The organism is Romboutsia sp. MSSM.1001216sp_RTP31141st1_G3_RTP31141_220114, assembly GCF_039031195.1.
GTDB lineage: Bacteria > Bacillota > Clostridia > Peptostreptococcales > Peptostreptococcaceae > Romboutsia_C > Romboutsia_C hominis.
The window spans coordinates 888038-930788 of the sequence record NZ_JBCIUO010000001.1 but is presented as its reverse complement, the minus strand read 5'-3'; the positions used below and the strand labels follow the sequence as shown (position 1 = coordinate 930788).

Below are 42751 nucleotides of genomic sequence, written 5' to 3'. Positions count from 1 at the left end.
ACAAGGGCTTCAAGGTAAGATAGGGCCACAGGGACCAAGAGGAGAGAAAGGAGAGCAAGGACCTGAAGGTAAGATAGGACCACAGGGACCAAGAGGCGAAAAAGGGGAGCAAGGAGCTGAAGGTAAGATAGGGCCACAAGGGCCAAGAGGAGAAAAGGGAGAACCAGGACTTGAAGGTAAAACAGGGCCACAAGGGCCAAGAGGAGAAAAAGGAGAACAAGGGCTTCAAGGTAAGATAGGACCACAGGGACCAAGAGGAGAAAAAGGAAATTCAACAGTTCAAAATAATGCTTATCTAGTTCAGTCAGAATCAGTAAGTATTAGCCCAACATCAAGATTTGTATTTAATTCTAGTTTTATAAATGGTACAGATATAAGTGTTAAAAATGATGGCATGACTGTAGTTTTATCTCCAAATGCCACATATTATATTAAGTATACAGTAACAGGAAATTCGTATAATACTTATATAGTTGGACTTAGAGTAAATGAAGCTTTAATCAAAGGGTCACTAGCATACTGTGAAGAAGGTATTAAAAATTCAATTAGTAATGGAGCTATATATACTACTGGAAATTGTGAAGAGGAGCTTGACTTATATAATTTTTCTAACAGAAATATAAAAACAATACCAAATTCAGTTAATATGCAAATAATAAGAATTAATTAACTTTATAAATAAGATTAATTAAAAATAACAAAAAGCTATCTTACAAAGTAAGATAGCTTTTTGTTTATGTATTTATAATGGTTTATTTGTATATTTAAGCTCAATATTTATAATAATTATGTATTTTAATGGGAAATATACTATATCATGGACAAATTAAATTAAGGAGAAATGAAATGAATGAATCTTATTGGATTTTAAGCTCTAAGCATAGTGAGTTAGGTAACTTAGAAAAAAATATAAAAACAAATATTTTAATAGTTGGTGGAGGAATAGTAGGAGTTACAACAGCTTATTTATTAGCTAAAAATGGTTTAAAATCTACTATTGTTGATGCTAATAAAATAGGTTATGGAGGTTCTGGGAGAAATACTGGAAAGATAACTTCACAACATGGAATAATATATTCAAAGCTAAACCAAAAGTACGGAATAGAAGATGCTAAATTATACTATGAAGGTAATAATCAGGCACTTAATTTAATTGAAAAAATAACAAAAGAACACAATATAGACTGTAATTTAAAAAGAGAAGACTCATATATACTTGCACAAAATGAAAATTACTTAGAAGAATTAAAAGAGGAATATGAGATTTGTAAAAAAATAGGGATTGATTGCGAGTACCATAAAAGTTTAGATTTACCAGTAGATGTGAAGGGAGCTATTAGTTTTAAAAATCAATGTCAATTTAATCCTAAAAAGTATATAGATGGATTACTAAAAGAATGTATAAACTTAGGGGTTAAAGTTTATGAAAATACACCTATAGTTGACTTTAATAAAGGAGAAGTTTGTGAATTAAGAACCAACAAAAATAATAAAATTTTTGCAGATATAGTTGTAATAGCATCACATATGCCTTGGTATGATGGTAAAAACCTTTACTTTGCAAAAGAAAAGGGAGGAAGGTCTTATTTAATAGCTGGCAAACTAGAAAAAGACATAATCCCAGGAATGTTTTTAGGAGTTGAGGAACAAGGGATAACATTTAGAACTTATAATGAAGGTAACAGAAAACTATTAATATTTGGTGGTGGAGATCATAAAGTTGGTCAGTGTAAAAATGAAGAAGAAATGTATGAAAAACTAAAAAATTATGCAAAAGATAAATTTAAAATTAAAGAATTTAAATATCAATGGTCAGCTCAAGATTATATGAGTTATGACTACCTACCTTATATAGGTTATATAAACAAAAAACAAGACAATGTATATGTAGCTACAGGATTTTCTAAGTGGGGAATGAGTAATGGAACTTTATCAGCAATAATAATAAGTGATCTTATAGCTAAAAAAGAATCTATATATGAAAATCTATTTAATCCATCTAGAAAAAGTAGCTATTTAACAACAGATTTTTATAAAGAAAATTTAAATATGACAATAGAGTATATAAAAGGGAAATTTAATATAGGAAAAGAAGAATTATATATAGAAAAAGGAGAAGGGCAGATTGTAACTATTGATGGAAAAAGATATGGGGCTTATAGACATCTTAATGATGAACTTTATATAGTTGATATAACTTGTACTCATCTAGGTTGCGAACTTAGATTTAATTCAGCAGAAAAAACTTGGGACTGCCCATGCCATGCTTCTAGATATGATTATAAAGGAAATGTATTAGAAGGACCTACTGTAAAACCTTTAAAAAGATACGGAGAAGGAAAAAATCATATTCATATAAACTTGAATTAAGGTATATATAATATATTTAAAGACAGAATATAGCTTAAAATTTACGAATTTTAAATTTATATAAAACGAGGAGCTATCAAAATGATTGCTCCTCATTTTATATCTTACAGTTGTATATTATTAATTAAATAAAACGTATATGCTTTGAATGTTAAATAATAATATTAAGATTACTTGAATACACTAAAGTGGACAGAAACTTTACAAAAACAATCTGCTCATACTTAGGAGGTAGATATGAGTATAAAAAACAATGTTTTCTTTCAAAAGCTAGAACTTAGACAATTTTGCACTTATAGATTTATATTTGGAATAAGTTATAGCTTTATGATTCCTATAATACCACTTTTCCTTGATTCAATTGGAATAACTACAGTTATGATTGGTACTATAATGTCTTTATATGGAGTAAGCAAAACACTAGCACAGATTCTATTTGGGAGAGTATCTGATTATATAGGAGATAAAAAAACTTTAATATTTACTTTGATACTAATGACCTTTGTTCCATTTTGTTATACCATAACAAATAAGCATATAATAGCAGGAAGCTTATACATAATACAAGGAGCAGTACTTGGTATGTTAGCACCTGCTACTTATTCTATATTATCAAGATCCGTAGAAGTAACTAGAAGATGAGAAAGTACAGGATTAGCAGCAGTTTTTACATTCGGTGGAGGAATAGGTGCTGCTATTGCTGGATACATTTTATCAAATACTGGTAGTTATGATATTGTATTTTATTTATCTTCAGGAGGGATATTGCTTACACTTATATATGTAATATTTAAGGTAGAAAAAGGCAAATTGGATCATTCTAAGTGTAGTAGCAAAAAGAAAGCTATAAAAGAAGAAATTAAAAGATATAGTTTAAAATATAAAATAATTATGTTATGCGCTATTGCATTTTTAGGAGACTATATATATGGATGTGTAGTTGCTTTATTCCATTTTTATGGACAGGAAGTGCTGGGAGCTACTACATCGTACACTTCATCAATTATATCAATATACTTATTTGAATTTGGGTTAGGAGCACCTATTGCAGGGTGGGTAAGTGATAAGATAGGAAATAAAAGACAATTATTTTTATCTTTTTGTGTTATTAATATAACCTTACTTGGATTATCTTTTACAAGAAGCATATCTATATTTACTACTATAATAATAGTATATTTTCTTGGAGCAACTTTTTTAAATGCTTCACTTCAAAGTCTTTTATCAGAGTTTGGGGAAAATCCTAAAATAAAGGGTAGCGTATTTGGTATAGTTGGAGCATCTGAATCTTTTGGATATGCACTTGGGCCAATGTTATCTGCACATGTATATAATTTTAATAAGTCTTGGTTATTTTTAAGTCTATTATTAGTTTCAATGATAGTTTCAATTATTTATTTACTATTATATAAAAAAGCTAAAATATAAAATTTAATAAAATAACCCATACGTCAAAACTTAAGACATAGGGGTATTTTTACATGTATGAAACACTTAATGCTATACAACATTGTGCAATGTAATAAACTAAAAGATTAAGACCTGCCATAAATTTTGGACAATCTCTATAAAAATATACAAAAGACAATATTAAATCAGAAACTATAAATAATAATGCTCCAATTATAACTAAAAATACTCCAAAATTATTAAATCCTACTAAATATAAAGATATTGATTTTATAAACATAAAGCTAATAAGTACAGCATAAAAGGCTATATATCTAAATACTCCTTTAAAATCAAAGTTTTTAATAGACTTTAGTATAGATAAAGAACCTATGGAAAGTATAGCAGTAAATAAAATATCATAAACAGTTAAAGAAGTAATAGATACAAAACATAAGGAAAAGAATATATGAGTTATACTAAAGCTTAAAAGACCATGAATAAAAGCATTACCCATAGAGTTTTTACTTCCATTCTCAAATATAAGAAATATATCTCCAAATAGTGAAAATATAAGCCCCATAAGTATAAGTATAAAATAAGTAAAATTATTACTAGAACTATATCCATTTATACATATTCCTATAAATAATAAGCTAGTTACAGTTTTTAAAATATGCCTTAAATTTTTAAAAGGTTTATATGTAAAATAAATAAGGCTTATTAAAGATAAAGTCATAAAAAAAAATAATAAATAGACCATAACAACCTCCTCAATATACAATAAATAATATATAATTATAATAATACAATATATGTAAATTCACAGAAAAGAGATGAGAGATTGATAAAAGATATATTAAATAATCAAAGGTTATACTTTGAAAGCAATAAGACTAAAGATATAAACTTTAGATTAGATAAATTAAAAACTCTTAAAAAAGCTATAGTAGAAAATGAAGAGGCTATACTTAATGCACTTTATAAAGATTTAGGAAAATCACATTTTGAAGGATATGAAACAGAAATTGGTATAGTATTAGAGGAGATAAACTACGCTATAAAACATTTAAAAAGTTGGAGCAAAAATAAGAAAGTATCAACTCCTATAACTCAATTTCCTGCTAAAAGTTATATAGTAAGTGAACCTTATGGAGTAGTACTTATAATGGCGCCTTGGAATTATCCCTTCCAATTAACTATATCTCCGCTTATAGGTGCTATAGCTGGTGGAAATTGCTCAATACTTAAGCCATCGGAGTTTTCAGTTCATACTTCTAAGGTAATAGTTGATATTATAAATAAGTACTTTGAAAGAGGATATATAAACGTAATAGAAGGTGGAATAGGAGTTAATCAACAGATATTAGAAGAAAGATTTGATTATATATTCTTTACAGGTAGTGTAAATGTAGGAAAGATAGTAATGAATAAAGCATCTAAATATTTAACACCAGTAACCCTTGAACTAGGAGGTAAAAGCCCTTGTATAGTAGAAAAGTCAGCAAATGTAGACCTAAGTGCTAAAAGAATAGTATGGGGGAAATTTTTAAATGCGGGTCAAACCTGTGTAGCACCTGATTATATTATAGTGCACAAAGATATTAAAAAAGATTTAATAGATAATATGAAAAAATATATAATAAAGTTTTATGGAAATAATCCTATTGAAAGTGTGGACTATCCTAAAATAATAAATAAAACACACTTTGATAGATTAAATAATCTTATGAAAAACACAGATGTAATTATAGGTGGAAATATAGATAAATCTAAATTAAAAATAGCACCGACCATTATAGATAATATAGACCATACTTATCCTATAATGGATGAAGAAATATTTGGACCACTACTTCCTATAATAACTTATGAAGATTATAAAGATATAATAGAAATAGTAAAAAAACATCCAAATCCACTAGCACTATATTTATTTACTAAAAATAAAGATATTGAAAAATACATAACAAATAATATAGCTTTTGGAGGAGGGTGTATAAATGATACTATAATCCATCTAGCCACTTCAAATCTTCCATTTGGAGGTAGAGGAACTAGTGGAATGGGATCTTATCATGGTAAGAAAAGCTTTGATACTTTTACACATAAAAAGAGTATACTTAAAAAGTCAAATTTAATAGATATACCAGTTAGATATGCACCTTATAAGGGCAAATTAAAATTACTTAAAAAGATATTAAAATAAATATATTAATTTATAGATCAAATATTTAAAGTAGATTATAAATAAAGGTTTTGATATAATTAAATTAAAGTATATAATACTTGAATGTATAAAATTTAATAAATATAAAGTGCTTGGTGTCAAGTAGACTTAATAGGGAATTAGATGAAAATTCTAAGCTACCCCAGTAACCGTAAAACTGACGAAATCTTAAAAAGCCACTGATAATTCGGGAAGGCAAGAAAGTAGGAAGAAGTTGAGCCGGGATACCTGCCAGTACTTTTTAATCTATTGCCTTCTGAGGGTAGGGTATATAATTAATTTGAATAATTTAGCATACTCTAAGAGTGTGCTTTTTGTATTTAATTTATATAAATATCATTTCAGCTAATAACACTGCAGTTAAATATAGAAATAAGTGTTAAATCAAAATATTCTTATCTTTATATAACTTAAATAATAAGATATGTTTAAAAATAATAAAGTATAAATGTACTTCATTTGACATTAAAATGACACATTTTGACGCGATATAATGATAAACTAAGATTAAAGATTACATAATCCTTAGTAAAATGATAATTTGTATCTATAAAACTATAAATATTTAAAAGAAAGGAGGAGTAAGTTCAAGGATATGTCATTTAATAATAACTAAAAATTAATTAGATTAATGCATAGACATGAAAGGCAAAACAATGAAGTAGATGAGTTAAAATTTAAATTTGTAAATACCCCTTCAGGATGCTTCTATGTTGAATTAAATAAAGACAACGACATAGAATAAAAAACTTATAAGGAAAATTTAAAAATAAGGAGTAAAATATGAAAAAGAAAGTATTAAGTATAATAATGGCTGTAACCTTGGTAATGCTTACAGTAGTTGGATGTTCAAGTAAAGAAGTGGTTATAAAAGACAGAGAAGGCAGAGAGATTAAAGTACCAAATAAAATAGATAGAATAATATCAACAGCACCATCTAATACTGAAGTATTAGTAGAACTTGGACTTGCTGATAAGCTAGTAGCAGTAGATAAGTATTCAGCAGATGTCGCTGGTATACCAGATAATGTAGAATTAATAGATTTTTCCAAGCCAGATGCAGAAAAAATAATAGGATTAGAGCCTGACATAATAGTAGCATCAGGGCATAATAAAACTGGTTCAACTGAAGATCCATTTAAGATAGTTGAAGAATCTGGAATAAGTGTAGCTTACATACCAAGTAGTAATAGTATACAAGGGATATATGACGATATAACTTTTATATCTGAAGTAACTAACACTAAGGAAAAAGGCAAGAAAATAGTAGAAAATACAAAATCTCAAATTGAGGATATAGCTAAAAAAGGTAAAGATATAAAAAATAAGAAAAAAGTTTATTTTGAAATAGGACCAGCTCCAAATCTTTATAGCTTTGGTAACTCGACATTCTTAAATGAAATGATAGAATTAATAGGAGCTGAAAATATACTTAAAGATGAAAATGCTTGGATATCACCAAGTGCAGAAACTATAATAGATAAAAATCCAGATGTTATATTAACTAATGTTAATTACATAGAAAATCCAACTGATGAAATAAAAGGTCGTGAAGGTTGGGAAAATATAAATGCAGTAAAAAATAATCAAGTTTATCAAATAGATACAAATTCATCATCTCGTCCATCTCAACATATAATAAAAGCCCTAAATGAGATGGCAAAGGCAATATATCCAAATGTATACAACAACTAGAAAGTGGGCATTACTTTCTATCCCAATAGTATTTATAATATTTTGTATTGGAACTTCTATTGGAAGTTCCAATATTAATATAATAGACACTGCACAGATACTTTTTTACAAATTATTTAATCTATCACTAGGAGATAATATAAATCCTAAAGATGTATCTATAATATGGGCCCTTAGAGTACCAAGAGTATTACTAGCATTTTTAGTTGGTGGTTCACTTGCTGTAAGTGGATCAGTAGTCCAATCTATTTTAAAAAATGAACTAGCATCTCCATATACCCTAGGAGTATCATCAGGTGCATCACTAGGTGCAGGTCTAGTTATAATACTTGGGGTAAACATACCTTTTTTAGGAAATTTAACTCTACCTTTAATAGGTTTTTTATTTGGGCTTTTTACAGTATATGGAGTTATAGTATTTTCCTCTAAAATAGATAAAACAATGTCAAATAACACCATAATACTTGCGGGTATGGTATTTTCTTTATTTGTAAATGCGCTTTTAACAACTATAACGGCGTTATTTAGTGAAGATTTAAAAAGTATAAGTCTATGGCAAATGGGAAGTTTTGCTATGAAAGGATTCTCAGCAGTTAAAGCTATAATACCATTTTGTGTAATAGGTATAGTTGGTATTTTAATATATACAAAAGAAATGGATATATTAACTTTTGGTGAAGAACAAGCTAAAGCTGTCGGAGTAAATACTACTAAAGTGAAAAAAAGACTATTTATATTTTCAGCAATACTTACAGGAAGTGCGGTAGCATTAAGTGGGACTATAGGATTTGTAGACTTGATAGCACCTCATATAGTTAGACGTATATTTGGTTCTAAGCACTCTTACGTAATACCAATGTCATTTGTATTTGGTGGGAGCTTAATGGTAATAACAGACTTAATAGCAAGAACTGTAGTAACACCAGCAGAACTACCAGTAGGTGCTGTGACGGCTATAATTGGTGCGCCATTTTTTGCTTATGTATATTTTAGTAAAGGTAAGAGGTCATAATATGTTAGAAGTTAAAAATCTTTTTTGTAGTTATGATAATGTAGATATAATAAAAAATGTAAGTTTTAAAGTAGAAAAGGGTAAAAATTTATGCATAGTAGGTCCAAATGGATGTGGTAAAAGTACATTACTAAAGTCCATTGCAAATATTATAGATTATAGAGGCAGCATAAAAATAGACAATGATGAAGTAAATACTTTAAGTAGAAAACAATTAGCTACTAAAATAGCCCTTATGAGCCAAATAAGTCAAATATACTTTCCATATAGTATATATGAAACAGTTTCACTTGGAAGATATGCACACTCTAGTGGTATATTTAACTCTTTAAATAAAAAAGATAAAGAGTTAATATTAGATTCAATAGATAAAGTAGGATTATTAGACATTAAAGATAAGCCTATTACTGAATTATCAGGAGGTCAGCTTCAAAGGGTATTTTTAGCTAGAACATTTGCTCAGGATCCAGATGTAATACTTCTTGATGAACCAACTAACCACTTAGATTTAAAGTATCAAATAGAGTTACTAAAGCATCTATCTACTTGGGCTAAAGAAAAAAATAAAATAGTAATTGGAGTACTTCATGACTTAAATTTAGTACATTTTTTTAGCGATGATGTATGTTTAGTTAACAATGGAGAAATAGTAGCATATGGAAAGTCAAGAGATGTATTTAAAGGAGACAATTTAAAAGAAATATATAAGATAGATGTAGCTAAATTTATGATAGAAGTATTAGAAAAATGGAAATAAAAAACTATAGTGATAACTATAGTTTTTTTTATTTTTATAAATGATTTGATTAAAAAAATTATATAAAATAGCAATGTATTTTTAATTATACAAAGAATAATAATAGTTGTACTGTAGATAATATAAATATACAACAACTTAGTAAAAGGAGAATTTTAATGAAAAATAAGCCCACTAAAGTAATATTAACTATAGCTAGTATACTACTTTGTTTAGGTATTTTTACAAACAAAATATATGCTATTGAAAATAAAATAAGCACAGTGCCTGTAGTAGTACAAGACCTGCAAGACAAGGAAGCTCTTGCTAATATATTTAGAGAAATCAAAATGATAAGAGACAATATGAGAACTATAGATATAAATACTCAAACTATAAAGGAAAAAAGTGGGATACTAAAACCACAAATAACATCATATATGAATCAATTACAAGGGGTATCTAATAATCTAGAAAGACATAAAAGTATATATAAAGATTCTCAGCCAGATATATTTGTTGCAGATCAACTGCAAATACTATCATCTGTATATCAAGCACTTTTACGAGATCAATTAATATTGATAGATGGACTTTTAAAAGATGATCCAGAATCAAGCAAATTAGTTTTTTCTGATTATTTATACACTATATACTATTATGTGACATTAGGTGATCAAATGCTTAACTATATAAATGAAAACTACGGATTTTAAAATCATATTTTATAACATAAAATGAGCTATCTTTATATAAAGATAGCTCACTTTTATATAGAAATTTTAATTATCAACCTCATGAAATATATTATCAAAATGAATTTTAATATCTTGAATTCTTCTATTTTCAACTTTTAGAACAGTAAACTTAATATCATTTATTAAAAGCTCTGTATTTTCATCAGGAATTTCATCTAAATTAGTTATTAAATAACCATTTAAAGTATCATAATCTCCTTCATCTAAATCAAGTTCAAATTCTTCATTAAAATCATTTATAGATAGAGAACCTTTGACTATATAATTATTATCATCAATTTTTTTTATAGGTTTTTCTTCTAAATCATATTCATCTTCTATATCACCGACAATTTCTTCTATTAAGTCTTCTAATGTAACTATTCCACTAAAGCCTCCATACTCATCAAATAATAAAGAAAGATGTATTTTTTTTTCTTTTAAAACCTTAAATAGTTCATTAGTTCTTTTAATTTCTGGAACAAAATAAGGTTCATGAAGAAGGTTTTCTAATTTAACATTTTCAAATCCTACTTTTCTGGCTTCATTAAATAGATCTTTAATATACAATACACCTACTATATTATCTATATCATCTTTGTAAACTGGTATCCTTGAATAATTAAGATCACATATTTCATCTAATATAGTATTTATATCATCATCTATATCTATTAAAAAAGTATCACTTCTTGGAGTCATTATTTCTTTAGCCAACTTATCATTAAAGTCAAATACTTTATATATCATTTGCTTTTCATCATATTCTATACAGCCATCTTCTTGAGATTGTATTATAAGTGACCTTAATTCTTCTTCAGATATTTTTTCTTCTATATCAACGTCATTATTTTTAGTTAACTTTAAAACTAGAGAAGTGGACATAGAAAGTATTTTTATAAAGGGTTTAGCGATTATAGATATAAGATAAACTGGCTTTACAGAAAATAGTGCTATACTTTCAGCTTTTTTAAGAGCTATTCTCTTAGGTACTAATTCACCAAAAACTAGTGTAAAGTATGATAATAATAAAGTTATACTTATCATAGATATTTCACTAGTATATGGAAGGTTTAATGGAATTAATACTGTCTCTAAATAGCTAGATAACCCAGTAGCAGCAGATGCACTTGAGAAAAAACCAGCTAGTGTTATACCAATTTGTATAGTAGATAAGAAGTTACTAGGTTCTGCTATAAGCCTTTGAAGTAAGATTGCTTTTTTATTACCTTCATCGCTTAAAGATTTGATTTTTGATTTGTTAACAGAAACTATAGCCATTTCTGCTGAAGCAAAGAATGCATTAATACTTGTAAGTATTACTATTAAAACTAATTGTGGGATCAAGTTCCCGGGGTCTGAATCTAAATTACTCATTTTTTCCTCCTAAACATTTTAAATTTAATACATTATTTTAATTAATGAGATTTGTTAGATACTATATATGTAGTATATAATATAAGTTTGTCTAAGGTTATAAACCTTAGACAAATAATTTATTTAAAACATCTTGCTTAACTATACAATAGATAGACTTATAGACAAAAAGGGTAGTTGTTTATTAAGCAAGATATAGTAAGCTATTTTTTCGTTATAAATTTAGTTCCTTCCATTAGCAATGTACTAATAATTGCTAATACTAAACAAGTTATAAAGCTTGTAAAGTTGTAATTATTTGGTATTGAGAAAATATCTCTCATAAATGGAAGTAGTGTAAGTGAAAACATACCTAAGCAAGTAACAACAGCACCTAATGCATATTTATTAGATTTAAATCCTATTTTAAATATAGTTTCAGTGTTTGATCTTGATGCAAAAGTCTGTATTATTCTAGATAATGTTAAAGTTGAGAAGGCCATAGCTACTCCCATTTCAGGTGAAGTTTTAAGACCAATATATTGAGCTATTATAGTAACTAGACCAATAATAGAACCTCTAGTTAATACAGATTTTAAAGTATCTTTTGATAATATTTTTTCATTAATATCTCTTGGAGGATTTTTCATAACAGACTTTTCAGGCTGTTCAAGTCCAAGAGCAATTGCTGGTAGGGAATCTGTAACTAAGTTTATAAATAGTAATTGTATAGTTGTAAATGGATTAGGTAAGTTAGCAAATACAGAAAATAGTATAGCTATTATTCCACCTAGATTACCTGAAAATAAATAAGTTATAGATTTTTTTATGTTAGTATAAACTGTTCTACCAACTTCAACAGCATTTACGATACTAGCAAAGTTATCATCAACTAACACCATAGCAGATGCATCTTTAGCAACTTCAGTACCACTACCCATACCTATACCTATATCTGCTTGCTTAAGTGCAGGAGCATCATTAACGCCATCACCAGTCATAGCACATACTTTACCTTTTCTTTGCCATGCTTTTACTATTCTTATTTTATTTTCTGGTGAAACTCTAGCATAAACTGATATATGTTCTAATTTTTCATCTAACTCTTTATCACTTAATAAATCAAGCTCTTTACCAGTTAAAGCTATATCATCAGCCTCCATTATGCCAATATCTTTAGCAATGGCAGCAGCAGTAGTTTTATGGTCTCCTGTGATCATAACAGTTTTTATACCAGAATTTTTAGCATTTTTAACTGCATCATAAACTTCTTCTCTAGGAGGGTCTATCATTGCAGTAAGACCTATTAAAGTAAGATTATTTTCATCACTTATATCTAAATTAGTATCATTAACTTTCTTAGTTGCAAAAGCTAAAACTCTAAGAGCTTTATTTGAAAACTCTTCATTTTTTTTCTTATAATCTTCTATTATTTCATCAGTTATAGAAACTACCTCTCCATCTTCAAGTGAATAATTACATCTACTAAACACAATATCAGGGGCACCTTTAGTAAACATTACTAAGTCACCATCTATTTTATTAATAGTAGACATTAATTTTCTATCACTATCAAAAGGTAATTCTCCAACTCTTTCGTATTTTTCTCTTATAGATTTGTAGTCAAATTCATTTTTATTAGCATAGTTCATAAGTGCTATTTCTGTTGGGTCACCAATTTCAACACCTTCGCTAGTTATATCTGAATCGTTACAAAGACTTGCGCAAAGTATTAAAGAAGACTCATTAAGTGAAATATTATTAGTTAAAGCAATCTCACCATCAACATTATCAGCAAGTACTTTAGAAGTAGAACCATACATATAAGTATCTACAACAGTCATTTTGTTTTGAGTTAAAGTACCAGTTTTATCAGTGCATATGACACTTGTAGAACCTAGCGTTTCAACTGCTGGAAGTTTTCTTATTATAGCTTGTTTTTTAGCCATAGTGTTAGTTCCAACTGCTAAAACTATAGTAACTATAGAAGATAATGCTTCTGGTATTGCAGCAACTGCAATAGCAACTGAGAACATAAATGAATCAATAACACTTGCATTTCTTAAAAGCTGAATAGCAAATATAAGAGCTGCTAAACCTACTATACCAATTCCAAGTTTTTTACCAAATTCATCTAATTTAACCTGAAGTGGTGTTTGCTTATTTCCTGCATTATCTAGCATATGTGCTATCTTACCCATTTCAGTATTCATAGCTGTAGATGTAACAACATAAACACCTCTACCATATACTACCATTGAGCCACTAAATACCATATTTTTTTGATCGCCAAGGGCAACTTCTTCTTCTATCATATTTTCATGTTTTAGTACAGGTTCACTTTCACCAGTTAACATTCCCTCAACAACCTTAAGGCTTTGAGATTCTATAACTCTACCATCTGCTGGGACGTAGTCGCCGGCCTCTAGGATAACTACATCTCCAGGAACTAGTTCTCTTGAATCTACAGTAATCTTTATGCCATTTCTTATAACTTTAGCAGTAGGAACTGATAATTTTTTTAAACTATCAAGTGAACCTTCAGCTTTTTGGGTTTGAACAACTGATAATATAGAGTTTAGTATTAAAACTGCAAATATTATAACTGATTCAATTGCTTCACCTAAGAATATTTGAACTAGAGCTGCTACTAAAAGAATAATAACTAATGGATCTTTAAATGTTTCTAAAAACAATTTAAAAACAGAAGTTTTTTCCTTTTCTTTTAGTTCATTATAGCCATGCTTAGAGAGCTTCTTGTCAAACTCCTCCTGTGTAAGACCTTGTAAGCTAGAATCTAGCTCATTTAAGACTTTTTCAATATTTTTTTTGTAAAACATTAACATACCTCCATTTGCTTTTTTTGGCAAATAAAAAAGACCTCATGAATAAATTATTAAACGTAAATTTATTCTGAAGGTCTTGCTAACAAGTTATGTACTTGCTAATCAACCGGGATATTATCCGACATGACGATTGATTATCACAAAGTGTGAAAGCTACTCCCCCTCAGGGAGACTTATTTATTTATATAGTCATTATATTCCCATTATTATATATTGACAACACTTTTTTTTTATTTAACTTAGATTTAACATTTAAATGTTATATATCAATCTACAAAATTCGACCAATTATTATAAAAAATATAGATAAAGCATTGATTTAACTGGTATTTAATATATTAAAATTTAAATATATATTAGCATACAATAAAGTGAAATTTTATTAATAGTAAAGTATATAAATATTATATTAAATATAAAAACTAGTGTATTAGTATATATAAATAACTGAATTTATATTATAATAGTTTCAATTAATAAATGTAACGAGGTGAGAAGATTAAAGTATTAATAATAAATAGTTTTGATTTAATCAATTTGTATTACATATATTAGGGAGGAAGAAATTTGAGTACAATATTAAAAAAACTTATTAGATTATTTTTAGGACTATGGTTTTGTGCTATGGGTATAGCATTTATGGTAAATGCTAAACTAGGACTATCACCATGGGATGTACTTCACCAAGGTATAGCTAATAAAATAGGAATAACAATCGGAACTGCTACAATAGCAGTAGGGCTTATATTAGTTATAATAGATGTCATACTAGGTGAAAAAATTGGTTGGGGAACTGTATTAAATATGATATTTATAGGAATATTTTTAGATATCATATTGTTTAGTGGCCTAATACCAGTTTCTAATAATTTAGTATTTGGCATAGTAATGCTTATAATAGGAATGACTCTTATGGGGGTTGGAATGGTTTTATATTTAGGAAGTGGACTTGGCAGTGGACCCAGAGATGGTATGATGATCGCTTTTCAAAAGATAACTAAAAAGCCTATAAAGGTAGTAAGAGGAACTATGGAAATTAGTGCTTTAATACTTGGCTACTTATTAGGTGAACCAGTAGGTATAGGAACTTTAATAACAGCATTTTGTCTTGGACATTTTATACAGTTAGTATTTAAAATATGTAACTTTAAAAGTGCTAACATAAAACATAGATTTATATATCAAGATATAGAATATGCTAAATCTTATTTAAGTAAAAATACTTAAGCAATTTATTTTGTATGTATTAGATTTTATATCATTAAATAATTATACTAAAAATAAAAGGAGTAAATCTAGTAATTAAAAATTATTTAGAAGTACTCCTTTTATTTTTAATACATATTTACCAATGCATCAAAACTTTATAGAGCTTACATTAGAAAATGTATAATTATTTATTTTTTTTAACTGCAACTTCATTATCTATTAATTGAAGATTATATTGTTTAATTAAATTTATTAAGTATTGTGCATAGACTTTTTTACCATTTGAATCTTCTATAGTAGAGTAACCAGCATTTTGTAAAGCAATCGCTTGAGGGATATATGTTTTTGCAGAAAACACTCCATTATTTTTATATCTCTTGTTTTCATATAAAAACTTGCCATGATCACGAATAGAATCGTATTTATTTTTATATTTTCTAAATTTATCATTTATAGTATTATTATAAAATTCATTAGTTTCAAGAAATACAGATTCCCCATTCCAATTAGTATCAGCCTTTATACCAAAGTAATTATTAAAATCTGAAGAGAGTCTAGATTCACCCCAATTAGATTCTAATATTGCTTGAGCTATAGTTATAGATGGTAATACTTTATACTTTTCATAATTATCTATTGCAACTTCTTTTATATCATTTATAAAATTCATATATTTAGTATTTGGTGAAGTTTTATTAGGTGTTAAACTATAATGCTTTAAATCATCTATATATTTATATACTAAAGAGGTCTTTTCCTTATCTAAGTTTAATTTCTTAATAACACTTTCTAGAGAATTTATATAATATTTACCTGAATTTTCTTTTATAAACATATTTGAAATTTTAAATATTTCACTATCGTCTACCTTGTTTTGATTATTATTGTTTAAAACACTTACTATAGAACATACGTATTTCCAATTTACTTGAACTTTATTTTCACTAGCTTTATCAACAATATTTATATATTTAGAAACATTAATATCATCCAAATCTATGTTTTTTTGTTTATTTAAAATTTTTGACCCTATAAAAATACATATTAAAACAGATATAACACATATGATTATAGTTTTATTTATCTTCATTTTATCATCTCCCTTAATATAAACTTGAACTTTATTGTATCATATATATTTAAATTAAAAATAGAATTTACAACTAATTTACAAGTTATATAATAAAGTAAGTTTTTATTAAGGTTTATTTAAGGTTAAATTTAAGCTTCTTTAAATTTGAAAAAATATATTATGTTTGTAAGAAAAAGAAGCATAATATAATTAGTATTTATTTAAGGTATAGAAATAGAGATAATTATATAGATGTAAAAGTTATTTGAGTATAAAGATAGTATAAAAATATAATTGTTACTAAAAATAATAATAATTATATAAAGAAAGGGAGTTATTATGAAAAAGTTATTATATATAAGTGTAAACTCAAAACCTGAAAATTTATCATCAAGCAAAACAGTAGCAAGAAAATTTATAAATAGATTTTTAGAAAGAAATAAAGGTTTTGTTGTTGAAGAAATTGATTTATATAAAGAACATATACCAAGACTTGAGTATCAATACTTTGAAAAAAGAAACTGCATAGTAAGTGAAGAAAATTCAAGAAAGTTAGATGATAAAGATAGAAAAGAAATACAAAAAATTAGAAAACTATGTGATCAATTTATCAGTGCAAATGTATATGTTATAGCAGCACCAATGTGGAGTTTATCATTTCCAGCACCACTTAAAGAATATATAGACTGTATTATTCAAGATAAAAAAACTATAAGTTTTAGTGATGAAAATAAAAAGCCTAAAGGTCTACTTGATGATAAACCTAGAACAATGATTTATATTCAATCATCGGGCGCTCATGTACCTTGGATATTAAAGCCTGCTTTTAACAAAGGAGTGAACTATATAGAAGATATAGCTAAATTTATGGGAATTAAAAAATTTGAAGATTTATTAGTAGATGGAACAGGTTATACAGAAGAAGAAAGATTAGGTGCTATAAAAAAAGCAACAGATTATATAGATGATGTTATAGATTCTATGAAATTTTAAGTAAGCATATGTTTAGTTATATAATTATCTTAAGTTATATATATTATAAAATAATAAAAAAGGAGATATTTATGCTAAAATATCTCCTTTTTTATGTTTAGTAAAACTAAATAAAACAAAAATTTTTATAAACTCAAAATTATATATACTAAACTAAAAAAAATTTAATATAAGAATAGGAAAAAAATAATACACATGTAACCCTTGAAAATACTAGTATCTTCAAAAGATTTAAAAGTTTATAAAAAAAACTCCAAAAATCCCTTGAAAAAATATTGTCAATCTTATATAATATTTAGTTTTAAAAATAACACTATACAAAATAATTTAAAATATATATAATGATATTAAGTCAGGGTAACTGACTAATAAATTATAAAAATATAGGAAGGGATATTTATGGATAGGCGGACGAATGTAAAAAAAATAATGTTAATATTGTTAGGGGCAATGATATTGTCATTTGGAATATTTAATCTAAATTATCAAAACAATATAACTGAAGGTGGAGTGTTAGGAGTTTTACTACTGCTAAAGAATGTTTTCAATGTGGATTTATCTATGGCAAATATATTAATAGATCTTAGTTTATTTGCAGTAGGTTATAAGTTCTTTGGAAAGAAGTTTTTAATGTATTCATTAGTTGCAACAATTAGCTTCTCAGTGTTTTATTCTATATTTGAAGGAATAGGACCTATAATACCAGTTCTTGAAAGCAAGCTACTAGGGACTATATTATCCGGTTTATTTGTAGGTGTAGGAGTTGGTATAATAGTTAGAGAAGGTGCAGCAGCTGGTGGAGATGATGCTTTAGCATTGGTGATTTCTAAGATTACATCTTTAAAAATAGGTAAGATTTATATGATAAGTGATGTAGTTATACTTATATTATCTTTGTCATATCTATCTGCATATGATATATTTTGGTCTTTAATAGCTGTAAATATAAGCGGAAGGCTTATAGACTTAATATATAACTACAACAACACAGATAAGCTAGCAAGTGCTTAACATATATAAAGACAGGTTTAAATACCTGTCTTTTTTGTTAAATAAATTTTGATTATAAAAAAGAAGAACTAAACATTAAAAATATTTAAAAGAGGAATATATATAAATATGTTGAATAATATAATAGAGAGATAAAGGGGGGATAAATAATGTTTTTCTTTAATAATATTAGTGGAACAGGAGTAGTAGTTTACCCAGGTTCTAATGTAGAGTTTTATGAAATAGTAGACACTAATGAGTACAAGATATCTATAAATAAAAGAACTTATAAAGTTAGCGAAGAAGTTTATAATGATGTAAAAAATAGATATGAAAAATAATATAAATACTTAAAAAAAGACTTAAGAAAATTCTTAAGTCTTTTTTTATTAAAATAAAAATCATATATTATAAAGAATAAAATAGTACAAACAGAATAATTGAAAACTACTAATACATATGGGATAATTAAATGATAAAAAGCGATCTAAAGGAGTAAAATATAATGATAAATATAAGATGTGAACTAGAAAAAGATTATAATATAGTAGAAAATGTAGTAAAGGGAAGTTTTAAAAATGAAGAGTTTAGTGATAAAGATGAGCATAACTTAGTTAATAGATTAAGAAATAGTAAAGAATCTGTAAAAGAATTAGCTCTATTAGCCGAAGTAAATGAAGAAATAGTAGGTTATTCTTTGCTTACTAAAATAAAAATAAAAAACAAAAACGAATCTAGAGAATCTTTAGCATTAGCTCCAGTTTCAGTACTACCAGAGTATCAAAAGAAAGGTGTAGGAAGCACACTAATAAATAAGGCTATAGAAAAAGCTAAAAATCTAGGATATACATCTATAGTAGTATTAGGACATCCTAACTACTATTTAAAGTTTGGATTTATAAATGCTAGTGAATTTGATATAAAACCACCATTTGAAGTTCCAGATGATGTTTTTAAAGTTTTAGTATTAGATGAAGAGAAATTTAAAGGTACAAGCGGAGTAGTAGAGTATTCAAGTGTTTTCTTTGAATAGTAGTATCAAATTAATTTAAAATAATAACTAAGAAAATTCAAAGATAATTATAAAAGACGGTGTCATATTTCACGACACCGTCTTTTGACTATTTTTTCTTATTAAATTTATTATTTGTAGATTTTTTATGTTCATACTTATCTACTTTTTTATTTTTACTTACTTTTTCTTCTTTTTTAGCTTCATTTTCTTTAGATTTTTTTCTAGCTTCTTTTTTCATCTTATCAAAATCAATTTCTACAAACTTGCCATTTTTTAACTCAACAGCTTTCATATCTATTTTAAAATCTCTTCTATAATCTCTTATAGTAGATAAATTTTGATTAGTTATTATAGATATTGCAGTTCCTTTTCTATTTCCTCTAGCACTTCTACCACATCTATGTATATATTCATTTTTACTAGGTGGGAAGTCTAAGTTAAATACATGACTAACCTCGACTATATCTAATCCTCTAGCAGAAAGATCAGAAGATACTAAAATACGAACTTTACCACTTCTAAAAGCACTAAGTGCATTTTTTCTATCTTCTTTAGTCATTTTACCAGATATACAAACAGCTTTATAGCTATGGTAATTAAGTTTTTCAGTTATAACCTCTATACTATCTTCATCATTGACAAACACGATAGCTCTACTTGGATTAGCAGAAGCTAGGGATTTTCTAAGTAATGTAAATTTTTCTCTTCTATCTCCATATAAATACATATGATTTATATTAGGATTTATTATTAATGTATCTTTAGTTTTAATCATTTTCATATCTTTCATTAAGTAATCACACATACTTATAGTATTTTCATTTAAACTAGCTGAAAATCCTAAAAGTTGTCTATCTCTTAATGTAGTCTTTATTATATTTTCAACAACTTCTTCATTTTTACCACTAAGTAAACTATCAACTTCATCAAGTATTATAGTTTTTATAGTATGTGCTTTAAGTTTTTTTTGCTTAATTAAGTCTAAAACTCTACCACAAGTACCAACTACTATATGAGGTTTTATAGTTTTTATATTTTTTATTTGCTTTTGAATATTTACTTCACCTATTATAGAAAAAGCAGTAACATTCATATTAGAATTCTTTGACAAAATTTTGGCTTGTTCAGTTATTTGCATAACTAATTCGTGAGTAGGTGCAAGTATTAACACTTGTGTTTCTCTTTTCGTAGTGTCTATTTTTTCAAATATAGGAAGTAAGTAAGCTAAAGTTTTTCCACTACCCGTTTGAGCGCTTACTAATAAGTCTTTATTATCTAATATATCTTTTATAGTTAAAGATTGAACTTCTGTTGGAGAAGTTATATTTTGTTCTTTAAGTCCTTTTATTAGGTTTTCATTTAAGTCTAATTTTTCAAATGTGTTCATTTTTAACTCCTTTACATATCTTGTAAATTACATTATACACGTATTATATATATTTTTATACAGTATGAGGTAAATTATTTAAGCTTAGGAATAAATTTAGGTAATATAATATTCAAAATTAGTATAGACTGTGGTCTTACACCATAGTTTATAATTATTTTGAGGTGATAAATATGAAACTTTTAACAGGTCAAGTTAGTAAAATTTTTAATATAAGCAAAGATACTTTAAGATATTATGACAAGATGGGACTCTTAAAGCCAGATATAAATAAGTCAAATGGATATAGATATTACTCACAAGAACATATTGATCAGTTAAATTTAATCCTAGCTACTAAGGACCTAGATATATCTTTAGCTGATATAAAAGAAACTATAGAAAGTGAAGAACTGTATAAATATAAAGAATTAGTAAATAAGCAAGAAAAACTAATAGAAGAAAAGATAGAGTCCTTAAAAAGAAAACAAAAACAATTAAAAAAATGGAACGAAATATTAGATATTGTAATAAATTTTGAAAATGAATATGACTTTAATAATATTAAAGTATACAGAGATACATACAGTTTTTATTTAATAAATTTAGATAAAATATTAGAAAAAGACTTTAATAAAGAGTATATAAGGTGCATAGATGAAGTATTAGAATGTATGAATGAAGAATGTTACTACACTATGTACAATTTGAATAATGGCAAAGGTATAGAAGAAGATGAAAGTAATATTCTTATAAAAGAAGATGAGAAAAATATTAGTATAATAAAAAAGTATATGGATAAGAACTTAAATTTAATACATAGAGAAATTAGTGGAGATTTTATTTGTGTAAAATTTTATGGGAATTCTGATGAACTAAATGATTATTTACTAAGGCTTAGTAAACACTTTAACAAAAAAGAAAATAATGAGGTATTTATAAAGTGTGGCTTTTATATACCTAAAAAGAATAACGATGAAAAATATTTTGTAGAAATTTTATTAAAAGTCTAAATCATAGTTGATTATATAGTAGAACCACACATTAGAATAAATTCATCAATAGATCTTAGGAGGTATATATTTTGAATCTAATTAAAAATAAAGTATTTTTAACAATACTTATAACAGATATAATACAGCAAATGGCTATATGGATAAGAAATATAGCTATAATGTTTTTTATAATGGATATAACAAATAGTGATCCATTAGCAATATCATCACTTAATTTTATAGAGTTTTTACCAATGTTTTTACTTACTTTTATAGGAGGAATAATAGCTGATAAGTATAATCCTAAAAAACTAATGATATGTGGAGATTTATTTAGTTTTATATCATTTATAATACTAGGCTTAGCGATATCTAAAGGATATATAATAGCTATATTTTTAGCAGTATTAGTTTCTGCTAGTGTTACACAATTTTCATATCCTGCATCACAAAAATATTTTAAGGAATATATAGATGAAGAATATATAGAAAATGCAGTTGGAATAAATCAACTTTTAAGCTCTGGATTTTTTGTTATAGGACCATTTATAGGATCTTACTTTTACTTTAATTTTGGAATAGGTAAAACATTAATAATATTATCAGGATTGTTTTTAGTATCCATTTTATTATTATTAACATTACCTAATAAGAGTTTTGAAAAAATAGAGAGTAGCGGTATACGTGAAGATATTAAGTTAACTTTTAAATATTTAAATGAAAAAGAGATACTAAAGTTGTTATCTAAAATATTTTTAATAGTAGCCTTTGCTATGGGAATAGCTAATAACCTAGATATATTCTTAGTAACGGAGAGGTTAGGCCTTAGCAAAGAGTTTTATCAGTTCTTTTCAGGGATAGCAGGAGTGGGAGTAATAGTTGGGGGTGGACTATATTTAGTCATATCTAAATATATGAATATGAAAATATTATATAGTCTTATAGGAGTGTTTGCTATAACAGTATTTTTTGAAGGATATTCAATAAACCCAGTATTTACTATGAGCCTTCAATTTATAGATAATATACTTGGTGGAATACTTAGTGGATATGTAATGGCGCTTATAACTAAAGTCACAGACCAAGAATATTTAGGTAAAATAAATGGATTAACATCAACACTTATGACATTAGGTATAATGGGAGGGACTCTTATATCAGGAATTATTATGAAATATTCATCTATAGTAGTTGCCTTTTTAGTAGCAAGTATATCATTTTTAATAAGTTTTATAATACTTTATAAAGGGGTTAACAAAGGATTATTAAAATAATAGGTTAGTGTTTAAAAGTAAATTAGAGTTATACATATAAAAATGAGCTATTTTAAATAGCTCATTTTTTAGTTAAATTAAAAATATTTTTCAGAATATAATTTTAAATCAAATATAGTTTTAACTATTTTAAGCTATATCCGTTAGTAGTTTTTTCTATAACACCATCTTTAAGCATTTTTCCAATAAGTATTTTAGATATATGAGAAGGATCTTTTATAACTAACTTGTCTTTAGAGTAAAATAAAGATGCTTTTAGATTTAAAATTTCATTTTCAATATCTTTTTTAGATAAAGTATTTTTAGTTTTAAAAGCTTTCATAACAGCTTTGTAAGATTTATTATAAAGTAAGTCTAGTAAATCATTAGGTTTATTTCTTTCTTTTATAATTCCCCAAGTATAAATAATTATTGTTGCAATTGCAAATAATAATATGTATATAATAATATCCATTATCTACCATCCTTTTTTAAAGAAATAAATTTATTATCTTTAAGTATAGTAAAATATGTAATCAATCTTTCATATAATGGCTCACAGTCTTTTCCAAATGAAGCTTTAACATATTTAGATATATCGTATATAGAACTTTCACCATCTATATTTTTCCATACACAGCTTCCTAGTTTGTCTAACTTTATGGAACTACTTTTTGGGACTTTAAATAAATTTTGAGCAATCTTATCAAATAATCCTTTTCTCGTGATTTCTAATGTAACTATCCCAAAGTTATCCTCAGACCAAGTTATTTTTGAGTTTTTGATAGGAATAAAGTCTAAGTAATTTTTATCATTTTTTTTCATAATACCACTCCTACAAATTTAGAATAAGCAACTTATTTATAATTAAAGAAATAAGTAGGAGAAAATTTCTCCTACTTAAGTATATGTTTATAGATTTTTTATATTCTATGATGTTTTACTCCTTTTATCTTTATAGGAGATAGTAAACTTAAATAGTGTAATTATTAGTATGATAAATGCTATAATAGAACCTATTTGACCTAAATTAACAGAAGTAGAAAGGTTTATAGTATCAGCAAGTGTTGATTCTCCAACATTTATTATTGCAAATATAGCAAGTAATACCCCAATTAGACCTTCACCTGCTATTAGACCTGAAGTATATAATATACCTCTATCAATTTGTTCTTTTCTATCATCTTCAGATACTTTCTTTCTCTTTTCAAAGAATAATCTAATAATACCACCAACCATTACGCCAGCACTTAAATGTATTGGAAGATATAGTCCAACTGCAAATGGTAGTACAGGTATTCCTATTATTTCAACAGCAACAGCTATTCCTGCACCAGCAAATATTAAAGTCCAAGGAAGATTTCCCTCCATAACACCTTCAACAACTAGTTTCATAAGAGTAGCTTGTGGTGCTGGTATTTCTTTTGAACCAAATCCCCAAGCTGCATTTAGTAAGTATAATACTGCACCTATAGTTATAGCAGAAATTAATACACCTATAAGCTCTCCATATTGTTGTTTCTTAGGAGTTGCACCAACAATATAACCTGTTTTTAAGTCCTGAGAAGCATCTCCAGCAATTGCAGCTATAATACATATTACAGAACCTATAGCTATAGCACCCATCATACCATCTTGGCCAACAAGTCCTGTTGATTTTAATACTATAGTACTTATTAAAAGTGTAGCAATAGCCATACCAGAAACTGGGTTATTACTACTTCCAACTATACCAACAAGTCTTGAAGATACTGTTGCAAAGAAGAAACCAAATACAGCAACTAAAAGTGCTCCAACTAAATTAACTGGAATAGAAGGAACTAGCCATATGGCTATAACTACTAATAAAGATCCAAATAAAACAACCTTCATAGACATATCTTGATCAGTTCTAAGTGAACTTTCAGATTTATCTAAATTAGAATAATCCTTCATAGCTTTTCTAAATGTATCTATTATAAGAGGCAGTGATTTTATTAAACTAATAATACCTCCACAAGCAACAGCTCCTGCACCAATATATCTTATGTAATTATCCCATATATCCCAAAATCCTAGTTCAGTTATAGGAACTGTAGCAGGATAAAGTGTCATATTGGCACCAAATAATGATATTAGTGGAATTAATGCTATCCAACCAACTATAGCACCAGCAAACATATATCCAGATATCTTAAATCCACATATATATCCAACTCCAAGTAATGCAGGTAATACGTCTATACCAAAGGCTCCATTATGATACCCAGGTATTTCCCATTCAATTTCTGTTGGGAATAGTTTTAAACCATCACCTATAAATTTGTATAAACCAGCTATACCAAGACCAGCAAATACTATAGATGCTTTAGATCCACCTTCTTCTCCAGCAAGTAAAACTTCTGCACAAGCAGTACCTTCTGGATAAGGTAATACACCATGTTCTTTTACAATAAGTGCTTTTCTTAGAGGTATCATAAATAATACTCCAAGTATACCACCACATAAAGCTATGATTGCAATTTTAATTAAGCTTGGACTTCCAAGTCCCCAATCTTTCATCCATATAAACATAGCAGGTAATGTAAATATAGCACCAGCGGCCAAAGATTCTCCAGCTGAACCTATTGTTTGCACTATATTATTTTCTAGTATAGAATCTCTTTTCAATATAACCCTTAAAACTCCCATTGATATAACAGCAGCAGGGATTGATGCACTAACTGTCATACCAACTCTAAGACCTAGATAAGCATTTGCAGCACCAAATATTACAGCTAATAAGCCCCCAAGAACTATTGATGTAACAGTAAACTCAGGAACTATTTTATTAGCAGGAATAAATGGCTTAAAATTGTTTTGATTATCCATAAATATTCCCCCTTTTGAGCCATACATTAATAACTCATTTTAATATTAATTTTTTATAATTCATATAAATTTATAAATATGTTATGCAATACTTTTATCATAAGTAAGGTTGGGATTAGGAAAAGATATCTATAGTAGAGTATATACATTTAGAAAATTTATATGAATAAAATTAAAACTATATAGATTAAATTTAAGTAGTTAAAACCTAAAGAAATTTTACAATTTGATGATTCCTAAATTTTTCCACATGCTATTTTATAAGAATTCTAATTAAAATTATTGACAAGGTATTAATGCTAAAATATAATAATGATTATCAATATGAAATGAAAAGGAGAATTAATATGCGATTAGTTTATTCATTAATTTTTATAGTGGCTTTAGCGCTAATTTTTACATCTAGCATAAGAAAACATTCGAGGTTATTTTATTTAATAGCTTCAATAATAGCCACATCAACAGTAATTTATGAAATATTTAGATTAACCTCAGATATAAAATTACAAGGATTTATAGGTGAATTTGAAAAAGCATCTATGAAGGGGAATTTTTCAATAGCATTTTTTATATTAGTAATGTTTGCAGGAGCACTTAACCCAAGGTGGAAAATAACGAAAAAATTGTTAGGAATAAGAGCAGAGGCTGCGATTTTAGGATCTATACTAATATTTCCTCATTGTATAATGTATTTAGTACGTTTTATAGTGAAATTACTTAATTATAAGCCTATAACTACACTTTATATTATATATTTAATTGTTGGTTTAATAGCATTTATAATAATGATTCCATTGTTTATAACGTCTCTCAAAAAAGTAAGAGTTAAAATGCAGTATTTAGAGTGGAAAAAGTTACAAAGATGGGCTTATCCATTTTATGTATTAGTTTATGTACATATAGTACTTTCAATTTTAAATGATGATAAAGTTGATATATTAAAATTAAGTATATATAGTATATTATTTATTGGATACTTTGTATTGAAATTGATAAAGGCCTTAAAAAATAATAAAATTTTATTAAAAAAATAGATACTTTTCAAATAAAATTAAAGTAATAATAGATGTTAAGTATTTTTTATAAGTTATTATTAGATAGATTATTAAAAAGTTCAAAAAAATATGTATTATAATACTTTCTAGTATGTTTACTAGGAAGTATTTTTAGTTTTAAAAAAGTTAATAGGGGTATATGATTTATACATAGGTAGATTTTATGTTAAATTATAAGGATTAGAAATTTTAGGAGGTACAGATGATAAAATTAATTGCATCTGATATGGATGGAACCTTATTAAATTCAAAGAAAAAGATAAACAACGAATTTTATACGATATTAAAACAATTAAAAGAAGATAATATAATATTTACAGCGATAAGTGGAAGAGATATATTTTCTCTAAAGAAAGTATTTAAAGATATAGATGAAGATATTGTATTTGCAGCAAACAATGGAAACTATATAGAATATAAAGGTAAAGTTATTTTTGAGAACTATATACAAAAAGATAAGTTAAAAAATATAGCAATAGTTGTAAGAAAATTTTTTAAGCACAATACACTTTATTGTGGAAAAGATATTATATACAGCGAAAGTAAAGTTGCTAAGTTCATAGGAATTCTATGGGGGCTTAATATAAAATATACTAAAGATATTATGAAAATAAAGGATAATATTATAAAAGTTACGGTTTTTGGAAAACCAAGTGATATTAATAAAAATCGCGAGAAACTTAAAATTTTAAATAATGAGTTTATGGTAACTATATCTGGGAGATTTTCTATTGATATATGTAGATATGGTGGAAATAAGAAAAATGGAATAGAAATAATTAAAAATAAATTTAATATAAAATATGATGAAACTATGGTATTTGGCGATAATATGAATGATTTAGAAATGATGGCATCTGCATATTATAGTTTTGCAATGGAGAATGCTAAAGATAAAGTGAAGTCTAATGCAAGATTCATAGCTAAATCTAATGATGACAACGGAGTAGTTGAAGCCATAAAAGAAGTGGCTTTAGTTAATGAAAAGGCTAAATTGTAAATAAAAAAGGTGTTATCTCAGCAAATAATAGAGATAACACCTTTTATTATGATATGTAATATTTATTTACTAAGGAGCTTTTGTTTTTAAGCATAAGTTTAAATCTAATATCAAAAAAGCTTATTACAGCTATACTAGATAATATGGATATACAAGAAGATATCAATATAGCTCTTTTTGAAATATCAATTAAAATCATATTATTTATAAATGCAACTTCAGATACAAAGATAGACATTGTAAAACCAACACCTGCAATTAATGATACCAAAAATACAGACAACCAACTTATACTAGAAGGCTTTTCAGAAATTCTAAAAGTACAACCAATAAAACTAAAAAGCACTATTCCTAAAGGTTTCCCTAAACAAAGTCCTAAAATTATACCATAGACTAAAGAATTCGTATCAGAAGTACCTATACTGGAAGTAATAGAAATACCTGTATTAGCAAATGCGAAAAGTGGTATTATAAATAAACTATTAAAAGGAACTAAAATCCTTTGAAGTCGTTCTAAGGTATTGTATCCATTATTATTACGTGAAGGAATTGTGAGAGCTAATAATATCCCACTTATTGTACAGTGAACTCCACTTAAATAAATGAAATACCACAAAAACAAACCAGATACAAGGTAATAATATATGCTGTAAATATTAAATACTTTATTTGCTATAATAAGCGAAAGTACAATTGAAAGTGCTATAGATAAATAGATTAAATTTATATCCAATGAGTAAACTACACCTATAGCTAGTATAGAAATCAAATCATCCACGACTGCTAGGGAAAGTAAAAATACTTTAAGTGATGGATTAAGTTTTTTAGAAAATAGTAAAAATATACCTACTGCAAAGGCTATGTCTGTAGATATAGGTATACAAAATCCACTTAAAAAAGCAGTGTTTTTATTTAAATATATAAATATAGCTGCGGGAACAATAACACCGCCGATAGAAGCTATAACTGGAAAAGATGCCTTTTTAAAAGAGGATAAATTTCCATAAAGTATTTCGTGTTTTATCTCAAGACCTGCTACTAGAAAAAAAATAGCCATTAAAAAATCATTTACAAACATATGAAATGAAAAATTATTTACTATACAAATATCTTTAAATATAAACTCATAAATACTTCTTAAAGGAGTATTGTACATAAAAAGAGCACACATAGTAGCTAAAATTAAAAGTAAACTTGTTAGTACTTCTAATTTTAAAGACTTTTTATAGGTTCTTAATAATCTCAATATATCACCAACTAACTTTAAATTTTTAAACAAGCATATAATAAATCTATGAATAGTGATACATAAATATGAGTCTATAATATTATTAAGTTATCAATATTATCATGAATAATATAAACCTAAAATATAAAAAATTAAATTTTATTTATGTTGAATTATACAACTATTTATTGTAAAATTAAATTTGTCAGTTAGTCATGGATAAGTCAAAAAGACTAGACAAAAGACTAGACAGAAAACTATAATAAACCGTATAAATATTAAAAATACTAGATAGTTTAAAGTTATCTAGGACTTGTTCGAGAACTCCAAGTATAAAAAACTAGGGATTTATATAGTGGCAGTATATAGACGTATCCTAGATACGCTTTTTTAATGCACTAAATAAAAGCGTATAGTTCTCCATTAAATGTTTATGGAGGAGATTAAAATGAAAAAAAGAAAAGTAATAATTGATTGTGATCCAGGAATTGACGATTCATTAGCAATACTTCTAGCATTAAATTCACCAGAATTAGAAGTATTAGGGATTACCGTATGTAGTGGAAATGTACCTGCAAACTTAGGAGCAAAAAATGCTCTAAAAGCACTTCAAATGTGTTCTTCGCTAGATGTACCTGTATATATAGGAGAAGAGCTACCTTTAAAAAAAGAACTTATAACAGCACAAGATACTCATGGAGAAGATGGTATAGGAGAAAATTTTTATGAAGAAGTTGATGCTAAAATTTTACATGGTGGAGTAGACTTTATAATAGATACTTTAAATAGAAATAAAGACGTATCTATTATAGCATTAGGTCCGCTTACCAATATAGCTAAAGCATTAATTAAAGATAAGAAAGCCTTCGATAACTTAGATGAGTTTGTTTCTATGGGAGGAACTTACAAAAGTCATGGGAACTGTTCACCAGTAGCAGAATTTAATTATTGGGTAGATCCACATGCTGCTGAATATGTTTATAAAAACTTACCTAAAAAAATTCATATGATAGGACTTGATGTAACTAGAAAAATAGTATTAACACCAAATATTATTGAATTTATAAACAAACTAGATAAAGATGTATCTAAATATATAACAGAAATAACTAGATTTTATATAGATTTTCATTGGAATCAAGAAGGCATAATAGGTTGTGTAATAAATGATCCATTAGCAGTCGCATATTTTATAGACAGAAATCTATGCAACGGATTTGATTCTTACGTTGAAATAGTAGAAGAAGGAAAAGCCATAGGTCAAACTATAGTAGATGCATATGATTTTTATAAAAAGAAACATAATGCACATATACTGACAGAAGTAGATGCAAAAGCTTTTATGAAGATGTTTATAAAAAATATATTTAAGGATAAAGGTAATATTATAGATTCTATAAAAGGAGTGATATAATATGGAAAAGAAATTAAACGTTAGAAACTTAACTTTAATAAGCTTTGGAATAGCTTTAAATGTAGTAGGAGCATTTATAGCCTATTCTTTAAGACTTCCTATATATATGGACTCTATAGGAACAATATTTATAGCCTGTTTACTTGGACCTAAATATGCCGTAATAACAGGTCTATGTGGAAGCTTAGTAAGTGGAATGACTTTTGATATATATTCAATATACTTTGCTCCTGTTCAAATAAGTACAGGGTATTTAGCTGGTTTGATGTATAAAAAAGGATTCTTAAAAGGTATAAAAACTCCTCTTGGAGTGTTTATATTCACATTACCAACATCTATAATAAGTGCCATGATAAGTGCATTTTTATTTGGAGGTATAACATCATCGGGTTCATCATATATTGTTCAAGTACTAAGTGTAATTGGAGTTCCAGATGTATTAAGTGTATTTATAACACAAATATTTACAGATTATGCTGATAAATTTGTGGCAGTACTATTAATAGGGGGTTGTGTTAATGCACTTCCTAGAAATGTAAAATCACAAATATTATTAAATAGATAAAATTCATAATAACTAATTTTTATAAATTTAAATTAAACATAGATTGGAATATATCAAATTAGGTATTATATTATGTATAATACCTAATTTATTATAAAGGAGAAAAAATGGACAGATATAGTGAAATAACTAATAAAAACCAAAGAGAAATAGTACTACTTAAAAGTTTTCCATGCGTATGGGGAAAATGTAGTTTCTGTGATTATATATTAGATAACTCAAAATCAGAAGAGGAAATAAATAAATTAAATTTTAAAGTACTTGAAAATATAACAGGAAAATACAAAGTTTTAGAAGTTATAAACTCAGGAAGTTGTTTTGAACTTCCGAAAGCTACACTTGATAAAATAAAAGATATAATAAAAGACAAAAATATTGAAAAACTATTTTTAGAAAGTCATTGGTCATATAAAAATAAAATACAAGATATGAGAGAATATTTTGAAATACCTATAACTTTTAAAATAGGTGTAGAAAGTTTTGATTATGACTTTAGAAATAATTTTCTAAATAAAAATGCTAAATTTAAAAGTGTAGAAGAACTTAAAACTTATTTTGATTCTCCATGCATGATGGTAGGTATAAAAGGTCAGACAAAAGAAATGATAGATAAAGATATGGATATAGTTTTAAATAATTTTGATCATGCTACTATAAATGTTTTTGTAAATAATACATCAGATATTAAAAGAGATGATGAGATAGTTAATTGGTTTGTAGATAAATATAAAGACTTACTAGATAAAAATCCTAATATAGAAGTATTATATAACAATACTGATTTTGGAGTAGGAGAATAAAAAGCTAGCTTAAATTTTTAAGCTAGCTTTTTAAATGTAGATTTGTCTTATAATTTTTATGATGAGTAACACTCTGAAGAATTTATACTATTAACTTTTTTATGATAGTCAATAAATAACGGTATAGATGCTGCAAGCCAAGCCATAGGACCTGCTAAACAAATACCAGTATAACCAATAGCTAAAGGTAATGTAAATGCAACAATAGTTCTGGCAAGTAATTCGTAAACACCAGCCATCATAGGCACGAAAGTATATCCCATACCCTGAAGTGCATTTCTGTATATAAATATTAAGCTAAGAGGTATAAAGAAGAAAGAAACTGTAGTTAGATATTTAGTAGCGTATGATATTACATTTGGATCTGAATTTGATACAAATAGCTTAACAAAATATTCACCAAGTGTCATAAGTATAATTCCACCAATAACACCAATAGCTATATTTATTAATGTACACTTTTTAACTCCCTCTTTAATTCGTTCGATATTATTAGCACCAAGATTTTGAGCACAATAAGTTGCCATAGTAACACCAAATGTTACACTTGGCTGCATAACAAGTTGTTCAACCCTAGAAGCAGCAGTATATGCAGCAACAATAGTTGATCCAAATGAATTAACAGCACCCTGAAGTATTACTGCTCCGACAGCAGTTATTGAAAATTGAAGAGCCATTGGGATTCCTATATTTAAGTGTTTCTTATAAAAGTCTAAGTTGAAGCTAAAATGTCTTTTTTCAAGTCTTAATATAGGAAATTTTTTAGCAGTATAAATTAAGCATAGTATACCTGAAACTCCTTGGGAAATAACAGTAGCATAAGCAGCTCCTTTAACTCCCATAGAGAATTTAACTATAAACATCAAATCTAGTATTATATTTAAAATGGATGCAACAATTAAGAAATATAAAGGAGTTTTACTATCTCCAAGTGCACGAAGTATACTTGCAATTATATTATAGAAAAATGTAACAAATATACCTCCGTATATAATTATTATATATGAATAAGCTTCATCTATTATATCATGTGGAGTTTTCATTAAATTTAAAAGTGGTTTAGTAAAAAATATACTTAAAATAGTAATTATAATAGTCATAATTACAGACAGTACAATTGCACTACCTACGGCTTTTTTAACACCTTCTTCATCATTTGCTCCAAACCTTTGTGAAACTAATACGGAAAAACCAGATGCAAGGCCTAATATAAATCCTATTATTAAAAAAATCATAGAACTTGTTGATCCAACAGCTGCTAGAGCTTTAACACCTAAAAATCTTCCAACAATTATTGTATCTACCATACTATAGAATTGTTGAAAAATATTTCCTATAAGTAATGGTATAGAAAAATATAAAATTAATTTTACTGGATTACCAATAGTCATATCTTTAGTCATAAACATTCCCCCCTTTTATGTAAGACATATCCATCAGCATATACTAACATTATTTAAAACCATATACAATAGATTATAAAAAAGTTATTAAAAATGATACTATATTTTTATTATATTACAATAGTATTTAATTTATTGTTACAGAACAATTCTATAAAACTTACATTTAAATAAAAATCATTAAGTATATATTTTTTTAATTAATTTTGAAAATAGGTTGACATGAAGTGTACATAAAGTGTATATATATAATGTATACATTTTATATACACTAAATATTAAGTAAGGAAGAGAGGTGTAAAATTGAATATAAATATAAGTAATACATCAACAATACCCTTGTATGAACAAATAAAAAGCCAGATACAAAATCAGATATTAGACTCAACATTAAAGCCAGGGGAAGGTCTCCCATCTATAAGAAATTTCGCAAAAGAATTAAAGGTTAGCATAATAACTATAAAAAGAGCCTATGAAGAACTTGAGAAAGAAGGATTTATAGAGACTGTTACAGGGCGAGGAACTTTTGTATCAACAAAAAATACAGATCGATTAAGAGAAATAGCTTTATATGAAATAGAAAATAAATTAGAGGATATTATAAGGCAAGTAAAATCAGTAGGTATAACATTAGAAGAAGGACTAGAAATATTTAAAAGTATATATGAAGAAATATAAGGAGGTATATTATGAATGCAATAGAGATTAGAAATTTGAAGAAAAATTTAGATACATTTAATTTATGTATAGATAATCTAGATATAAAAAAGGGATATATAACAGGGTTTATAGGTCCAAATGGATCAGGAAAAACTACCACAATAAAATTAATTATGAATATGATATTTAAAGATAGTGGTAGTATAAAAATATTTGGAAAAGAATATAAAAAAAATGATATAAATACAAAAGAATTAATAGGTTATATTGGTGATGTTCCTGGTTACTTAAATGAATCTAAACTTAAGGATATAAAAAAGTCAGTATCTTTTTTTTATAAGAATTGGGATGAATCATTGTATAGAAGATATATACAAAAATTTAAATTAGATGAAAATAAAATATATAAGAAACTTTCAAAGGGACAACAGAAAAAGTTTGAATTAACAATGGCGCTGTCTCATCATCCAAAACTTATAATAATGGATGAACCAACAGCAAATTTAGACCCTTTAGTCAGAAATGAATTTTTAGATATACTTCAAGAACATATAGAAAAAGAAGAAGCTACTGTATTTTATTCTACTCATATAACATCTGATTTAGATAAAGTCTCAGACTATTTAGTATTTATATATGATGGGAAAATAATACTAAGCGGAGATAAAGATAGCATATTAGAAAGACATAGTATGATAAGAGGTGGGAAAAATTTATTAGACAATGAAACTAAAAGAGCATTAGTAGCATTTAATGAAAATTCATTTGGATTTGAAGGATTAACATCAAATGTAAAACATGCATACGAAATATTTGGGGAAGAAGTTGTTTATGACAAAGTTAATTTAGAAGATATACTAATGTATTATACTAGGGGGTATTAATATGAATAATATAATGAATCTTACTAAAATGAGTTTAATAAATTTTAAAGCAATACTTAAGCAAGTTGGTATAATAATTATAATGTGGTTATTTGTATCAGCAATCAATCCTTCATTTATAGGTGCTTTATCTTCAATGATTACAATTGTTGGTGTACCACAGCTTATGTCTTATGAAGATGTAAGTGGTATAGATAATTTGATAGGAGTAATTCCTGTAAAAAGAAGTGAGTACGTTATATCGAGATATGTAATTGGTATTATAACAATGATATCATCAATGCTTATAGTAAGTGTTATATACCATATAATAGAAGTTGATATAAATTTAGATTTACTATTAACTACAGTAATATTATCATCTACATTAATTATTAGTATGTTAATTCCAACAATGATTAAATATGGTGCAATAAAGGGAAAATTCATAACTATGGCTATAACTTTAGCTACAATATTTTGTTCAATGCCAATTGTAGATATACTTCAAAATCCTTCAAAACAGCTAAAAAATATAATAGACTATATAAATAATATAAATCCTTTAATAGTATCAATAATTATAAGTATTTTAACTATTTTAATATCTATGATAATATCCATAAAGATATATGATAAAAAAGAGTTCAAATAATTTGAATTAATAAAAAGAGCCTGTATTAAATTTCTAAATAAGGGCTCTTTTTATATTATTATATTTACTACAATTATAGTTTTTTTCATATTTTAGTTGACTGTATATATTAATTCATTATTTGTAGAAACGCTCCATTATTCAAATTCTCTTATATTATTGAAAGATATAGTTGAGATTAATAAGAAAAAAGGAGCATATAAAAAAACATATATTCAAAGTGAATTAATAGTATGATATATTATATAAGTATTAAAAATATACAAACATATTTTAAATTAAATTTGATTTTTAGCATAACAAAGATTTGACGAATTAGTATAGAAAGGACATAAATATGCAAGCTATAAGAATAAAACCAGAAGAGTTTAGATTAGAAAATTTTATAAATTATTATAAGGATAATTGTGATGAATTATTATATGATTATCCAGATTATGTATCAAGAGTATGTTTGATAGATAGAGACTATATGGATGTAATAACTTTTGATGAAGATTATGAAGATATAAATGATGCAAGTGATTATGCTAATTTATTGTTAGGAGAAGAGTATGCACTCCATTTTGCTATAGGTAAGACTAATGAAGATTTAGATAAGGTAGAATTTTTAGATGGAAAGATATATAATTTAAGAAGTTATGGTGATGATGAGTATGAGGATTATAATATAAGAGACATTGGGGACTTTAGACTAGATTTAAATAACCTAGTAGGTTTAACACTTGACTTTGACTATGAAGACAAAGAAATCGTAATATCAAGCGTAAACTTTGAACATGGAGGTGAATTAGCTACACCTAGGATAATAGAAGTAGAAGATAGTGGAGACTTAGAAAAAGTAATTGTTAATTTTATAGAAAGATTTATAATAAAAGAATAATTCACTATACCATAAATTTTTATAAAGTTTTAAGGTTTATTTAAGATTTAATTAAGTTGCAGTTTATATACTTTATTATGCATATATATTAATATATATACATAATAGGAGGGAAACATATGGAATCAAGATTTGAAGGTGGATTACTAGGACTTATTGGAGTTAATATATTAGCTTGGTTAATAACTGCTTTTACGTTAGGATTAGCCACACCGTGGGCTATGTGCATAAAATATAGATGGGAAGCCGAAAATACGGTAATAGAAGGAAGAAGGCTCGAATTTAAAGGTACTGGATCTAGCTTATTTTTTAACTATATAAAATGGCTAGTATTAACTATAATAACTCTTGGTATATATGGTTTTTGGTTATATATAAAATTATTACAATGGAAAACTGAAAATACTGTATTTAAAGATTAATAAAAGTTATATAAGACCGTCTTACAGTAAGTTTTGTTATTAGCTAGACTTATTTTAAGATGGTCTTTTTGTATTTTTGGATACTATTTAAATAATTTAAGATTTATTTAATGTTGGGTTTATTATTTTTTAAGATATAGTATATATAATATGTTTATAATATTAAATGAAACAGACATGGAGGAAATTGAGAATGAAGAAAATAATAGTATTTTTAATGTTGGCAACTATATTGACAGGATGTAGTATGGATATAAAAATCCATAAGTTTGATAGCTATAAAGATGCTAAAGATATAATAGAAAGAGGTTGGATTCCTGAAAACATACCAACTAGTGCTACCAATATACAAGAAGTTCATAACTTAGATTCCAATAAAGCAAATGGAAGATTTATAATACCAAAAAATGAAACAGATAAATTTATACAAACATTAGAAAAGGTAGATAAAAAAAGTGTACTAGATGATAAGTTTATAGAAACTAAATGGTTTAATGAAAAGGATATAAAAGAAAAAATCAAAAATAATAAGCTTACTGTAGGAACAAAAGACGATAATATATATGCAGTAAGTAAAAATGGCGATGTTTACTACTGGGCTAAGTAGCTATGTAAAGTATGGCTTTAAATTAATTCTTATAAAATAAATCAATATGAAACTTTTTATATAATAATATTAATACTAAAAAGATGTGCAAAATATAATTATTTTACACATCTTTTTTATATTCACTTTAATATAGTAGTAATTACTATAAAAACTAAGTTTACAGATAAACAATTATATGCTGTTCATCTGTTGCCATAAATACTAGTAAATCTAATTATTATAGATATTTTCTACAATAACTATTGTTTAAAAATAGACTCATAGTTATAATAAACATATATTTTAAATTAAGGAGCAAAACTATGAAACAATTTTTATCAAAAGACAAATTATCAATACATACATCACCATTATGTGATGTTCTTATAAAAAGTAGTGGCTATGAAAGTTTAGACAAAAACATAGCTGAAAGTAATATCGAATTTGAACCTCAAAAAACTTATGAAATAGCATCTAGTAACTTCTTTGATTTTAATCAACATTTGTATGAAGATATAAATCATATGAATTCTATAAGTGCAGGTATATATTGTGAAATGGCATTAATAACATTTAGAATATTTATATGGGGATCAAAAGGTGAGGGATTTGAAATATTTAAGCATGTTTTAAGAGGCGAAGAAATAGATAGGTTAAAAAGCAAAGAAGATATAAAGGAGTATATCGTAAAACATTTAGAAGAATTAGAAAAAGGCATAATAGAAACTTATCAGTTAGATTGTATGAAAAGCTTTGAAGAGTTTGGTAAATCAATAGAAACTAGACAAATATTATTAACATCAATATTAAAAAATTTAAGCATAGAAAATAACTTAAAAGACTTTAGAAAATAAAACCCATTTAATGGGTTTTTTTATTTACATTACATATATTATTTTTAACTTAAATTTAAAAAACTTAACATAATAGGATTTAATCAACTTTTATTTAACATAGATTTAACATTAAGTGCAATAAATTAACATTTGCTTAACACATTATGACAATTTTTTTGATAGAATAAGTTTGTAATAATAAAAGAATAAAATTATTTAATTTTAAAAACATTAAAGTTTTAAGGAGGAAGAAATATAGTGGAAATAGCAATAAACCTGATGGGGGGACTAGGTCTTTTTCTATACGGTATGAATTTGATGGCTGATGGCCTTCAAAAGTCAGCAGGAGAAAAACTAAAAAAGATAGTTGAACTTCTAACTAGTAATGTACTAATGGGGGTTATAGTTGGAGCTTTAGTTACAGCTATAATACAAAGTTCAAGTGCTACGACAGTTATGGTAGTTGGATTTGTTAATGCGGGTATAATGACACTACCTCAAGCAATAGGTGTAATAATGGGAGCCAATATAGGAACAACTATAACTGCTCAATTAGTATCACTAGATTTAGTTGGGTTAGCGCCAATGGCATTAGGCGTAGGTATAATACTTTACTTATTTAGTTCTAAGCCAAAGGTTAAAACAATAGCTGAAATATTTATAGGATTTGGTATATTATTTACAGGTATGGATTTTATGAAGGAAGCTGTTGCACCTTTAAAAGAGTTTTCAGGATTTACTAATGCATTAGTATCATTTGGACATAATCCGATACTTGGTATACTTCTTGGATTTGGTATAACTGCAATAGTTCAAAGTTCTAGTGCTTCAATGGGTATGTTACTTGCACTTGCATCTGAAGGAATATTACCATTATCATCTGCTTTACCAATATTATATGGTGAAAATATCGGGACTTGCGTTACTTCATTAATATCAAGTATAGGTGCTAGTAAAAACGCTAAAAGAGCTGCTACAATGCATTTAACATTTAATGTAATAGGGACATTGGTATTTATGTTATTACTAAGTAAGCCAATAACAATGGTAGTTACACACTTAGATCCAAATGATGTGAGTAGACAAATAGCTAATGCACATACTTTATTTAATATAACTAACGTTATACTACTATTACCTTTTTCTAAGTTAATAGTAAAACTTACTATGAAGTTAGTTCCAGAGAAAGAAGATGAAATAGAAGAGAGAAAAACTGTTAAATTCTTAGATGAAAGAATATTAGAAACACCATCTATAGCTTTATCAAATACTATTAAAGAGACTTTAAGAATGGGTGAAAAAGCTAAGAAAGCTCTGATTTGTTCAATGGAAGGTGTGCTTGAAATGTCAGATGCTAAAATAAAAAAGGCATTTAATGAAGAAATAAAGATAAATGAATTACAAAAAGCTATACTAAGTTTCTTACTAAAGCTATCTAAAACAACTTTAAATGATGATTCAAGAGAAGGTGTTGACTATCTATTCAATACTGTAAATGATATAGAAAGAATAGGAGATCATGCTGAAAATATAGCTGAATTATCAGAAATAATATTAACTAAAGAATTAAAATTATCTGATGAATGTAAAGGTGAGTTAACTGAAATATACAACAAAGTATTAAGCACATATACTTATGCACTTGAATCTTTAGAATCTAATAATGTGGATTTAGCATTAAGAGTTGTCAAAATGGAAGAACAAGTTGATATAATGGAAAAAGTATGTCGTCAAAATCATATGAAAAGATTAGATGAGAGTGTATGCACAATAGATAATGGAGTTGTTTATTTAGATATAGTAAGTAATTTAGAGAGAATATCTGACCATTCAGTAAATATAGCTCAACAAGTTATAAAAGCAAACAGTAATAAAGTAGCATAAGTCAAAAGAGTTATCTCAAGTATGAGATAACTCTTTTTTTATCTTATAAATGCAAGAGCTATAAGCATTACTCCTGATAACCAAGACAAATTAATATGGCTAATCTTATTAATATGACAACCTACTATACAACCAAATAGTAAAGATAAAAATCCAATAATTAAAGATAATAATAAAACTTCTGCATAATTAATATATCCTAAACTGCTTCCAAATCCAACTGCTAAACTATCTAAAGAAAGAGCTATTGCAAGATAAAAAGCTTCTTTAGGTGTAAGCATTTTAGATTTATCATAATCTGCTTTAGTTTCATCCGCATAAATTTCAAGTACAAACTTAAAATCAAATAATTTAAATGTTAGAGGAGCTTGATTATTATATATTTTATCTATATAGCTTTTAATTATACATTCAAATAATCTAAATATGCCAAGCCCTAATAACAATAAAAAGCTTAATAAGGATGCTATATTGGCTGATAGTAAATCTTTAAACAAAGATCCCAAAAATAAAGAAATACCTAAAGTAATTGTAGATACTAATGTTATTATAGATGCCGATTTAAAAGGAATTTTAATTTTATTTGTACCATAAGCAACACTAGCTACAAATGTATCTAATGAAAGTGATAGCACCAAGAGAAGAGATTGTAGCATTGGATGACACCCCCAAAATATTTAACTAATATTAAGATATTAATTAATTCGTATTTTGTTAACTATAAAATATTATAAATGTATAATTTATTTTGATTAAATTAAATAAGGTTGTAAATAGTTAGATTTTAGTGGTAAAATATAAATACTAAAATATTAAGAGGAGTTATATAAATGAAGTGCAATAAAAAAATAATATCATTAATTATAATATCATTAATGTCATTAGGTATTGTGGCTTGCGATAAAAATGATATACAAAAAGATCAAGAAAAGGCAGTATCTAATGTTGAAGAAAAATCAGACGAATCAATAAAAGAGATAGATAATATGCTATCTGAAATAAAAAACAAATATAAAGACTCTGTAGAAGAAATTGAAGATAAGGTTTCTATAGATAAGTCAAATAATACTAATCTAGATCAAAAGAAGATATCTAATTATACTAACAAAATATTGAGTTTAGATGATATGAAATTAAGAGACATAGAAAATAAACTTACATCAATTGATGAACTTGCTAACATAGGAGATGACAAATTAAAAACTTTGATAGGTAAATACAAAAATAATTTATCTGAAAATTTAGATGATTTTATAAAAGATATTAATTTAAGTAATTATTTAGATAAAGAAAAAGAATTACAAAGTGATATTAACTCTATACAATCTAAAATAGAAAATACTAAAGAAAACCTAACAAATGTAGCGAATGATAAAGTAAATAAAATTTCTGATAGCATAAGTAATATAATCAACTAATTTGATACAAATTATTTCATATAATATAAATTTAACAATATATGGTATAATACATATATAGTTTTTTATAATATATGGAGATGATAAAAATGCATAAAGAAATTACAAACCCAATGGCTGATATTTTTAAATATCTAGCAATATCTATACTATTTATGTTTATAGGGTTTGCATTTGGGCAAGCTTTTATTCCTATAAGTGTTGTTCAAGTAGCAAATTTAATATTACCATTTTTAATAATAGGTTTACTTATAATGGCAATATTATCTAAGAAAAGTATAATACCTAGAAGTTTTTCTATGAACTATGTTTACTTATTTACATTTATAGATGGTATACTTTTATATCCACTATTATCTTTTTACTTACAAAGTTTAGGAACATCTATAGTAATTAATGCTTTACTTGGAACTTGTATATTATTTGGTATACTAGCCTTTATATCTTATAGAAAGAAAGCTGGGCATTACCTAGGTATAGGATCTATATTATTTGCAGGTCTTATATCACTTTTACTTCTATGTATAATAAATATATTTATAGGTTCACAGACATTAAATATATTATATAGTGTTCTGGGTATATTAATATTCTCAGGATATATATTATATGATATAAGTCTAATAAAATATGACATAGAATCAGGAAACATAATAAGTAAGAATGATTTATCTATACATGTATTAAATCTTTATCTAGATTTTGTAAATATCTTACTAGATTTATTAAATTTAATATATGAATTCAAAGATTAATAAATAAAAAGACTAGATTATACTAATTAGTATAATCTAGTCTTTTTATTTATCCTTAAATCCTTATATATTTGCAATAATTTAATTCTAAATAACCTTCATATAATTATTAAATATAGGAATACTATTATTATATAACTCAGGAGGAAACTATGGGAAAATATAAATTAGACTATTTCGCTAAATATTATTTCTTTGAAGAAGAAG

Annotated in this window: 40 protein-coding genes, 2 pseudogenes and 2 riboswitches (1 of these 44 only partly in view); of the genes and pseudogenes, 31 read left to right on the top strand and 11 right to left on the bottom strand. The window is 26.2% G+C overall.

Annotated elements, in window-relative coordinates:
• The 3 genes and pseudogenes from ABCP60_RS04670 to ABCP60_RS04660 form a co-directional block, all read left to right on the top strand.
• A pseudogene (locus ABCP60_RS04670) lies at positions 1-670 on the top strand (hypothetical protein); the annotation flags it as partial.
• 176 nt (positions 671-846) lie between these two features.
• Positions 847-2370, top strand: coding sequence for an FAD-dependent oxidoreductase (locus tag ABCP60_RS04665; RefSeq protein ID WP_166505464.1), 1524 nt, complete (start codon positions 847-849; stop codon positions 2368-2370).
• Between the two features lie 237 nt (positions 2371-2607).
• A pseudogene (locus ABCP60_RS04660) lies at positions 2608-3798 on the top strand (MFS transporter).
• Between the two features lie 49 nt (positions 3799-3847).
• On the opposite strand, the gene ABCP60_RS04655 reads toward ABCP60_RS04660, so the two are convergent.
• Positions 3848-4522: a lysoplasmalogenase gene (locus ABCP60_RS04655; protein WP_343101334.1), complete on the bottom strand. Its 675-nt coding sequence runs from the start codon at positions 4520-4522 to the stop codon at positions 3848-3850.
• A 48-nt stretch (positions 4523-4570) separates the two neighbouring features.
• On the opposite strand from ABCP60_RS04655, the gene ABCP60_RS04650 reads away from it, so the two are divergent.
• From ABCP60_RS04650 to ABCP60_RS04630, 5 genes are all read left to right on the top strand, one after another.
• Positions 4571-5968, top strand: a complete 1398-nt coding sequence (locus tag ABCP60_RS04650) for an aldehyde dehydrogenase (protein ID WP_195928981.1) — start codon at positions 4571-4573, stop codon at positions 5966-5968.
• Positions 5969-6065: 97 nt separating this feature from the next.
• Positions 6066-6240: riboswitch (cobalamin riboswitch) on the top strand.
• 532 nt (positions 6241-6772) lie between these two features.
• Entirely contained in the window at positions 6773-7684 is a 912-nt protein-coding gene (locus ABCP60_RS04645; RefSeq protein WP_092925734.1) for an ABC transporter substrate-binding protein, read from the top strand.
• Positions 7668-8696 carry an iron ABC transporter permease gene (locus ABCP60_RS04640; RefSeq protein WP_092925736.1) on the top strand — a complete coding sequence of 343 codons (1029 nt, stop codon included), beginning with the start codon at positions 7668-7670 and terminating at the stop codon, positions 8694-8696. The genes ABCP60_RS04645 and ABCP60_RS04640 overlap by 17 nt, the downstream gene beginning before the upstream one ends.
• Before the next feature lies 1 nt (position 8697).
• The gene (locus ABCP60_RS04635) at positions 8698-9453 is read left to right on the top strand and encodes an ABC transporter ATP-binding protein (RefSeq protein ID WP_092925738.1); all 756 of its coding nucleotides are present in this window, start codon (positions 8698-8700) and stop codon (positions 9451-9453) included.
• Positions 9454-9611: 158 nt separating this feature from the next.
• Positions 9612-10148, top strand: a complete 537-nt coding sequence (locus tag ABCP60_RS04630; protein ID WP_092925740.1) for a hypothetical protein — start codon at positions 9612-9614, stop codon at positions 10146-10148.
• 66 nt (positions 10149-10214) lie between these two features.
• Here ABCP60_RS04630 and ABCP60_RS04625 read toward each other — a convergent pair whose 3' ends face one another.
• Both ABCP60_RS04625 and ABCP60_RS04620 read right to left on the bottom strand, forming a co-directional pair.
• Positions 10215-11546: a hemolysin family protein gene (locus ABCP60_RS04625; protein ID WP_092925742.1), complete on the bottom strand. Its 1332-nt coding sequence runs from the start codon at positions 11544-11546 to the stop codon at positions 10215-10217.
• A gap of 203 nt (positions 11547-11749) precedes the next feature.
• A complete protein-coding gene (locus ABCP60_RS04620; RefSeq protein ID WP_092925744.1) occupies positions 11750-14365 on the bottom strand; it encodes a cation-translocating P-type ATPase in 2616 nt (871 codons plus the stop codon).
• Positions 14366-14938: 573 nt separating this feature from the next.
• Here ABCP60_RS04620 and ABCP60_RS04615 point away from each other — a divergent pair.
• Positions 14939-15598 (top strand): hypothetical protein, encoded by a 660-nt coding sequence (locus ABCP60_RS04615; protein ID WP_343101333.1) that lies wholly within the window; start codon positions 14939-14941, stop codon positions 15596-15598.
• A gap of 166 nt (positions 15599-15764) precedes the next feature.
• Here the strand turns inward: ABCP60_RS04615 and ABCP60_RS04610 are convergent, their stop codons facing one another.
• Positions 15765-16670 (bottom strand): glucosaminidase domain-containing protein, encoded by a 906-nt coding sequence (locus ABCP60_RS04610; RefSeq protein ID WP_092925746.1) that lies wholly within the window; start codon positions 16668-16670, stop codon positions 15765-15767.
• 321 nt (positions 16671-16991) lie between these two features.
• Here ABCP60_RS04610 and ABCP60_RS04605 point away from each other — a divergent pair, with 321 nt between their 5' ends.
• From ABCP60_RS04605 to ABCP60_RS04590, 4 genes are all read left to right on the top strand, one after another.
• Positions 16992-17645, top strand: a complete 654-nt coding sequence (locus ABCP60_RS04605; RefSeq protein ID WP_195581124.1) for an NAD(P)H-dependent oxidoreductase — start codon at positions 16992-16994, stop codon at positions 17643-17645.
• A gap of 399 nt (positions 17646-18044) precedes the next feature.
• The gene (locus ABCP60_RS04600; protein ID WP_092925750.1) at positions 18045-18656 is read left to right on the top strand and encodes a YitT family protein; all 612 of its coding nucleotides are present in this window, start codon (positions 18045-18047) and stop codon (positions 18654-18656) included.
• Positions 18657-18805: 149 nt separating this feature from the next.
• Positions 18806-18976, top strand: a complete 171-nt coding sequence (locus ABCP60_RS04595; protein WP_166505459.1) for a hypothetical protein — start codon at positions 18806-18808, stop codon at positions 18974-18976.
• A gap of 164 nt (positions 18977-19140) precedes the next feature.
• Positions 19141-19668 (top strand): N-acetyltransferase, encoded by a 528-nt coding sequence (locus tag ABCP60_RS04590; RefSeq protein WP_195581123.1) that lies wholly within the window; start codon positions 19141-19143, stop codon positions 19666-19668.
• Positions 19669-19756: 88 nt separating this feature from the next.
• Here the strand turns inward: ABCP60_RS04590 and ABCP60_RS04585 are convergent, their stop codons facing one another.
• Positions 19757-21037 (bottom strand): DEAD/DEAH box helicase, encoded by a 1281-nt coding sequence (locus ABCP60_RS04585; protein WP_343101332.1) that lies wholly within the window; start codon positions 21035-21037, stop codon positions 19757-19759.
• A 173-nt stretch (positions 21038-21210) separates the two neighbouring features.
• Between ABCP60_RS04585 and ABCP60_RS04580 the strand changes: the two genes are divergently transcribed.
• Positions 21211-22029 (top strand): MerR family transcriptional regulator, encoded by an 819-nt coding sequence (locus tag ABCP60_RS04580; protein ID WP_092925755.1) that lies wholly within the window; start codon positions 21211-21213, stop codon positions 22027-22029.
• A gap of 71 nt (positions 22030-22100) precedes the next feature.
• A complete protein-coding gene (locus tag ABCP60_RS04575) occupies positions 22101-23285 on the top strand; it encodes an MFS transporter (protein WP_195581122.1) in 1185 nt (394 codons plus the stop codon).
• Between the two features lie 124 nt (positions 23286-23409).
• Here ABCP60_RS04575 and ABCP60_RS04570 read toward each other — a convergent pair whose 3' ends face one another.
• The 3 genes from ABCP60_RS04570 to ABCP60_RS04560 form a co-directional block, all read right to left on the bottom strand.
• Entirely contained in the window at positions 23410-23739 is a 330-nt protein-coding gene (locus ABCP60_RS04570) for a hypothetical protein (protein WP_092925758.1), read from the bottom strand.
• On the bottom strand, positions 23739-24089 hold the full coding sequence (locus ABCP60_RS04565; protein ID WP_092925760.1) for a PqqD family protein: 351 nt from the start codon (positions 24087-24089) through the stop codon (positions 23739-23741). The genes ABCP60_RS04570 and ABCP60_RS04565 overlap by 1 nt, the downstream gene beginning before the upstream one ends.
• Before the next feature lie 105 nt (positions 24090-24194).
• The gene (locus ABCP60_RS04560) at positions 24195-26114 is read right to left on the bottom strand and encodes an oligopeptide transporter, OPT family (protein ID WP_092925762.1); all 1920 of its coding nucleotides are present in this window, start codon (positions 26112-26114) and stop codon (positions 24195-24197) included.
• Positions 26115-26461: 347 nt separating this feature from the next.
• Here ABCP60_RS04560 and ABCP60_RS04555 point away from each other — a divergent pair, with 347 nt between their 5' ends.
• Together ABCP60_RS04555 and ABCP60_RS04550 are read left to right on the top strand one after the other, a co-directional pair.
• A complete protein-coding gene (locus tag ABCP60_RS04555) occupies positions 26462-27148 on the top strand; it encodes a ferric reductase-like transmembrane domain-containing protein (RefSeq protein ID WP_092925764.1) in 687 nt (228 codons plus the stop codon).
• 223 nt (positions 27149-27371) lie between these two features.
• Positions 27372-28169, top strand: a complete 798-nt coding sequence (locus ABCP60_RS04550) for an HAD family hydrolase (RefSeq protein WP_092925766.1) — start codon at positions 27372-27374, stop codon at positions 28167-28169.
• A 46-nt stretch (positions 28170-28215) separates the two neighbouring features.
• Here ABCP60_RS04550 and nhaA read toward each other — a convergent pair whose 3' ends face one another.
• On the bottom strand, positions 28216-29415 hold the full coding sequence (nhaA, locus tag ABCP60_RS04545; protein ID WP_343101331.1) for a Na+/H+ antiporter NhaA: 1200 nt from the start codon (positions 29413-29415) through the stop codon (positions 28216-28218).
• 288 nt (positions 29416-29703) lie between these two features.
• A riboswitch (PreQ1 riboswitch) is annotated at positions 29704-29747 on the top strand.
• A 98-nt stretch (positions 29748-29845) separates the two neighbouring features.
• Here nhaA and ABCP60_RS04540 point away from each other — a divergent pair.
• From ABCP60_RS04540 to ABCP60_RS04530, 3 genes are all read left to right on the top strand, one after another.
• A complete protein-coding gene (locus tag ABCP60_RS04540) occupies positions 29846-30811 on the top strand; it encodes a nucleoside hydrolase (RefSeq protein WP_092925768.1) in 966 nt (321 codons plus the stop codon).
• Between the two features lies 1 nt (position 30812).
• Positions 30813-31376, top strand: coding sequence for an ECF transporter S component (locus ABCP60_RS04535; RefSeq protein WP_092925770.1), 564 nt, complete (start codon positions 30813-30815; stop codon positions 31374-31376).
• Between the two features lie 107 nt (positions 31377-31483).
• The gene (locus tag ABCP60_RS04530; RefSeq protein WP_092925772.1) at positions 31484-32176 is read left to right on the top strand and encodes a radical SAM protein; all 693 of its coding nucleotides are present in this window, start codon (positions 31484-31486) and stop codon (positions 32174-32176) included.
• Between the two features lie 56 nt (positions 32177-32232).
• Here the strand turns inward: ABCP60_RS04530 and ABCP60_RS04525 are convergent, their stop codons facing one another.
• A complete protein-coding gene (locus ABCP60_RS04525) occupies positions 32233-33579 on the bottom strand; it encodes an MATE family efflux transporter (protein WP_343101330.1) in 1347 nt (448 codons plus the stop codon).
• Positions 33580-33882: 303 nt separating this feature from the next.
• Here ABCP60_RS04525 and ABCP60_RS04520 point away from each other — a divergent pair, with 303 nt between their 5' ends.
• The 8 genes from ABCP60_RS04520 to ABCP60_RS04485 all read left to right on the top strand — a co-directional run bounded on the left by ABCP60_RS04520 (position 33883) and on the right by ABCP60_RS04485 (position 40371).
• Positions 33883-34257 (top strand): GntR family transcriptional regulator, encoded by a 375-nt coding sequence (locus tag ABCP60_RS04520; protein WP_092925776.1) that lies wholly within the window; start codon positions 33883-33885, stop codon positions 34255-34257.
• 11 nt (positions 34258-34268) lie between these two features.
• Positions 34269-35123: an ABC transporter ATP-binding protein gene (locus ABCP60_RS04515; protein WP_195237766.1), complete on the top strand. Its 855-nt coding sequence runs from the start codon at positions 34269-34271 to the stop codon at positions 35121-35123.
• A gap of 1 nt (position 35124) precedes the next feature.
• A complete protein-coding gene (locus tag ABCP60_RS04510; RefSeq protein ID WP_166505409.1) occupies positions 35125-35757 on the top strand; it encodes an ABC-2 transporter permease in 633 nt (210 codons plus the stop codon).
• A gap of 337 nt (positions 35758-36094) precedes the next feature.
• A complete protein-coding gene (locus ABCP60_RS04505; protein WP_092925780.1) occupies positions 36095-36640 on the top strand; it encodes a hypothetical protein in 546 nt (181 codons plus the stop codon).
• Positions 36641-36759: 119 nt separating this feature from the next.
• Positions 36760-37062, top strand: a complete 303-nt coding sequence (locus ABCP60_RS04500) for a DUF898 family protein (protein WP_092925782.1) — start codon at positions 36760-36762, stop codon at positions 37060-37062.
• A 193-nt stretch (positions 37063-37255) separates the two neighbouring features.
• Positions 37256-37669 (top strand): membrane lipoprotein lipid attachment site-containing protein, encoded by a 414-nt coding sequence (locus ABCP60_RS04495; RefSeq protein WP_092925784.1) that lies wholly within the window; start codon positions 37256-37258, stop codon positions 37667-37669.
• Positions 37670-37974: 305 nt separating this feature from the next.
• Positions 37975-38505, top strand: coding sequence for a hypothetical protein (locus ABCP60_RS04490; RefSeq protein WP_092925786.1), 531 nt, complete (start codon positions 37975-37977; stop codon positions 38503-38505).
• A 240-nt stretch (positions 38506-38745) separates the two neighbouring features.
• A complete protein-coding gene (locus ABCP60_RS04485) occupies positions 38746-40371 on the top strand; it encodes a Na/Pi cotransporter family protein (RefSeq protein ID WP_092925788.1) in 1626 nt (541 codons plus the stop codon).
• A gap of 38 nt (positions 40372-40409) precedes the next feature.
• Here ABCP60_RS04485 and ytaF read toward each other — a convergent pair whose 3' ends face one another.
• Positions 40410-41027, bottom strand: coding sequence for a sporulation membrane protein YtaF (gene ytaF, locus ABCP60_RS04480; protein WP_092925790.1), 618 nt, complete (start codon positions 41025-41027; stop codon positions 40410-40412).
• Positions 41028-41201: 174 nt separating this feature from the next.
• Between ytaF and ABCP60_RS04475 the strand changes: the two genes are divergently transcribed.
• The 3 genes from ABCP60_RS04475 to ABCP60_RS04465 form a co-directional block, all read left to right on the top strand.
• On the top strand, positions 41202-41789 hold the full coding sequence (locus ABCP60_RS04475; protein ID WP_092925792.1) for a hypothetical protein: 588 nt from the start codon (positions 41202-41204) through the stop codon (positions 41787-41789).
• Between the two features lie 89 nt (positions 41790-41878).
• Positions 41879-42544, top strand: a complete 666-nt coding sequence (locus ABCP60_RS04470; RefSeq protein ID WP_092925794.1) for a Bax inhibitor-1 family protein — start codon at positions 41879-41881, stop codon at positions 42542-42544.
• 152 nt (positions 42545-42696) lie between these two features.
• A protein-coding gene (locus ABCP60_RS04465) for a hypothetical protein (RefSeq protein ID WP_092925796.1) crosses the window boundary here: on the top strand, positions 42697-42751 show its 5' end (the start). It continues 374 nt past the right edge of the window; the window shows 55 of its 429 coding nt (coding positions 1-55); it begins with the start codon at positions 42697-42699; the stop codon falls past the right edge of the window.

What these genes read in the sequence shown, in the direction of transcription:
- ABCP60_RS04665 (WP_166505464.1), top strand. Translation starts at nt 847, where the DNA reads ATGAATGAATCTTATTGGATTTTAAGCTCTAAGCATAGTGAGTTAGGT.
- ABCP60_RS04655 (WP_343101334.1), bottom strand. Translation starts at nt 4,522, where the DNA reads ATGGTCTATTTATTATTTTTTTTTATGACTTTATCTTTAATAAGCCTT.
- ABCP60_RS04645 (WP_092925734.1), top strand. Translation starts at nt 6,773, where the DNA reads ATGAAAAAGAAAGTATTAAGTATAATAATGGCTGTAACCTTGGTAATG.
- ABCP60_RS04640 (WP_092925736.1), top strand. Translation starts at nt 7,668, where the DNA reads ATGTATACAACAACTAGAAAGTGGGCATTACTTTCTATCCCAATAGTA.
- ABCP60_RS04635 (WP_092925738.1), top strand. Translation starts at nt 8,698, where the DNA reads ATGTTAGAAGTTAAAAATCTTTTTTGTAGTTATGATAATGTAGATATA.
- ABCP60_RS04630 (WP_092925740.1), top strand. Translation starts at nt 9,612, where the DNA reads ATGAAAAATAAGCCCACTAAAGTAATATTAACTATAGCTAGTATACTA.
- ABCP60_RS04625 (WP_092925742.1), bottom strand. Translation starts at nt 11,546, where the DNA reads ATGAGTAATTTAGATTCAGACCCCGGGAACTTGATCCCACAATTAGTT.
- ABCP60_RS04620 (WP_092925744.1), bottom strand. Translation starts at nt 14,365, where the DNA reads ATGTTTTACAAAAAAAATATTGAAAAAGTCTTAAATGAGCTAGATTCT.
- ABCP60_RS04610 (WP_092925746.1), bottom strand. Translation starts at nt 16,670, where the DNA reads ATGAAGATAAATAAAACTATAATCATATGTGTTATATCTGTTTTAATA.
- ABCP60_RS04605 (WP_195581124.1), top strand. Translation starts at nt 16,992, where the DNA reads ATGAAAAAGTTATTATATATAAGTGTAAACTCAAAACCTGAAAATTTA.
- ABCP60_RS04600 (WP_092925750.1), top strand. Translation starts at nt 18,045, where the DNA reads ATGGATAGGCGGACGAATGTAAAAAAAATAATGTTAATATTGTTAGGG.
- ABCP60_RS04595 (WP_166505459.1), top strand. Translation starts at nt 18,806, where the DNA reads ATGTTTTTCTTTAATAATATTAGTGGAACAGGAGTAGTAGTTTACCCA.
- ABCP60_RS04590 (WP_195581123.1), top strand. Translation starts at nt 19,141, where the DNA reads ATGATAAATATAAGATGTGAACTAGAAAAAGATTATAATATAGTAGAA.
- ABCP60_RS04585 (WP_343101332.1), bottom strand. Translation starts at nt 21,037, where the DNA reads ATGAACACATTTGAAAAATTAGACTTAAATGAAAACCTAATAAAAGGA.
- ABCP60_RS04580 (WP_092925755.1), top strand. Translation starts at nt 21,211, where the DNA reads ATGAAACTTTTAACAGGTCAAGTTAGTAAAATTTTTAATATAAGCAAA.
- ABCP60_RS04570 (WP_092925758.1), bottom strand. Translation starts at nt 23,739, where the DNA reads ATGGATATTATTATATACATATTATTATTTGCAATTGCAACAATAATT.
- ABCP60_RS04565 (WP_092925760.1), bottom strand. Translation starts at nt 24,089, where the DNA reads ATGAAAAAAAATGATAAAAATTACTTAGACTTTATTCCTATCAAAAAC.
- ABCP60_RS04560 (WP_092925762.1), bottom strand. Translation starts at nt 26,114, where the DNA reads ATGGATAATCAAAACAATTTTAAGCCATTTATTCCTGCTAATAAAATA.
- ABCP60_RS04555 (WP_092925764.1), top strand. Translation starts at nt 26,462, where the DNA reads ATGCGATTAGTTTATTCATTAATTTTTATAGTGGCTTTAGCGCTAATT.
- ABCP60_RS04550 (WP_092925766.1), top strand. Translation starts at nt 27,372, where the DNA reads ATGATAAAATTAATTGCATCTGATATGGATGGAACCTTATTAAATTCA.
- ABCP60_RS04540 (WP_092925768.1), top strand. Translation starts at nt 29,846, where the DNA reads ATGAAAAAAAGAAAAGTAATAATTGATTGTGATCCAGGAATTGACGAT.
- ABCP60_RS04535 (WP_092925770.1), top strand. Translation starts at nt 30,813, where the DNA reads ATGGAAAAGAAATTAAACGTTAGAAACTTAACTTTAATAAGCTTTGGA.
- ABCP60_RS04530 (WP_092925772.1), top strand. Translation starts at nt 31,484, where the DNA reads ATGGACAGATATAGTGAAATAACTAATAAAAACCAAAGAGAAATAGTA.
- ABCP60_RS04525 (WP_343101330.1), bottom strand. Translation starts at nt 33,579, where the DNA reads ATGACTAAAGATATGACTATTGGTAATCCAGTAAAATTAATTTTATAT.
- ABCP60_RS04515 (WP_195237766.1), top strand. Translation starts at nt 34,269, where the DNA reads ATGAATGCAATAGAGATTAGAAATTTGAAGAAAAATTTAGATACATTT.
- ABCP60_RS04510 (WP_166505409.1), top strand. Translation starts at nt 35,125, where the DNA reads ATGAATAATATAATGAATCTTACTAAAATGAGTTTAATAAATTTTAAA.
- ABCP60_RS04505 (WP_092925780.1), top strand. Translation starts at nt 36,095, where the DNA reads ATGCAAGCTATAAGAATAAAACCAGAAGAGTTTAGATTAGAAAATTTT.
- ABCP60_RS04500 (WP_092925782.1), top strand. Translation starts at nt 36,760, where the DNA reads ATGGAATCAAGATTTGAAGGTGGATTACTAGGACTTATTGGAGTTAAT.
- ABCP60_RS04495 (WP_092925784.1), top strand. Translation starts at nt 37,256, where the DNA reads ATGAAGAAAATAATAGTATTTTTAATGTTGGCAACTATATTGACAGGA.
- ABCP60_RS04490 (WP_092925786.1), top strand. Translation starts at nt 37,975, where the DNA reads ATGAAACAATTTTTATCAAAAGACAAATTATCAATACATACATCACCA.
- ytaF (WP_092925790.1), bottom strand. Translation starts at nt 41,027, where the DNA reads ATGCTACAATCTCTTCTCTTGGTGCTATCACTTTCATTAGATACATTT.
- ABCP60_RS04475 (WP_092925792.1), top strand. Translation starts at nt 41,202, where the DNA reads ATGAAGTGCAATAAAAAAATAATATCATTAATTATAATATCATTAATG.
- ABCP60_RS04470 (WP_092925794.1), top strand. Translation starts at nt 41,879, where the DNA reads ATGCATAAAGAAATTACAAACCCAATGGCTGATATTTTTAAATATCTA.